The following is a 56,800-nucleotide window of genomic DNA, read 5'->3' as shown; positions in this document are numbered from 1 at the left end:
CCATGCCCGGCCTTCTCGTGGCGCAGGAGGCTGCCAACGCGGGCGGCAGCACGGTTCTGGAGACCATCACCATCGACAGCGGTGACAATGATCAGAAATCGATCGTCGCCACCCGCACGACGAGCGGCAGCAAGATGGCGACCGATATTCTCGACACACCTGCCTCTGTCTCTGTCATCACCGCCAAGGAAATGCAGCAGCGCGGCGTGCAGACGGTAGAAGAAGCACTGCAATACACCGCCGGCGTCACCACGGATTTTTACGGCTCCGACGACCGTTTCGACTATTTCAAGATTCGCGGTTTCGACGCTTACATGTACCGCGACGGCTTGACGCTCGGCCGCCCCTTCGGCGCGCTGCGCGAAGAAACCTATGCCTATGAGCGCGTCGAAGTGATAAAGGGCGGCAATTCTACCACCTTCGGCGTTTCGGACCCCGGCGGTTCGGTAAATTACGCCACGAAAGTGCCAAAACATGCGCGCTTCGGCGAAGCCTATGTGACCGGCGGTTCTTATGGCCGCGCCGAGACCGGCTTCGATTTCGGCGACAACATCACCGGGGACGACACTCTGTCCTATCGTCTGACCGGCAAGCTTCGCAACGCCGATGCGGAATATGACTATTCCCGCGACGACGAGAAATTCTTCATGGGCGGTCTTACCTGGCGTCCGACCGACGCCACCAGCCTGACTGTCGTTTACGACCACCTTAACAAGGATGGCGTTCCCGGTGGCGGCGGCCATCCCGTCGGCTCGCATTTCGACCGGAGCCGCTTCTTCGGAGAACCCGACTACAACTATCGCGGCACGAACCGCAACTCGCTGAGCGTGATGTTCGATCACGATTTTGGATCCGGCCTGACCCTGAGTTCCAACGCCCGCTACAGCAAGGCGAATACGGACTTCGGTTATGCCTATATATCGTCGACGCCGACCAACGGTTCGACCATCGCCAATCGTTCTTATTTCGGCAACGACACCGAGACCGAAAACTTCCTGATCGACACGCGCCTGCAATATGACACGCGGTTCGACAACGTCGAAAGCCGCAGCCTGGTCGGTGTTTTCTACAATGACTACACCTCCGGCAGCAAAAGCTACTTTGGCGCTGCACCGAGCATCAACTGGATGAACCCGATCTATACCGGCGCGCCCTCTTCCGTGCCGCTCTATGCGGACTCCCTGACGGACCAGAAGACAAGAGCGCTCTATCTGCAGCAGGACCTGACCTTCTTCGACAGGCTCACCATCAGCGCCGGCCTTAGAAACGACTGGATCGACACCGACCAGACAAACCGGCTGAACCGCACGACGGCGAGCGGCGACATCAGCGAACTCACGAAGCGCATTGGTGTGTCCTACAAGATAACCAACGAGATCGCGCCCTATATCAGCTATGCTGAATCGGTAGTGCCCGCGTCCGGTCTCACCGTCGAGCCGGAGCGCGGCGAACAGATCGAACTCGGCGTGAAGTACCGGCCGGACGCTTTCCCGGCTCTTTTCACTGCCTCGATCTACGATCTGAAAAAGAACAACATCACCGTCACAAGCCCGATCACCAGCCTGCCCACAACGATCGGCGAGGTGCGTGTGCGTGGTCTTGACCTCGAGGCCAAGGCTGAGGTCACAGACAGTCTCAGCCTGACGGCAGCCTATTCCTATCTCGATGCGGAAATCACCGAAAACGGCACTGGCGGCAATGTCGGCAACAGGCCGCAGTTTGTGCCCGAACATCAGGCCTCACTATGGGTCAACTATACGCTTGCGGGCAACGACCATTTCGGTGACATGACGTTCGGTCTCGGCGGCCGCTATACCGGCGCCTATTATTTCGACAACGCCGACAAGGTCGAAACCGGAAGCAGTGTGACCGTGGATGCGGCATTCAGCTACAAGATCCAGGAAACCGCCTCGCTGGATGTCAATGTCTCCAACCTTTTCAACGAAAAACACGTTTCTTATGGCGGGTTCGGAGCAGACTTCTACAATCCAGGCAGGGCGTTTTCGGTTACCCTGCGCAAGACATGGTGATGTAAGATATCCAAAATTTCAATATATTGTGGATATTTCCTGATGCACGATGTCATGCTCTGGCTTGCCCGAGATTCAAACAGGCGGTCGCCCACCACGTTCTACGCATCAGGACGCAAATCCCGCCTTTTCAAAGCAGCCTGTGCAGACGTCGCCAGGCAGCAGGCGTGTTACCCACGGACTGACGGAAAGCCTTGGTGAGATGAGCCTGATCGGAAAAACCGAGCTGGGCAGCAATATCGGCCACCGTCAGATCGCCTTCCAGCAGAAGTTTCTGTGCGGCATCGATACGCCGCTCAAGTTGCCATTGCAGAGGTGTTTTGCCGGTTGTCTGGCGAAACACCGTGGCGAACCAGCTTTCCGACAGCCCGACAATATCGGCCATCTCGGCGACCGTCATACGGTCATCACCGCGCTTTTCCACGCGGGCGAGTAACCGGTTCATCTGCGCCTGCGTCAACCTGCCATTGGCCTGCTCGGGCGTTGGTCCGGGAATATCCAGCAAGCCGGCAACAATACTGCCGACGAGGCTTTCGGCATAAAGCGGATGTTTCTGCGGCTCGGCCAGTTCATCCACCAGCAGGCCCGCCAGGGTTTCCACGCCGCCGATATCCTGTATCTCGACCGGACGGCGTAACGCGGTCATGGCCGCCGAACCGCCGACCGCCGGGGACAGGAAGCGGAGAAGCCGGTCCTTGTGGATATGCAGGTTGAGATGGGAAAAACGATGCGCGGCGTTGCTGCCCGTCCACATGGGCACGCCTGCCGGCACGTAAACCGCCCGCGTCATCGGCCGCGAATGCTGCGAAAGCTCGCCGTCGCGATTTGATATGCGGATCCGTGACGAGACGTCGTTGAAGAAAATCATGATGCGCGGATCGGCGGCGAGATAATACCCTTTCGCCCCCACTTGGCTCTCCGCCTCCCAGAAAGCGCTGACCAGCCCGTCGAACTGGCGCCACTTGACCGGCGCGGTGACGCTGATCCCTTCCGTGTACCAGGTCATGGAATGCCAGAAACCCAATGCAATTACCGTCCGGTTGTCGAGCCGAGGCCGAGGCGTGGAAACAAACGTGGCACAGGGCAGTCGTGGCGATCACCCTGCACGCCGCCATAACATGACTTATCTATTCATGTTAATAGCAAAGTTCATTATGAATAGAAACATTCTCCCCCCAAATGGCTGGAACCTCTGCCCGGGACGACCGTTGAATTCCTGACAGGAACCAAACGAGGGAGATTATTCATGGACCGCAACAAGGAACCCGGCGACTTCGCAGAGAAGAAGCGCGAGGAACAGGGCCGCGGCGTCATCGTCGCCGGACCGGATGCCCACGAGAATGAAAAGAGCGGCAGAACCCCGTCGCAGGGGGCGGAGAAATCATCCCCGGAGCGTCCGGTGCCGTCTTCCGACCGTCGGTGAGCCGCCGCCGCGTCCAGCACATTTGCGCAACGCGTGTGAGGGCGCCAAGCCGACCTACGAGAAGTCGAAGACAAAAGCGCCTCCCCGATCACTCAGGGAGGCGCTTCTTAGTGGCAAACAGGCTCGTTACAGAAGATCGAAACGGTCCGCGTTCATCACCTTCGTCCAGGCGGCGATGAAGTCGCGGACGAATTTTTCCCTGTTGTCGTCCTGTGCGTAGACTTCCGCATAGGCACGCAGGATCGAGTTCGAACCGATCACGAGATCGACACGAGTGGCGGAGTATCGTGCCACGCCAGTCCTGCGGTCACGAATCTCATAGAGATTGTTGCCGGTCGGGACCCAGGAATAGGCCATATCCGTCAGCGTCGTGAAGAAGTCGGTCGTCAGGGCGCCGGGCTTGTCAGTGAACACGCCATGTGCCGCACCGCCATAATTGGCGCCGATGACGCGCAGGCCGCCGATCAGCACTGTCAGTTCCGGCGCAGTCAGGCCGAGAAGCTGGGCGCGGTCCAGCAGCAGTTCTTCGGGGCTGACAACATAGTCCTTCTTGATCCAGTTGCGGAAACCATCCGCCAGCGGCTCTAGCGGAGCGAAGCTGTCAGCATCCGTCTGCTCGGCGGAAGCGTCGCCGCGGCCCGGTGCAAACGGCACGGCGATATCGAAGCCGGCCGCTTTCGCGGCCTGTTCCACGCCGTAATTGCCGGCCAGAACGATGACATCCGCGATGCTCGCACCGGTTTCACGGGCAATCGGCTCGAGAACCGAAAGCACATGGGAAAGACGGGCGGGCTCGTTGCCTTCCCAATCCTTCTGCGGGGCAAGACGGATACGTGCACCATTGGCGCCGCCGCGCTTGTCCGAACCGCGGAAGGTGCGGGCACTGTCCCAGGCGGTGGCAACCAGATCTGCGACCGGAAGACCCGAAGCGGCGATCTTGGCCTGTACGGCAGCCACATTGTAGCTCGTGGAGCCTTCAGGCACCGGGTCCTGCCAGATCAGGTCTTCTGCGGGAACGTCCGGTCCGAAATACCGGGATTTCGGCCCCATGTCACGGTGCGTCAGCTTGAACCAGGCGCGGGCGAAGGCTTCTGAGAAATGATCCTGATCATCCTTGAACTTCAGCGAAATCTCACGGTAGATCGGATCGACCTTCAGTGCCATGTCGGCATCGGTCATCATCGGGATGGTGCGGATCGAGGCATCCTCGACGTCAACAGGCTTGTCTTCTTCGGCAATGGTGATCGGCGCCCATTGCGATGCACCGGCGGGGCTGTGCGTCAACGTCCACTCATGCTTGAACAGCATGTCGAAGAAGCCATTGTCCCACTTGGTCGGATGGCTCGTCCACGCGCCTTCAATACCCGAGACGACCGTATCACGACCGATGCCGCGGCCCTTGGTGTTGATCCAGCCGAGGCCCTGATATTCCGGGCCTGCGGCTTCGGGATCAGGGCTGAGATTGGCCGCGCTGCCATTGCCGTGCGACTTGCCGATCGTGTGGCCGCCGGCGGTGAGCGCCACGGTTTCCTCGTCGTTCATGCCCATGCGCGCGAAGGTCTCGCGCATCTGCGCGGCCGTCGCCAGCGGATCGGACTTGCCGTTCACGCCTTCGGGATTGACGTATATGAGACCCATCTGCACGGCGGCAAGCGGGTTTTCCAGCGTTTCCGGCTTTGTCACGTCGCCGTAACGACCGTCGCTCGGCGCCAGCCATTCCTTTTCATCACCCCAATAGGTGTCCTTTTCCGGAGCCCATATGTCTTCACGGCCGAAGGCGAAGCCGAAGGTCTTCAGGCCTGCAACGTCGTAGGCAATGGTGCCGGCGAGCGCGATCAGGTCTGCCCAGGAAATCTTGTTGCCGTACTTCTTCTTGATTGGCCACAGCAGGCGGCGGCCCTTGTCGGTGTTGACGTTATCAGGCCAGGAATTCAGCGGCGCAAAACGCTGGTTGCCGGTGTTGGCGCCGCCGCGGCCGTCCGTTACGCGATAAGAGCCGGCGGCATGCCAGGTGACACGGGCCATCATACCCACATAGCTGCCCCAGTCAGCCGGCCACCAGTCCTGGCTGTCGGTCATCAGGGCCCGAAGATCGGCCTTGAGGGCCTCGACATCAAGCGTCTTCAGCGCTTCGCGATAGTTGAAGGAGGTGCCAAGCGGATTGGTCTTGGTGTCGTGCTGGTGAAGAATATCGAGGTTCAGCGCGTTCGGCCACCAGTCGGTCACCGATTTGCCGGAAGCCGTATTGCCTCCGTGCATGACGGGACATTTGCCAGCCGGTTTTGAAGTTGCGTCCATTTCGCCCTCCGATGGGTTTAGCAATTAAACAAAATAAGTTCGACACGGGCAGCGGTATGAATCAGCGTTCGCAAAGGGTTACTGCCAACCGCAGCGACACCGACGGCCTTTCACAGCTACAGCCTCTTTCTGTCATGATGATGAGTAGCAGGCGGGTTCCATAATTTCCAATTGTATATTCTAAAGGGTGCGATATGCTGAGCTTATGATTGCGCTCTCCATGAAACATCTCCGCTATTTTGACGCTCTGGCCAAGATCGGCCATTTCGGGCGTGCTGCCGAGGCCTGCGCCATTTCGCAGCCCGCCCTTTCGCTCCAGATCCGTGAACTGGAAGAACTGATCGGCGCACCGCTGGTCGAAAGAGGCAACCGGCAGATCAGGTTGACCGCTCTTGGCGAGGAGTTTGCCGACCGCACCCGCGCGATCCTTCAATCGGTCGATGAGCTGCAGGATCTGGCGCGGGCTCGGCACGGGCCGCTCAGCGGCCGCCTGCGCATTGGCGTCATTCCGACTGTTGCTCCCTATCTTCTGCCGCAGGTCATCAAGACGCTTACGAGACATTACCCCGGGCTGGAAGCACGTCCGCGAGAGGCGGTGACGCAAAAACTGATCGAGGACCTTCTGGAGGCCCGGCTGGACATGGCCATCGTCGCCCTCCCCGTCTCGGAACCGTCGCTGGAGGAAATCCCGCTGTTTTCCGAGGAATTCATCCTGGTGCGGCCGATGGAGGATGCGGGCATGCCGGTGCCGAGCGCCGACAAGCTGGGCGAAATGCGCCTGCTGCTTCTGGAGGAAGGCCACTGTTTCCGCAATCAGGCGCTATCCTTCTGCAGCACCACGAATGCGCCACCCCGCGTGCTGATGGAGGGGAGTTCACTATCCACGCTGGTGCAAATGGTCGGCGCCGGCATCGGCGTCACACTCATTCCACAAATGGCCGTCGACATGGAGACACGGCAGTCCACGGTCTCGGTCTTCCGTCTTGCGGAACCGCGACCGTCCCGCACCATCGGTATCGTGTGGCGGAAGAGTAACCCGCTTTCGGCGCAGTTCGCTCATATTTCGGAGATCGTCCGAGACTGTGGTCTTCAGAAGCTCGGCCTCACATCCTGATGGCTACGGTCTCAGGTCTTCATGCGCTTCGGCCTTGCGGGCCCTTCCGTTTGCCCTTTGGCTTGAAATCGACCAGCAGCGATTTCAGCTCGATATCCCTGACCCTTCTTGCGGCCTCGTCCGGGCGAACCCATTCCACCAGGCGCTCGCCACGCTCCTTGAATTTGGTTTCCGCGCCCGTTACTTCGATCTGAAACACGTCCACGACGCAGGGGACGACTTCGCCATTGTCGAGCATCTTGAGATAGGTATAGCGGCCGACCGCTTCCTTTCTGACCCGGCCACGGACACCGGCCTCCTCCCAAGCCTCAATTGCCGCGGCCTCATGGGGCTTCTTGCGCTTCATCGGCCAGCCGCGCGGAATGATCCAGCGACCGCTGGTGCGTGAGGTAACGAGCAGGATTTCGACATTGTCATCGCCCCCGCCATATCTAAAGCACAGCGCAGCATATTGCTGCCGGAAAGCGCCTGTGAAGAGCTTTTCCGGAACCGCAGCAAGCTGCTGAAGCAATGTCAGGGGGCGGGCCGGGCGGGATTTCCGGCTTTTTTTCGTCGATTTCATATCCGTTGATAGTGCTGATTTTCCGGGTTGCATCAATGCCCCGCGTGCATTTATGACAGTTTTATGACAATTACCCCCCACAACATTAAAAGCGCCACTGAGGGCCAATTCGCATGATGAGCTTTTTCCGCAAACTGATGCCGCGCGAGGATCGTTTCTTCGACCTGTTCAGCAAACATTCCGAAACCGTCATCAAAGCGGCCGAAGCCCTGGACAGCCTGTTGAGCGGCGTCGATGTCGAAAAGAACTGCGATCTCATCGTTGCCCTCGAACATCAGGCGGACGACATCACCCGCGACGTGTTGCTTGCGGTGCGACGCAGTTTCATTACGCCTTTCGACCGCGGCGATATCAAGGACCTGATCCAGTCCATGGATGACGCCATCGACATGATGCACAAAACGGTCAAAACCATCCGTCTCTTCGAGCAGAGCGAATTCGACCCGCTGATGAAGGAGATGGGCCATGAGATCGTGCGCGCGGCGAGCCTGATCGCAGAGGCCATTCCGCTTCTCGAAAAGGTCGGCACCAATGCCCAGCGCCTGTCATCGATCGCCGAAGAGATCACCCGCGTCGAGGGGCGCTCCGACGACCTGCACGACCAGGGACTGAAAGACCTGTTCCGCCGCCATGGCGCCGCCGGCAATGCCATGGCCTATATGATCGGCAGCGAGATCTACGGCGAACTCGAAAAGGTGGTTGACCGCTTCGAGGATGTGGCCAACGAGATCAGCGGCATCGTTATCGAGAACGTCTGATGGATGTCGCACTTGCACTGCCGCTTCTTGTCGGCCTCATCGCCATTGCGCTGTTCTTCGATTTTCTGAACGGTCTTCACGACGCCGCAAATTCCATTGCCACGATCGTTTCCACCCGGGTGCTGCGGCCGCAATATGCCGTTGCGTGGGCGGCCTTCTTCAATTTCATAGCCTTCCTCTTCTTCGGCCTGCATGTGGCGGAAACGCTCGGCACCGGCATCATCGATCCGGCCATCGTATCTCCGCAGGTGATTTTCGCGGCACTGATCGGCGCGATCGTCTGGAACATCGTCACCTGGATTTTCGGCATCCCCTCCAGTTCGTCGCACGCCTTGATCGGCGGCCTCGTTGGCGCAGGTCTGGCAAAGGTCGGCTTCAATTCCATCGTCTGGTCGGGGCTGCTGAAGACAGTCGGCGCAATCTTCATGTCACCGGCTATCGGCTTTTTCCTCGCGCTGCTTCTGGTGCTTGCGGTATCGTGGCTTTTCGTGCGGCAGACGCCCTTTGCAGTCGATCGCACCTTCCGCGTCATGCAGTTCATCTCCGCCTCGCTATATTCGCTGGGCCATGGCGGCAATGACGCGCAGAAGACCATGGGCATCATCGCCGTGCTGCTGTTCAGCCAGGGACATCTCGGGGAGAGTTTCTACGTGCCTTTCTGGGTGGTGATTTCCTGCCAGTCCGCCATGGCGCTCGGCACCTTGTTCGGCGGCTGGCGCATCGTGCATACGATGGGTTCAAAGATCACGCGGCTCAACCCAATGCAGGGTTTCTGCGCTGAAACCGGCGGCGCATTGACCCTGTTCGGCGCCACGTGGCTCGGCATCCCGGTCTCCACCACGCATACCATCACCGGTGCCATCGTCGGCGTCGGGGCCGCACGGCGCGTCTCCGCGGTGCGTTGGGGACTGGCCGGCAACATCGTCATCGCCTGGATCGTGACCATGCCGGCCGCGGCACTGATTTCCGCTTCCGTTTACTGGCTGACGTCGCTGTTCGGCTGACTCCCTGCCCCATCGGCCCCTCCCGGAACAAAAACCACACCGTGGCGGTTTGATCCGGGAGATCAACGGGCAAGCGGATCGCGGGAAATGGCACGTCAGGTTTTCTGGAAGGGTTATCTGAAGCTCTCGCTGGTGACGGCCTCCGTATCGCTGACACCTGCAACGACAGAAGGCAACAAATACCGCTTCCACGTTCTCAATCGCAAGACCGGCAATCGCGTCGAAAGCCGTTATGTCGACAGCGTCACCCATCGCCCCGTTGCGGCGAAAGACCAGGTGAAGGGTTTTCCCCGTGGCGAGGACGATTATGTGCTGCTTGAGGATGACGAGATCGATGCGGTGGCGCTCGAAAGTACCCGCACCATCGATATCAAGACCTTCGTGCCAAAAGGCTCCATAGACTGGATCTGGTACGACCGACCGCACTTTCTTCGCCCGGAAGACAAGATCGGCGCCGAAGCCTTCAGCGTCATTCGCGAGGCCATGACGGCAAACGGCGTTTTCGGCATTGCCCGGCTTGTGCTCTACCGGCGGGAACGGGCCGTGCTGCTGGAACCTTCCGGTAAGGGCATCATCCTGTGGACATTGCACTACGGCGAGGAGGTGCGCGAAAGCATCGACGCTCTCGACTCGAAGATGAAACTTGAAAAGCCGCTACTGCAGGCCATGGAAAAACGCATTTCCAGCCAGATGACGGAGTGGAAACCAACGTTGGTTCAGGACCCGATCCAGAAAAAGATCAAGTCGCTGCTCAAGAGCAAAGGCAATGAAGCGCCTGCCTCGAACAAGAAGGCCGGCACCAAGGCCCGAACCGGCGGCAACGTCATCAACATTATGGACGCTTTGAAGAAAAGCATCGCGGCCGAAAAGAAGCGCTGAGACGCGGTCTTAGCGCGCCCTTTTTCGGCAAAACTTCCGCGGCGGCAAAAAAGCCCTCCCAGGGATCATTCTTCCGTGCGGAAAGGCGTGCCCCGATGTTGTTGACCGTGAAGTGGGCAGGACCGATATCGGCCGTGAGTTCGGACCATTCGAGGAGGGCGGAGACCGGTGCACCCGGCCGCGCCCGGGTCGAATAAGGCGCCACCGCGGTATTGCCGCGACCGTTGCGCAGATAGTCGATGAAAATTCGGCCTTTGCGTTTTGCCTTGGTTGCGACCGAGAGATACCTGTCCGGCTCGGCCGTCGACATGTCTGCGGCCATGGCTTTGGCAAATGCCTTGACTACCGTCCAGCCCGCCTGCGGCTTCAGCGGGGCAACCACATGAAGCCCCTTGCCGCCTGATGTCTTGACGAAAGCTGCCAGACCCGCCGCTTCAAAACGCTGCTTCAGTTCGAACGCCGCCTCTATCACATCCTCCCACGAGACATCCTCGGCGGGATCTATATCCATGGTGATCATATCCGGCTTTTCCCAGCTCGCGGTGGTTGCTCCCCACGGGTGGATTTCAAGCGCCGCAGACTGCACGAGCGCCATTATGCCGTCAAGATCGGTGATGCGGATCAGGGGTTCACCGGCCTTGTCCTTTGGATCCCTGATCTGTTCTATGGCCTTGTTGATGCCGCGCCAGGCGTGTTTCTGGAAAAACCGCTGCCCTTCTATACCCTCCGGGCAGCGCAGCAGCGCCAGCGGCCTGTTGACCACGAAGGGCGCCATCTGCTTCCAGACCTGGGCATAATAATCGGCAAGACCTTCCTTCGTCACGCCGTCATCCGGCCAGTAAAGGCGGTCCGGGTGAGTGAACTGGATGGCAGACTGCGGCGGCCTGGTGTCGTTCACGGCCTTCTCCTCGCGTTCAATTTCTTGAGCAGGCTTATCCTTCGTCCTTTTGGGCTCAGGGTCTTATCGAAGCTGCCTTTGGCGTTATCGGTCTGCAATCCATGGATCAGCTCGCTTTCCGCGACGTCTTGCGGCCTGACGGCTTCGCTTTTTTTCCAGCGTCTTCCCTTGCGCTGCGACGAAGCGCCTCCTTGAGATCAATCACATTGTCATGTTTCTGCGGCGCCCGCTTGCGGATTTCCCGGCCTTCAATCTTGGCTTTCACCAACTCCGCAAGTGCATCGTTGTAACGGTCGCTATAATCGGAGGGATCGAAGGTGCCGGCCCGCGTTTCGATGATATGACCGGCAAGTTCCAGCATTTCGTCATCGAACTCGATGTCCGGGATGGATTTGAAGACGGTGTTCTCTGCCCGCACCTCGTAACCGAAGTTCAGCGTAGTTGCGACGAGCGCCCTGCCGCTCGGGCGGATGAGGACCACGCGGTTGCGACGGAACATCACGGCCTCTCCAAGAGCAGCAACATTTTCGTCTTCCATCGCTCTGGCAAGAAGCGTCAGCGCCTCCTCGCCACCTTCCTGTGTGGGCGCTAGATAATAGGATTTGTCGAAATAAAGCTTGTCTATGTCATCGCACTGGAGGAAGTGCCGGATACGGATAACCTTGTCATTTTCCGGCATCAGCTTTGAGATTTCGTCACCCTCGATGACGATGTAATCACCATTATCGCGTTCGTAGCCCTTGACCTGCTCGTCCCGGTCGACCGCCTCGCCGGTATCACTATCGACATATTGCCGCTCCACGCGGTGGCCCGTGTTGCGGTTGACGATGTTGAACGAAATTTTCTCCGACGAGGTCAGCGCGGAATAAAGACCGATTTCACAATTCAAATCGCCAAAGACTAGATGGCCTTTCCAGCTCGCCCTCCTGTTCATGATGCCCGCCCATGATTGTCGTTACGCGACGAGCGGCCCCCATTCCGGTCTGCGGCAAGAATGCGCTCGATGGCAGGAACGTCCGCTTCCGCAAGAACCGGGACAGGGTCGGAGGCCATGGCTTCCAGCACTTCAGGGGAAAGGCCGCCATTGCGAATGACCCATTCCATGGCCTCTCTCGTCTGCCTTTCCGCCTTCAGCTGCGCGTAAAGGGCCAATATCAGCCGGTCGCGTACATCGAAGGGTTTTGCGTCCGTTTGTGAACGTCGTTCGTGCCTTTTCATGTCTGCTCCTCGACCAGCCAGCTGGCGACAAAGTCATTGCCTCAGGCAATACCCTTGCCGCCGGTCACGCCGTAAACCTCGCCATTGATAAAACTGCCGTCCTGCGATGCGAGCAGGACATAGACCGGCGCAAGCTCCACCGGCTGGCCGGGGCGGCCAAAATCGCTATCCTTGCCAAAATTGCGCACCTTTTCGGTGGGCTGGCCGCCGCTCGGTTGCAGCGCCGTCCAGAACGGGCCCGGTGCGACAGCGTTGGCGCGCACACCCTTGTCTATCAGCTGCTTCGCGAGCGCTTTGGTGTAGGCAACGATGCCCGCTTTTGTGGTCGCATAATCCAAGAGGATTGCGGAAGGCTCGTAGGCCTGTATCGAGGCCGTGGTTATAACGGAAGCGCCTGGCTTGAGATGGGGAACGGCGGCCTGCGCAATCCAGTGAAGAGCATAGAGATTGGTCTTCATCGTGCGGTCGAAATCTTCGGTCGACAGCTCCTCGATATTCTCGCGATATTGCTGTCTTGCGGCATTGATTACCAGAATATCCAGGCCGTTCAGATCGCCAGCCGCTTTTTCGACCAGTTCGCGACACCACCCTTCATCGGTAATGTCGCCGGGTAACGCCACCGCCAGACGGCCCTCTGCCTCGATGAGCGCGACCACCTCCTCTGCGTCGGATTCCTCTTCAGGAAGGTAGGAGATCGCGACATCCGCTCCTTCTCGTGCGAAAGCTATTGCCACCGCACGGCCGATGCCGGAATCGCCGCCCGTTATCAGCGCCTTGCGACCGGCAAGTTTTCCCGAGCCCCTGTAGCTCTTCTCCCCATGATCCGGCAGGGGCGTCAAGTTGGTCACGAGACCCGGCATCTCCTGCTCCGGCGTGGAAAAAGGCGGGCGCGGATACTGGCTGCGCGGATCCTGGGGCTCGAGGCGGTCTGTCATTGCGGGCTCTCCCAATAAAAGGTGTCCATTCGTCGCGCGCGGCCCGGGAAAAGCTGATCCGACAGCTTTGTCCGAGCGGTTGTCCGGCGCCGGAAGTGGCAGCGACAACACGGCGCGCCACACGCAACCCTAACGATCTGCGCAGGCTCTCGTTCCATGAAATCAGGCTGGGAGGATGAATGGCCGAGCGTGGAGGCCGACATGGAGATGGCCGGCAGCGCGCCCCACGCGCTGCCGCGCCTTCCTCAAACAGTATATTTCTTCCGCGTGGTTGTACCCGCGGCCTGTGCCGGCGCCACATCCGGCTTGCCAAAGAGATAGCCCTGAGCCTGCGCGCATCCTTCATCGACGACCATGCGATATTGCGCATCGGTTTCGATTCCTTCCGCCGTTACCGGCAGATCGAGGCTGCGGCCAAGGCCGATAACCGCGCGCACGATGGCACGGGCATTGTTGTCATCGCTCATGGCGGCAATGAAGCTGCGATCGATCTTGATCTTGTCGAAAGGGAAGCTCTGCAGGTTGCTGAGCGAAGAATAACCCGTACCGAAATCATCCATGACAATGGCAACGCCAAGCGCTTTGAGCTGGGTCAGAATTGTCAGCGTCGCCTTTCGGTCTTTCAGCAGGGCAGCTTCGGTGATCTCCAGTTCCAGCCGGTTGGGCGAAAGGCCGGTCTGCATCAGGATGGTGCAGACGACATGGCCCAGATTGGCCAGGGAAAATTGCAGCGGCGACACATTGACCGCGATTTTCAGATGCGGCGCCCAGGTGTTCGCCTGACGGCAGGCCTCGCGCAGCACCCATTCGCCGAGCGAGATGATGATACCACTTTCCTCGGCGATCGGGATGAACACGTCCGGAGGCACCACGCCTCTTGTGGGATGCTGCCAGCGCACCAGCGCCTCATAACCGACGACCTCACCGCATTCGACGGAAAGGACCGGCTGGTAATTCAGCACGAGCTCATCACGATTGATTGCCAGCCTCAGATCCGTCTCGAGCTGGCGACGCTCGCGCGCCTCCTGATCCATCAGTGGGTCATAAAAGGCCAATATGCCACGGCCGCCCATCTTGGCCCGATAAAGCGCGAGATCGGCGGCATGCAGGATGCTTTCGTCGTCTTTTCCGTCGCGTGGAAAGACGGCAATACCGATGCTGACACCGACGGCGGTCGGATCATTGGCGGCATTCATTTTCAGGGCGAACATGGCGAGGATCGTCTCGGCAAGCAGGCGCGCTTCTTCCGCCTTGGTATGCCGCGCGGTCAGAATGACGAATTCATCACCACCGAGCCGGGCGACCACATCGCCAGATCTCGCGCATTCATCGAGAATCGCCGCGACTTTCTTGAGAACCCTGTCGCCTTCGGCGTGGCCGAATATATCGTTGACCGCCTTGAAGCGGTCGAGATCGAGCGCGAGCAGCGCAAATTCGTCGCCCTCGCCGCAATGTTCGATCTGCTGGCGCAGCCGCGTCTGGAACATGGTGCGATTGGAAAGGCCGGTCAGCACATCGTGGCGGGCAAGATATTCGATCTCCCGCTGCGCCTCACGCTTCTCCGTCAGGTCGCGGATTGCCATGACCTCGCAGGGACGACCTCGGTATTCGATGGTGCGCACGGCGAGTTCGAACACCTGCGCGCGGTCGGCGCGCTCACGTATGGCCTCTACGGGCGCATTACGGGGTACATAGACGGGTTGCCCATCCGTGGCTCGGAAAAGTTCATCAGGATTCTTTCCAACCAGCGACGTTTCATCGCGCCCCAGCAGGCCTGCGAAACGCGTATTCAGCTCGACGATGCGGCCATCGCGCACGACCGCAAGGCCGTCCAGTGTCGCGTCGACGAGACCCTTGAGGTCGACGAGATACCGGTCCACGAGCGCCGCAGTCGCCGTTGCGGAAAGGATCAGGAATGTCACGCCGGAAACCGCGCCGATCATGATCAGCCGGCCGAGATTGTCGGGGTCTGGTCCGGAAATGGACGGGTCGGGCGAAAGAACGGTGGCCGACACCGCAGTGAAATGCAGCGCGCAGATTGCAAGGATCGACGCTGCGGCGGGAAAAACGATGCGCTTCCAGGAGCCGAGGCGGTGAAACAGCCAGGAGGACAGAAGAAAAGACGCCCAGGCGACGGCAAAACCGCCAAGAACAGCCCCCCATTCGTAGCTGACCGTGGCGGCGACATCGATTCCCGCCATTCCGACGAAATGCATGACGGCAACGGACAGCGTCAGCAGGGTGGCAGAAATCACCGGGCCGTAGATTGCCTGCGTGCGGGCATTGAGCGCCAGCCAGAAGCCGAGTACGGCAAGAACGGCCGAGAGAGCGGTGAAGGAAAAATCGAAACCGATGGGAACAGTGCCCTTATAGGCGAGCATGGCCACGAAATGAGTGGCCCAGACGCTGAGCCCCGCCGCAAAGGCGGCAACCAGGACCCAATAGGGCTTTCGGCCGGAAGGACTTTCCTCAGCGCGCAACAAGAGGTGAAAAAAGGCGAGCATTCCCAGCAGACAGATCAATGCCGCAAGAAGCACGATCTCCCGATCGTGTTGGACGGCAACGCATTCCAGCACCGTGAACATGATGCACTCTCCCAGCCTCTGAAGAACCGCTCACGATGGCACTATGAAAGTGGTTTATTTATAAATCTCTAATGCAACTATTGATATCTGCCTCTTCTCAACAAGAATCCTGAGTAGAGTCCGGGCCGGTGTGCCAGGCTGTAACGCTTTTGGCAAACCGACCCGACGGCAAAAAGGAAAACCCTTTATTTCCAGCTTTGATAATCCGCGGCGGCGCAGCCAAACGGAGCCCGGCCGTCAGAGAAGCGTTCTTGCAGGCGGGCGCAGCCCCACTCGTTGAGTGCCGCCGGCAGCATGTTGTTGATGTCCATGCCGGGGGAATTGAATTGCGACGGAGCGCTTGTGACATACCACAGCCAGTAGCCCATCACCGCCACGATGATGACGGCGAGGATGGCGACGAAAGTCCCGAGCCGGCGCAGGAGACCGGGCCCCTTGTTCATCGACGCGGCCTGGGCGGCGGCAGCCTCCTGTGTCTCGTGCGCGACCATCGGGGCGAGCGATGCGAGAGCTTCCGCCCGCTCCTGTTCCGTCAGGTCGATCCGCTCCAGCTGATCGTCAAGCAGGACAGGCAAGGCGCCGTTACCATGCAGGACTGCAAGTGCCACATCCTGTTTGCCGGTATTGCCGATGACAACGGGAATGCGACCCCGTTCCAGATGCGTGAAGGATTGCCGCTTGGTTTTATCGTCTCTGACCGTATCGGCATAGGTCACGAAAAGACGGCTGCGTTTTTCTGCAACGGCCGTCAGCGCCACCGGAATAACGGTCAAGGGCGCCGGGTTGCGTAGCTGCAGGCGGACCCGCAGCATACGGACAAGTGTGAACAGCATGGCGAGACTGCCGAAACCAAGCAGAAAGACGAACACGCCGAGTGTGATGATGCGGTTCCAGAGCATGTCCAGACCCAGCGAAATCGTTGCGAGTTCCGGGTTCTTCGCGGAGATGACCAGCCCGGTTTCGTAATCGCCGGAATGGAGATCGACGAACATGACCTCGACATCCTTCTTGTAGCTCACGCCCGCATGGTCGTAGGAAAGATTGGCCTTGCAGGTCGTGAAGATCGCCTTGCGTGTCTTGCAGCTGCCGCTGATATCGCCGTTTTCAATCTCCAGCGGATCCTGGCTGATCTTGTAGTCACGCACGACACCCGGGCCTTCGGCTACCAGCATGACAATCGTGATTACGAGAAGCACGGGAACGGAGAAATAATAGGCTGCCGGCACCGAAATGACGCCACGTTTGAGGCTGAGTGGCCGAGACGGAAGTTTTATCTGTGCAAGGTTCATAGTCGTCAACGCATTCTTCGGGAGGTAGGTGAGCGGAGTTCGCGACTCTCGCCCGACGGAAGGAAAAGTTGCCGCACGGTCTAAACCGATGAAGTCCTTGAGAAAACCCCCTGAAATTACGGGATGGCGCACGACTATCTCCCGTACCGGCGCTGTATGCCTGGTCAATGTGCGGGAGAAGACTCTGGCGCATTGGCCCAGTCACGCATAAAAACGGGCGGTAAAACCGCCCGTCACCTGTTTCGCAAACTATGCTTTGCCGTCAGTCCTTCGTGACCTTTTCAAGCCGGGTCGTCTGGCTGGGGTGGCCCACATAATCCTTGACGCGTGCATTCAGCACGATCGGCTCGAATCTCTCGAACATCGGCAGCACCGCCGGCTTCTGCGCGACGAACATTTCCTGCATCTGGGTGTAGATTTCCCCGCGCTTCTTGGCATCAGGCTCGAGTGACGCCTTTGCCGTGAGCGCGGTCAGTTCCGGAATATCCCAGGCCGAGCGCCAGACGAAATTGCCGGCATTGTTGGCGGCAAGCGAGTTGTCCGGGTTGCTGGAGAACTGTTCCATCGAGCCCAGAACATTCGGCATGTAGGCTCCGGTCTGCGGAATGAGCAGATCAAAATCCCGCGCGCGGTGCGCGGCAATCACGTCCGAGCCGTTACCCTGCTGGATATCGACCTTGATACCGATCTGGCTGAGCGTGGCCTGGATCGCGGTGGCGAGGTCGATGCGCGGCGTCTGCGCGATCGTCTTCAGATTAAGCGTGAAACCGTTCTCGTAGCCGGCCTCCTTGAGGAGCGCTTTTCCCTTCTCCACGTCGAGCTTCCAATCCGGGCTCGGAATGGCATATTCGAAATTCTCTGGTACCGGCACCGTGCGCGCCCGGCCGTAGGGACCCATGATGGTTTTTTCCATGCCCTTGTAGTCGATGCCGTAGGCGATCGCTTCGCGGACCTTGGGGTTGGACAGGGGCTCCTTGCCGGCATTCATGGACAGGACGTAAAAACCGCCCGTCGGCACACGCTGGATCTGGAAACCGTCCTTGTTGTTGAAGGTCGCAAGATCCGCAGCCGTCAGCGCGCTGGCGATGTCGATATCGCCGCGCTCCAGCATCAGGCGTTCAACCTGGCTTTCCGGCACATGCCGCACGATGACGCGGCGCATTTTGGGGCTGCCGGCCACATAGTCCTTATTCGCCTCCAGAATGATGATCTCATTCGGCGACCAGCGGTTGAGCGTGAACGGGCCGGAGCCGGCCGAATTCGTTCTCAGCCATGCATTCCCCCAGTCATCATTGACCTCGTGGGACTTCAGTTCCTTGCTGTCGACCACGCTGGCAATGACCATGGCGAGGCGATAGAGCAGCAATTCCGAAGTCGTTTCACCCGAAAGATCGACGCGAACCGTTTTTTCATCCGGAGCACTTACCAGCTTGTCGATGTTGTCGGCATTGTAGCCCACGCGCTTGAGGTTCGCTGCGGCCGCCTGGTTCATCTTCAGAAGGCGGCTGAGCGAATAAACCACATCGGCCGAGGTCACCGGGTTACCGGAGGCGAAATTCGCCTCGCGAAGATGAAAGGTGATGCCTTTCTCATCCGTTTCCCAGCGCTCGGCGAGCTGCGGCGAAACCTTGCCGGAACCGTCCACCGAGATCAGGCGATCATAAAGATTGGCCATGATTTCATTGGCTTTTGCCTCGGTGGCCTGATGGGGGTCGAGTGACAGCACCTGGGCCAGCGACGTGCCGATAACCAGCTGGTCGTTGGGGGTTTTGGCCGCGACGGGCGATCCCTGCACGAGCATAGCGCCAAGAACGGTGGTGAATGCGAGACGGATCAATGTTTTTTTCATACCTGCTCCTCCTACAGATCGGTAATTGATGTTCGGGAAAAGCCGCGACGCAGCGGGGCGTCGCGCGCCAAAACGGTCAAAGATGTTTGTTATCAAGTGCTTCGATCAAGGCTGCGATGTAGCCGTAGCAGAAGGCGAAAGCGACGCCGACGGGATCGCGTCCGGCAATCGTCGGCACATGGTCCGGCATGATCATGTAGCGATAACCGAGTTCGTGATAGAGTTTCAGCGAGCGCACCATGTCCATGTCCCCCTCATCGGGGAAAGTCTCCATGAAGGACAATTTCCCGCCGCTGATGTTGCGGAAGTGGACGTTGAAAATCTTGTCGCGGCTGCCGAACCAGCGGATGATGTCGTCGATCTCCTCGCGCGGATCATCAAGCATCTCGCCGATTGACCCCTGGCAGAAATTCAGGCCGTGATAGGGGCTCTCGCGCATCTGCACGAACTTCTTCAGCCCATCGACCGTTCCGAGCACACGGGTTACGCCCCTGTAGCCTGGCGGTGTATAGGGATCATGGGGGTGGCAGGCGAGACGCACCCTGTTGCTTTCGGCAACCGGCACGACCCGTTCAAGGAAGTAGTCGATGCGTTCCCAGTTCTCGTCTTCGGACAGGACGCCGGCGAGGCCCGGTGCGGCATCATGGTCCGCCTTGTCCCAGCGCCATGCCTCGTTGAGCGAACCGCCACGGCCGCGCTCCATCTCCGTGCGCGGAATACCAATGAGGTTGAGATTGTATTTCGCGGCAGGAATTCCGGCCCTCGCGATATTTTCGATCATCGCGCAGACGGCATCGATCTGCCGGTCGCGATCCGGGCCGGCAAGCAGGATATCGGGATATGACGCCTGCTCGATGGGCCGGGACGGCAACGGCAGTTGCACCATATCGAGGACAAGGCCAAAGCTTTCGACCTTGTCACGGTGGCGCTCGAAATCCTCGAAAGTCCAGCTCGCGGGTGCTCCGGGCGGATCCGCGCTGATGTTTTTGACGCCGAGCTGCGCCCAGACCTTGTAATCCTCGTCATCGCGCGCAGCAACCTGGGTGCCGACATACATCGATTCTCTCCTCTCTCCATGCAAGTCATCATATGACATCGCATGAAATAAGATGAGTGTCGAGATGCTATTGCGCCTCCGAGAGCAGCCTGTATCGCCGCTGGCTTGCCAGCATGTGTTCACGCATGGCTTTTCGGGCCGCATCGGGATCCTGCTCGACGATGGCGCGCAGGATTGCCTCGTGCTCGGCCTGGACTTTGCGAAGATAATTCGCGTCGCCGGTTTCAGGCAGCGTTGGGAACTGCCCACGCGGTATCGAGCGTGAACCGAACTGGCGCAATGCCTCCAGATAGAAGCGGTTATTGGTTGCGGTCGCGATGGCCGAATGGAATTCGTAATCCGCATCGACGGTCGATTCGCCAGCGTCGATGGCACGGGCCATTTTCCGGTGCGCCGCCGAGATTGCCGCTTCCTGCTGGGCCGTCCGGCGATAGGCTGCGATCGCCGCCGCCTCCCCTTCCGTTGCCAGGCGGAACTCCAGCATTTCCAGCGTCTCGGCAATGGTGCCAACTTCAGACTGCGTCAGTTTCACGCCGGCCCATTCACTGTCGCTACTGACAAAAACCCCCTTGCCCTGGATAGGGACGACGTAACCGGCAGAACGCAAATCGGCAATCGCTTCGCGGACCACCGTCCGGCTCACGCCATAAGCGCGTTCCAATTGCGGCTCCGTGGGAAGCTGGTCGCCATTTTTCAGTTTTCCACTGCGAATTTCTGCGCTGAGATTATCGATGATCTGTTGCGCCCGCCTCTCCCGCGGCCTCGCTTTGTCGCCAATCATGCCAGTCTTCCCTCTTGCAGAATATGAATCCCTTCGTTACTCATATGATGACGTGGCGGCACGTCATATGTTTTCATGTTAACTCAGGGAGGGGTTGGGATGAAGTACCATCAAGAGTTTTTACAAAAGAGAATTGCGCGTCTGCGGCGAGCAGCGGGCAGAGGGCCGGCCGCTGACGGATTTCTCTCAAGGAAGTGCGGCCAGCAATGACGGAGATTTCACTGCGCGGGCTTGGGCATCGTTTTCTGCAACTGATCGTCAGCCTCTTCATCCTGCTCTGCATCACCTTTATCATAGGCCGTGTGATGCCGACCGATCCGGTCGGAGCAATCGTCGGCGAGCTTGCCGATCCAAAGGCCTATGAGGCCATGAGGGCGCGGCTTGGCCTTGATCTGCCACTTTATCAGCAGTTCTTCATTTATTTGCGTGGCCTGCTGCATGGGGATTTCGGTATCGCGATCCTGACGGGCAATCCCGTGACGCGGGATCTGGCGCAGGCCTTCCCCGCAACCTTCGAACTCGCGACCCTGGCGATCATCATCTCGACAATCATCGGCGTTCCCCTCGGCCTTGCCGCAGCCCTGTTTCGCGATACGTTCATCGACAAGTTCGCGCGTGTCTTTGCGCTGGTTGGACATTCGATACCTGTTTTCTGGTTCGGCATTGTCGGGCTCGTCATTTTTTATGCCAGTCTCAATCTGGTCGGAGGGCCCGGCCGGGTGGACGTGTTCTACGAGGGTCTGGTGGAACCCAGAACCGGCCTGATGCTGGTCGACAGCCTGCTTGCGGGCGAGACGGAAATCTTCTGGAACGCGCTCGGGCATATCATCCTGCCGGCCGTAATCCTTGCCTATATGGCCATGGCCTATATCACCCGCATGACGAGGGCCTTCACCCTCGAACAGCTGAGCCAGGACTACGTCATCGCGGCGCGGGCCAAAGGTGTCAGCCCCGCACGCACCATAACCCGCCATGTACTGCCCAATATCGCCGTGCAGCTCATCACCGTTCTGGCAATTTCCTACGGCAATCTGCTGGAAGGCGCCGTGGTGACCGAGATCGTCTTTTCCTGGCCGGGCATCGGCCAATATATGACCAATGCGCTGCTCATCGGCGACATGAATGCAATCCTCGCCGCCACGATCGTCATCGGCTTCATATTCATGTTGCTCAACTTCCTCGCCGATCTGGCCTACACCACGCTTGATCCCCGCACACGGGAGGCCGCACGATGACCGATATCGCGCAAAACAATACCGTTGATCGCCCCGGCGCCCTGTCGCGCCTGTCGACAACAACTGTGCGGACACTTAGGAAGCTCGCAGACGAGCCACTTGGGATGTTCGGCTTCGCCATTCTGGCGGTTCTGGTACTGGTCGCCATTTTCGCTCCGCTCATTGCGCCTTACGATCCTGCCCGCCAGGCGCTCGAAAACGCGCTCCAGCCTCCCAGCTGGGCGCATCTGGCCGGAACCGACGAATTCGGCCGCGACATTTTCAGCCGGCTCGTCTACGGCACCCGCATCACCATCCAGACGGTCCTGTCGGTCTCGGTCATCGTCGGTCCGATCGGCCTTGCGATTGGCGGCATGGCCGGTTTCTTCGGCGGGCGCACCGATGCCATCTTAATGCGCGCGACCGATATCGTCCTCTCCTTCCCCTCGCTCGTGCTCGCACTTGCCTTTGCGGCAGCGATGGGAGCCGGTCTCGGAACAGCGATCATCGCGATCTCGCTGACGGCGTGGCCACCGATTGCGCGTCTCGCCCGCGCGGAAGCACTGGTGGTGCGAAACACCGATTATGTGGCCGCCGCCCGCCTCTACGGTGCCTCGCCGCTGCGCATCCTGTTTCTCTATATCGCGCCGATGTGCATCCCTTCGGTCATCGTTCGCCTCACGCTGAACATGGCGGGCATCATCCTGACGGCTGCTTCGCTCGGTTTTCTCGGCCTCGGGGCGCAACCGCCGTTGCCTGAATGGGGTGCGATGATCTCCAGCGGCCGCAAATTCATGCTCGATTACTGGTGGGTCGCCGTCATGCCCGGCATCGCCATCCTGCTGACGAGCCTTGCCTTCAACATCGCCGGCGATACGCTGCGCGACCTTCTGGATCCGCGTCATGCCCGTTCCTGACAGCACTCCCATACTCTCGGTACGCGACCTCAATGTCCGTTTTGGGCGCAATGCCATTTCCGCCGTTTCCAACGTCAATTTCGACGTCGGCCGCGAAAGGGTCGGTATCGTCGGTGAATCCGGTTCCGGCAAATCCACCACCGGCCGGGCCGCCATGCGCCTTTTGCCGAAGAGCGCGACCGTGACGGCGGAGAAAATGGATTTTCTCGGCGAACCGCTGCTCACAAAAACCGAACGGCAGATGGGCGCGATCCGCGGCAGCGAGATGGCGCTGATCATGCAGGACCCGCGTTATTCGCTGAACCCGGTACTGCCCATCGGCAAACAGGTGGCGGAAGCCGCCGAACTGCATCTGGCGCTTACCGGCCAGGCGGCAAGGGCTGCTGCGCGCGACATGCTGCTGCGCGTACGTATCAACGATCCCGACCGCGTGATGGCGCTTTATCCGCACCAGATATCGGGCGGCATGGGCCAGCGGGTGATGATCGCCATGATGCTGCTCGCCAAGCCGAAGCTTGTCATCGCCGACGAACCGACCTCGGCCCTCGATGTCAGCGTGCGCAAGGATGTACTTCTGCTTCTGGACGAGATGGTGCGCGAGAACAATTCCGGCCTGATCCTCATCAGCCACGACATCCGCATGGTGGCGACCTTCTGCGAACGCGTGCTGGTCATGTATGGCGGGCGCGTGGTGGAAACGCTGACGAAGCTTGAAGATGCGCAGCATCCCTATACGCGCGGCCTGATCGCGGCCATGCCCGATCCCCGCAATCCGGTCAGGCGTCTCAAGGTGTTGGATCGTCAGGCAATCGATGCGGAGGTGATGCGATGATCACGGTAGACAAGCTCGACGTCGTCTACGGCGCCAAGGAAAAACGTAACCACGTCGTACGCGGCGTCAGCCTTACGGTCAACAAAGGCGAAACCCTCGGAATCGTCGGCGAAAGCGGCTGCGGCAAATCGACCTTGCTGCGCTCGCTGGCAGGTCTGGAGGGTGGCTGGACCGGCTCGATAAGCTTTAATGGAAAACCGGTCGGCAAGACCCGCAGCCGCGACGAACTGAAACTGGCCCAGATGGTGTTTCAGGATCCATACGGTTCGCTGCATCCTCGCCACCGCATCGGTCGGGCTCTGGCCGAGCCCATCCGCGCCATGGGGCTTGGCGACGGCTGGTCGAAGGTTCCCGCCGCCCTGCAACAGGTTGGCCTGCCCGCGCATTTTGCCGAGCGGTTCCCGCATGAACTTTCCGGCGGTCAGCGCCAGCGCGTGGCAATCGCCCGCGCGCTGATCCTCGAACCACCTATCCTGCTGCTCGACGAACCGACATCCGCGCTCGACGTTTCCATCCAGGCCGAAATCCTCAACCTTCTTGCCGACCAGCGCGAAGAACGCGATCTGACCTTTGTTCTCGTCAGCCATGATCTGGCTGTCATCGCCCATATGTGCGACCGCGTGCTGGTGATGCAGAACGGCGTTTTTGTGGATGAGCTGACCAAGGCCGACCTTGAAGCAGGCGTTACCCATGCCGCCTATTCAGGCGAGCTGTTCGAAAGTAGCTTTCTTTGAGATAATCGGTCGCGGAGATGGCTGAAGCGCGGCCGGACCTTTCTGGACGCGCGCCGGGGCTCAGTTCAGCCGATTGCCGTTCTCGTCCGAAAACAGATGAATGCCGTCCAAAGACGGGGATATCCTTATCTCCTCGCCGACCGCCTGGACTATGCGTTCGCGAAAAACGCCGAGCACCCGCGAACCACCCAGTGTCATGGTGACCTGCGTTTCCGATCCCAGCGGTTCGACGAGCAGGATCTCGGCCGGTACGCCCGCGGGATCAAGGGCGAAATGCTCGGGCCGGATGCCATAAGTCGCCCCCTTTCCCGCAAGAGCGGCGGCAGCGGCCGGCAATGGCAGGACCACACCGCCGGTTTCAAAACCGGCTTGCGATATCACGCCGGGCAGAAAATTCATGGAAGGTGAGCCTATGAAGCCGGCAACGAACTGGTTTGCCGGACGGTCGTAAAGTTCGAGCGGCGTCCCGACCTGTTCGACACGGCCGCCGTTCAGCACGACGACCCTGTCAGCCATCGTCATCGCCTCCACCTGGTCATGCGTCACATAAATCGTGGTGGTCCTGAGTTTCTGGTGCAAGGCCTTGATCTCGCCACGCATCACCACGCGCAGTTTGGCATCAAGGTTTGAGAGGGGTTCGTCGAACAGGAACACCTGCGGATTGCGAACGATTGCGCGGCCCATTGCAACGCGCTGGCGCTGACCGCCGGAGAGCTGGCGAGGATAACGGTCGAGCAATGCGGTGAGGCCGAGGATCTCCGCCGCCCAGTTCACCTTCTCGGCGATTTCCTGTTTGCTTGAGCCGCGATGCTCCAGCGAAAAGCCCATATTCGTTGCGACCGTCATATGCGGATAAAGAGCGTATGACTGGAACACCATGGCGATGTCGCGGTCCTTGGGATCGAGATCGTTGACGATCCGCTCGCCGATCTTGAGTTCACCACCCGTGATCGTTTCGAGACCGGCGACCATCCGCAGCAGGGTCGACTTGCCGCAGCCGGAGGGTCCGACGAGGACGACAAATTCGCCATCTCTGATATCGAGATCGACGCCGTGAATGGTTTTTACCGCGCCATAGCTTTTGCGGATGTCGGACAGGGTTACGTTAGCCATCGATTAAATCCGGTTCTTCAGCCCTTGAGGCCGGTATGGGCGAGGCCTTCGACGAACTGCTTCTGGGCAATCACGAAGACGATGAGCACGGGCAGCGCCGTCAGCGTCGCTGCGGCAAGCTGGATATTCCACATCGGTCCGCCATAGGCGTCGGTATATTGGGTCAGCGCCTGCGGCAGCGTGAACATCTCTGCGCTGGAGAGAAAGACGATGGGCTCAAGGAACAGGTTCCAGGAGTGCAGGAAGGTGAAGATCGCGACCGAGGCCAGCGCCGGTTTTGCCAGCGGCAGCGCGATCCTGCGGAATATCTTGAAGCGCCCGAGACCATCGACGCGCGCCGCCTCTTCAAGCTCGGCGGGCAGCGTCACGAAGAACTGCCGCATGACGAAAGTGGCAAAAACACTGGGCGCACCGAAGATCGGCACAAGAATGAGTGGCCAGTGTGTGTTGACCATGCCCGCCTTCAGAAACATCTGAAACAGCGGCACGATCGTGACTTCCGACGGAATGAGCAGGCCAAGCAGCACGACCATGAAAATGAGATTTGCGCCCGGAAACCGGATCCGCGCAAAAGCATAGCCTGCCATGGACGATATGATCATCGTTCCTGCCGTCACGACAGCTGCGATATAGGCGGAATTCCAGTATTGCCGCACGAAAGGCTGCAACTCGAAGACCTTGGAATAGCTCGTCCAGTCCTGGTTTTGCGGGAAGAATTGCGGCGGGAAGGCGAAGATATCACTGATCGGCTTGATCGATGACGTCACCATCCACCATGTCGGAAAGACAAACGGGATCAGGAGCACGCACAACAACCCGTAAAGAGCGACCTGCATGCGTGGGGAAAGGTCAGCTTTCATAAAAGACGATCCTCTTGCGCATCTGCCACTGGGCGAAAGTCAGCACGGCGACGATCACAAACAGCAGGATGGACAGCGTCGAGCCGTAGCCGAAGAAATGAAACTGGAAGGCCTGCTGATAGAGGTAATAGACCAGCACCGTGGTCGAGAGACCTGGCCCCCCCTGGGTCAGAACTGCGATCTGCGCAAAAACCTGCAGCGAGCCAACAATCGTAATGATCGAGGTTAACAGGATCGTCGGACTGATCAGCGGCAGGGTAATGCGACGAAACTGCTTGAAGGCGGGCGCGCCGTCAATGCGGGCCGCCTCGTAGAGTTCTTTCGGCACACCCTGAAGTGCTGCCAGAAACAGGATCATGTTAAGCCCGACATTCTTGAAGACCTGGACGACGATGACTGAAATCATCGCGGTCGTTTCCTCGCGCAGCCAGTTGGGGCCTTCGATGCCGGCCATCAGCAACATGCCGTTGATGCCGCCATTTTTCTGCAACAGGAACCCCCAGACGATCGTCCAGGCAACCAGCGAGACGACGACCGGCGAGAAGAACAGCGTCCTGAATATCGCGATGCCAGCCAGTTTCTGGTTCAGCAATACGGCCAGAAGCAACGCCAGTGACAGGTTGAACACGACGAGCCCGGCCGAAAAAATCGCCGTCGCGCCAAGGACGTCGCGAAGATTGCTGTCCTCGACCAACATCCGGTAGTTCTGCGCACCCGTATAGGTGAAGGTGTTGGCGAGCACATTCCATTCATGCAGCGAATACCAGAACACCAGCCCGAGCGGGATCAGAACGAAGATGACGATGCCGATCAGCTGCGGGGCGATGAACAGGAATCCCGCAAGGCTGTCGCGCCGCGCGATGGTCCAGAACGCCGGGGCCGGACGATCCTGAGTACGGGCAATATCCTGCGCGACAGCCATGGTTTTCTCCTCAGCGCTTCAAGAGCGGCCCGATCTGGCCGCAGATTTTTTGAAGCGCGCCGGCCACATCGGCCTGCGGCCGCCAGACGGCGTCGAGGTTCGAACGCACGATCTGCTGGATCTGGGCAAAACCGGTATGGCCGGGCATGACCTTGCCGGTCGAGATGCCGGAGATGACAACCTTTTCGATCTGCTCCTCGCTGAGCAGCGGGTTCGTCTTTTTCAGCACCTGCGCATTCAGCAAAGACTTGCGCGCTGAAGGGAAGAACTGGCTGAGTTTGGCGGAATTTTCCGGATTGGTCATGTAAGCCACGAATTGCGCCGCGGTCTCGGCATTCTTGCCTGATTGCATGACGCCGATACCAGCCTGGCCGATCAGCGCATAATCGCCCGCAGGGCCCTTCGGAAGAGGCACTAGGTCCCAGCCAAATGGCTTGTCCTTCGGCAGAAGCGAGGCACGGCTGATCTGAGTAATCGTCATCGCCGCATTGCCAGCAAAGAAATCGACCGTCTCGCCGGGGCCCGGAATGGCCTTCTTGTCGAAGATGGCGTCGTGGATGAACGAAATGGCGTCCGCCATCGGCTTTTCCGCCATGGTGCAGGTGGCGCCGTCAGCGCTCCAGGGTGAAGCCCCCCAGCCATTCCAGACGGAAGTGAGATATTGCCAGCTCTGGTAATTGAAATCGCGGACGACAAGCCCGCCCTTTCCGGTCTTGGCGACAGCCGACGCCGTGGCGATGGCGTTGTCCCACGTCCATTCGCCGGCAGCGATCATGCCGGCAGGGGTTTTGGCACCGGCAGCCTTGATAAGATCGTTATTGACGAAGACGGCGAAGGGCGAGGTCGAAAACGGATAGGCGTAAAGCGTACCGTCCTGGGACCAGCGTTCCGTGGCGCCGGCACCCACCTCCTCAAGATTATATCCCGGCGCAGCCTTCAGTGTGTCCGTCAGCGGGTAGAGCGCCCCGGACTTGACGAAATCATAAGCCGACGTCTCGAAAATCCAGGCCATGTCAGGTGCGTTGCCGCCCGCGATCTGTGTGGTGAGTGCAGTCGTGTAGGTATCGAAAGGCAGGGACTCATAAGTCACGCTGACATTTGGATGATCCTTGTTGAAACCGGCTGCGATCTCGTTGAAGAGCTTGAGATGCGCCTCGTTGGCGCTCCAGATCGTCATGCGCAGATTAACCGCATCCTGCGCAACCGCTCCGCCCGCAAACGCAAACGAGCCAATCAGGGCAAGCGCACAGGCCGTGGATTTCAGTTTAAAATGATTGTTCATTCCCGGTCCTCCTCCAAAGATGGGTTCGATGAGACGGCAAACCGCCGTCCTAATAGGCCGCGATATCAGGCCAGCGTATTTCGATGCCCTCACGGGTCAGCTGCGTCTGGAAGGCTTCCAGGCGGTCATCGTCTTCCTGCACCTGATGCGGCGTGACGCCATTTTCCAGGCAGTGCGCCGCAAGCATCCCGGCCACTTCGCCGATGTTCCATTCGACCGGATGCAGGCGGTAGCAACCATTGGTAATATGCGTCGTGCCGATGTTCTTGCCGGCCGGGATGAGATTTTTCACCCGCTGCGGGATCAGCGCACCGAGCGGAATTTCAAACGGACAGGATGGCACGTCGATGTAGTTGTCGCCGCCGGTGGATGGATGCAGGTCGATGCGGTACATACCGATACCGATGCTGTCGCGATAGCGGACCGCGCCCCTTTCACCGCGAACCGTGTAGGAAAGATCCTGCTCAACGATGCGCGTCACCGGCTTGATACGGCGGCTCTCGCGAATGTAGGGCGCCATGGCGAGCCCATGGTCGGTACCGGTGATATCTCCACGCAGCCGAAGCCCGCGGAACCCCTGCCCGCCATCAAGACGCGGCGCTTCCGTCTGCAGCCAGTAGAAGACCGAATAAGAAAGATCTGCCGCCGCCTTCAGGTGGCGCGCCTTTTCTCCCTCGGTCACATCGATGATCGTGCCATCCATGTAATCGATCATCGGCCAATTCACGAGGCAGATATCCGACTGATAGAAGCCGGGCGCAAAGTTTTTCCGCGCCGCGATGCGCCGAAAGATCCAAAGATTCTCATCACCGCCGCCCTTGCGCTGGTCGGCATCGACCAGCAGCGGGTTATCATCGGGATTTGGCGTGAAGGAGCGGGTGGTATGCTCCAGCGTGCGCGGATGCGGCGCGGTGAAGCCGAGGAGCGGACCACCCCAGAAATGCGGCTGATAAGAGCGCCAATAGTCGTAGTTCTCAGGCTTGTCGATCGTCTGGTCGCCATCGACGTGGTCAATGGCAAAGCAGATTGAGACAGCCTGCACATTGTCCGGTTGAGCGTGCTCTGGCGCGCTCGGTTCTTCCGTGTCCGACTGCGCCTCAAAACCCTTGGCATATTCCGTGCCGGTCATCGGCAGCAGATCGCCAAGTTCGGTGGCGTCGAGTACGTAATCGGCGGATATGACGATTTCAGCGCCGCCGTCGCGATGGCGGAGGGTCACGGAGCGAACCAAGTCCCCGTCCACATCGGCCCCGACGGGACGCCAGGGCTTGAGTATCGTCAGGCGACCTGCGCCAATATATGGCATCAGCATGCTTTCCATGACCGCGAGGCTGACACGCGGCTCGGCGCAGATGCGGCTCACCCATCCGCCGCCCGGATTAAGGTCGCCCCACGCGCGCGCGCCTTCCGTCAGCGGATAATGGTCTCGATAATATTGCCGCACACCGTTGCGCAGCGCCCGGTAGGACCGGGTGATGCCGAACTGTTCAACCCATGTATGCTCGTCCGAGGGAACGGCCTGACTGGTCAATTGGCCGCCGATCCAGTCGTATTCTTCGGTCATGATCACGCGTTTGCCCGCTCGTGCGGCAGCCAGTGCCGCCGCTACGCCGCCAAGGCCGCCACCGACCACGAGAATATCTGCTTTCATGTCTTTCACGACGTCACATCCGTTTTGTTCACTGAGGACTTGTTTGCCGAGCCGGTCGGGGCCCGCCCCAACGTCTCTCCCTTGACGGGTTCACATTTGAGAAGGATCTGCCCACCGGCGCTGCCGGTCTCGATGCGGTTGACCAGCATGGCGGTTGCCTGCCGCCCCATCTCCTCGCGCGGAATTTCATAGGAGGTGAAGCGCACGGGGCTGCGAGCGGCCCTGATATGACTGCCAAGCACGATCATCGAAAAGGCGTCCGGCACGACAAGCCCCCTCGCCCGCGCCAGCGCCTCCACGCGCACGGCATCGGCCAATTCTATGAAGAAGGCGACTGTGGCCCCGCTCTCAATGATGGCATCGAGTATTTTCTCGGCCGGGCGGTTGACCGCCTTGATATGCAGGGCAATCGTGGCCGCATCTGCGAGCGCCGCGCTGAAACCTTGCCAGCGATCGGCAATCGATTCTGCCGGACCATGAGGGCCGATATAGGCAAGCCTGGTGTGTCCGAGCGCGATGGCGTCTTCGACAAGCTGACGCGTGCCCGCGGCGTAGTCACCGCCGACATAGGGAACCGGCCCACCCGCATCTTCACGCCGGCCGATCGCGACGAAGGGATAGTCTTCCGAAACCAGCCTGGCGAGTTCCTTGCGATCAAACTCGCGGCCGAGAACAAGACAGCCGTCCGCAATCCGAAGCCTGTTGCCTTCCGAGAAAATCTTGCGGTTATCGCCGACACCGGCGCTCGTCAGCAGCAGAAGATCATAAGCCTGCTGCTGTGCCTCTTCTTCGATACCCAGCAGGAAGGGCGTGAAGAAGTCAGCCTGGGCGCTCGGGAATGCTGGCTCATAGGTGAAAACGCCGAGGATCCGGTTCAGCCCCTTGGCCATGCGCCGCGCAATCGGATCGGCAACATAACCGGTCTGGCGAATGACGGCCTGCACCCTTTCCCGGGTTTCGTCCGGGATGCGCGCGACCGCAGCCGGCGCGCCGTTCAGAACAAGCGACACCGTTGCCTGGCTGACACCGGCAAGCTTGGCGATATCGTTCTGCGTGAGACGTCTGTGACTGGACACGCCATGCCCTCCTCCGGCATCCGTTCCCTGCTAATACGTATTAGCAGCTAATGCGTATTAGCACCATCTCCGCGTAGGGAGTCAAGCGATAAAGTGCATTCGCTGAAAGGGTCGCACATTATCGCAAGCCCGCGCTGCAATGGCAAAACGCGGCAGAAACGGCAATGTCAGCTGTAAAAAACAGCGGTTGGCCCGGATTTTATGGTTCCGAGGATGCTTTTTCGCCCGCAAGCTTCTGCTCAAGCAACCAAGTCCACATCGCCTCGTCGTTCAGCACCTTTCCCTCGACCGCCTGATGGTCCGTGTCCTCAAACACGGTAAGCCGGACATTGCGTTTCAGCTCCTTCAGACGTTGCACGAGCACCACCGTATCGGATAACGGGATAACCTCGTCATTTGCACCATGAAAGGCCCAGAAAGCCGCCTTCTCGTTCGTTCGATTGAGGTAGTGCCGAATGCCGCCGCCGGCAATCGGAACCACCGCGGCGAAAGTTTGAGGAAACTGCTCTGCCATGGACCATGCGCCGAACCCGCCCCGGCTATAGCCGATCAGATAGATGCGTTCCCGATCCACCCGGTGGTTGGCCACCACCGCTTCAAGAACGCTTGCGACACGCTCGATCGGATAAAGTAGTTCCTCGCTCGGATTTTGGGGTGAAAACACCAGGAAGGAAAACTCACGTCCGTCCTCTATCATTTTCGGCAAGCCGCTCGACCGTAACTTTTCGACGTCGCTGCCGCCCTGATCGCCGCCATGCAGCCAGACGACAAGAGGATAGGTCTTGTTCGAGCCGACGTAATCCTTGGGCGTATAAAGCAGGTAGTTGAGGTCAGAAGCGATGGTGACATCGGATTTCATCGCTTTCTGTTCGGCCTGTGCAAATGTCGAGGCAGTGATTGCAGCCAGAGCGATCAGGCAGAATTTAAGTCGTCTCATGATTTTTTCCTCCCAGTGAATAAGGCTCTTCCGTGGTAATGACCGTTAAACCCGATCGGGTTCAACGCTCCCGGAAAAAGCAGAAAAAGCGCCTCGGAACACATGAAATATCTCATCATTTCAAACCAATGAGACAACTGCCTCATCCGATTTCCGGCGAATGCGACGACAGCATATCCGCTTCCGCTGCTGAGGCAACATTCGCAGAAGAGACTTCGGAAGCCGACTGTCAGGTAATGGCGCCAACCGGACCTGTGCACCAAGGCCTTTACGTTCAGCATTTGTTCTGGCTTGCTGTTTGAGTCTTTGCTAATCATTGCGGCACGAAGGCGAAATGGCCGCGCGGGCTCAGTCGCCCGCCGTTTTCGGGCAGGCAACTTCGCCTGGGGCAAATATTGAGGATTAGTGCAGGATGGCGGTTGCCTATCTGGAAAAACTGAACGAGCAGCAACGCAAGGCCGTGGAGCATGGTGTTGGACTGGTGGATGGACATGTCGCCGGTCCGCTTCTGATCATCGCCGGCGCCGGTTCGGGAAAGACCAATACGCTGGCTCACCGTGTTGCGCATCTGATCGTGAATGGCGCCGATCCCCGCCGCATCCTGCTGATGACGTTCTCAAGGCGCGCAGCCTCCGAAATGGCGCGCCGTGTCGAACGGATATGCAAGCAGGTCCTCGGGGCAAACTCAGCAATCATGACAGATGCATTGGCGTGGTCCGGCACGTTTCACGGCATTGGTGCACGGCTGTTGCGCATCTATGCCGAGCAGATCGGCCTCAACATCGATTTTACCATCCACGACCGCGAAGACAGCGCCGACCTGATGAATCTTGCCCGGCACGAGCTGGGTTTCTCCAAAACCGAAAGCCGCTTTCCGACAAAGGGCACCTGTCTTGCGATCTATTCGCGCGTCGTGAATTCCCAGACACCACTCAAGGACATCGTGCGCCAGCATTATCCATGGGTTGCCAACTGGGAAAGCGAACTCAGGGAATTGTTTGCGGCCTATGTTGAGGCGAAGCAGGTCCAGAACGTGCTCGATTACGACGATCTTCTGCTCTACTGGGCCCAGATGGTCAGCGACCCCGTTCTGGCTGACGATATAGGCAACCGCTTCGACCATGTGATGGTCGATGAATATCAGGATACCAACCGGTTGCAGGCATCGGTGCTGATGGCGCTGAAGCCCGGTGGCCGCGGGTTGACCGTGGTGGGTGACGATGCGCAGTCGATTTATTCTTTCCGTGCGGCGACGGTGCGAAACATCCTCGATTTTCCGGCTTCCTTCAGCCCGGCGGCCGATATCATCACGCTGGATCGCAACTATCGCTCGACGCAGCCGATCCTTGCGGCTGCCAACGGCGTCATTGATCTCGCGCGAGAGCGGTTCACCAAGAATCTCTGGACCGAGCGGCAGTCGCTGGAGCGCCCGAAACTCGTGACGGTGAAGGATGAAACCGAGCAGGCGAACTTCATCATCGACCAGATCCTCGCCAATCGCGAGAGCGGCATGACACTGAAACAGCAGGCCGTGCTGTTCCGCACCTCCAGCCATAGCGGCCCGCTCGAGGTGGAACTGACCCGCCGCAACATCCCCTTCGTCAAATTCGGCGGCCTGAAATTCCTGGACAGCGCCCATGTGAAGGACATGCTGGCCGTGCTGCGTTTCGCACAGAACCCGCGCGACCGCGTCGCCGGTTTCCGGCTGCTGCAGATGCTGCCAGGCATCGGACCGAAGAAGGCTGGCAATATTCTCGATGCGATTGCGACAGACCCAGAGCCGCTGCTTGCCCTCGCCGAAATTCCGTCGCCGCCGAAGACCGGCGATGACTGGGCAGCCTTTACACAAATGCTTGTGGGCGTGCGGCAGGCGCCGAATGACTGGCCGGGCCAGATCGGGCAGGCTCGGCTGTGGTACGAGCCGCATCTCGAACGCCTGCATGAGGATGCGGACACCCGCAAGGCTGATCTGCTGCAGCTCGAGCAGATCGCCGGCGGCTACCCATCACGTGAACGCTTCCTGACCGAACTGACGCTCGATCCGCCCGATGCCACCAGCGATCAGGCCGGCGTCCCGCTGCTCGACGAGGATTATCTGAGCCTCTCGACCATCCATTCCGCCAAAGGCCAGGAGTGGCGCGCCGTCTTCATCCTCAATGTGGTCGACGGCTGCATCCCCTCCGACCTCGGTGTCGGTACCACCCAGGAACTGGAGGAGGAACGCCGGCTGCTCTATGTCGCCATGACTCGCGCCAAGGACAGCCTTTCGCTGATCACGCCCCAACGCTTCTTCACAGGCGGGCAGAGTCAGCAGGGCGACCGGTATGTTTACGCCGCCAGAACCCGCTTCATCCCGGCGACGCTGTTGCAATTTTTCGAAACGATGAGCTGGCCACTGGTATCGGCTGCCGCTTCCGAACGCAGCGCGCAGCAGATCCGCATCGATGTGGGTGCGCGAATGCGGGCGATGTGGAAGTAAAAGCGGTTTTTCCGGCAATATCCACCTCAGCGCAGCGCCGATCGACGGGACGGCTATTAAACAAAGATCCGTTTCCTCTCGGCCGTCCACCTTGATAGTACTCTTGGGGCGCTGAAATAGCTGACGAAGCCGAGGAGCGATCAGGCCGCGCCGCGGATCTGGATTCAGCGAACTTCTTGTGACAGCAGATCACTCGCTATACGTGAAAAACACGCCACGACCCAACAGACTGTCTTCGTGTTGTTCGTCGGCCCTCTGCTCAAGAACGACAAGGGCGAGCCAATTCAGCCGGGCGATCCACTTCTTGATGGCGCATTTAGGCAGGCTCACGAGCGGCGCCGAGCGCCCTCACCCACTAATTTGTCGACGCTCATAACGCTATATCGCGGCTCTTCAGATTTCCGCCACACCAAGGCTGTCACCCGTCAAGAATACGATCGATACCTTGACAAGATCCGGATGGAGTTCGGCCGCCTTTCCCTTGATGAACTCCAAAAACCTGCGACGCGCGGCAAGTTTAAGGAGTGGCGTGACGGCATGGCCGACAAGCCTCGCAGCGCAGACTTCGCATGGATGGTCTTGGTTCGTGTCCTGTCGTTTGCGAAAGACCGGGGAATAATTTCGGTCAACATCGCCGAGAGAGGCGGACGACTGTACCGATCGAAGAGACGCGATCGGACGTGGAGTGACACCGACGTGGCCGCGTTTGAGGCCGTTGCGCCTCCACACATGCGTTTAGCCATTCAGTTGGCCCTGTGGACCGGCCAGCGCAAAGGAGACCTTCTGCGGCTCTCCTGGAACAATTTTGACGGTTCCAATTTGCGGTTCTCTCAGTCCAAAACGAAGGCGCGCGTCTTGGTGCCTATGGGATCACTGGCTAGCGTCCTAAGCACTCAGATAGGCAATGGCACCATCCTTAAAAACAGCCGCGGCGGGGCCTGGACAAGCGATGGCTTCAACACCTCGTGGAGGAAATGTTGTGCGAAGGCTGGCGTCGTTGACCTCACGTTCCATGACCTTCGTGGAACGGCGATCACAAGGATGGCGTTGGCTGGCTGCACCGTGCCAGAGATCGCTGCAGTTAAGTGGCGAAAAAATCTAAATGTGATCGGGTACTTCGAAAAGTACTCCGCCACATACCTTCAACCTTGCATCGTGCTACGAAAGCCTCGCTAGGAACATTAAGCTCAGCAAATTTCAGCATGGAGATTTGCTGGCCTAACCTGCTTCGCGAGATGAGACATGAGGCCAGCTCCGACGGATTTCTTTTCGCCTATAATATGCGCCAGCGATCGGTGCAAATCGCCCACATTGGATAGGCTGAAATAGCCCCGATGGAGAATATGGCGAGCGCAACAGAGGAGAATATTGCGGAGGCCGGCAGGCTGCCGCTGTACAGTGCCATGATAAGGATCGGGCAGACCCCACCAACGGCGGCATACGTCAGATAGCTTTTTGTTCTCAGCGCCATCAAGAGAACCACGCTCGGTACCGCTACGGGCAGTGCAAAGAAAAGAATCGCAGCTGCAGTCATCAACGTCACGTACACGAGCTCTCCAAAGCTCGCTCTGGCCTGATTAGAGAAAAAGCCCAGGCCAACGACGCTCAAGACACCCGCTACTACCGCTGACAATGTGTAGCCTAGATAGATCTTGGCTATCGCCTTTAGTACACCCATCCGCTCGCCCCCCCTATTGTTTGCACGAGACTGGCATACTCGGCGTGTAAAGCAACGAAAAAATCTCGCTCCGATTGAGTTGCGGTAGGCTCCGAGTTAGGCAATGTATGTCACATTCTACGTCACAAAAAAATCACGGCTTCAGCGACATCTCATACGCAAAAGGAAATCTAAAGTGGCATTAATCGCCAGATGGATCCGGAATATCGTTGTGGGCTTCGCCATTTATGTGGCCGCCGTGGTGTCGACCGGGGCAGTAATGGCCTATGGCTGCATAAGCCGGATCGATGAGACGCAGGTTTTTGATGCAGCAAAGCGCGCGTATCTGAATAGACTGATTACAACCAAGAAATTAACGGACGACGATTTGCGATACGTTAAATGCGGGCCGCCTCAAACCGTTACCGATTACTTCTACGGTATCCCTATGGGTTCGGAATGGAGTGCATTCTGCGCGTACTTAAAAGACGATGTCGTTAACGCATCCGAAGCGTTTCATATCAACGAATGCCAGCGAACTCGCCTTTGGGAACAGGTCGATGAGGGGTTCCCAAAACCAGTGCGGGGAATAGGTTATGATCGACTTCTATAGCGGAGGCGCCCTTGGCTCAGCGAGCGGCAGCCATAGATGATGACCTTGGCACGTTTCATCTGCGGACTTTTTGCGGTTGTGGCCATCGTTATTTTCATTGGCCTGCTGACGGTAGATCAGTGGTTTACCATCGGGGAACGAGCGCAAGGTGATCACCCGACACGGACGCAGGCAGAACAAGCCGAGGCTGAAGCTAGGGTGAGCGCAGCGGCCGCGGAAGCCAGCAAGGCCGCCGATGAGACATTGAGGATCATAAATGGCAGCGATGCCGAGATGAAACGGGACCAGACCACGAAGCGTTGAGTGAGCACTAACCGATACTCAACTTTTAGGAGAGATACTCGAATCGCTATCAAGTTTTCAACTATGAAACATGATGGAATTTCGGGAATTGACCAGTAGCCGATTGAGCGGCTGTCTGAGAGGGTAGAGGGTAAAGCAAATGTCGGTACGTTGGCTTGGGGTCACGGTCTCTGGAGATAAAGCAGTCTTGGTTGACGCAACGGTACCCGTTGGCGCTGGGGAGATAGTCATCAACGCCGACTTCAATGTCAAACTTCAAAAGGGGCAGAGAGCGGAGGCCTATGCAGTCTTCTCCCAAGAAATCTATGACTACGCGAAAGAGAATGGGATCGAACGAGCCGCCGTCAAGGGAAGCGCTGTCAGTCAGCAAGGCAGACCCACGTTGGCTCATTTTGAGGCCGCCGAACTAAGGGGCGTTGCGATTGGTGCCCTGGCCTCAGTTTGTCCTACGGAGACCATTACAAAGGCTACAATTTCCCGAAACTATGGGGACCGTAAAGCAGACGAATACATAGGTGACGATACGTTCTGGCAAGAAAAATTCACCGGGTCTGCATTGCGTGCTGGTAGCCGCGAAGCCGCGTTCTGCATCTTGGCAAAGTGCGAAAAATGAACGACCTCAGATCAACCCTCATTGTTGGCGAAGAGATTGCACACGGGCATTTCGGGCGCGTACACATAGGCCGAGACGGCATACGTGATAAGCTGGCCGTCAAAGCCCTGTTCGCTATGGCGGGAGAACCCCCAGAGCAATGGGTGGGCAGAAAAAAAGGCCTATTGGCGGAGGGTGCAAACCTCGAAAAGGCGCGCCACCGTAACATCGTCGCTGTCCACTATCTTTGCGCATCATCTGCTGACGACGCCGTGTTGTTAGTGATGGAATTCTGTGAAGGCGGCTCACTGGAGCGCTCTTACAGAGCCAACCCCTTGCACCCTGATATAGTGCTCAAAATCGCGCGTGACGTATGCCACGGACTATCCGCACTTCACCAACGGGGAATGCTCCATCGAGACATTAAACCTGGGAATATTCTGTTAGATGAAAAAGGTGTCGCGAAAATTGGCGACTTCGGATTTGTGACTGATGAGATAGTAGAAGGATACGCTGCTGGTGGAGGCTATCGTGACCATCTAGCTCCTGAATTCTACGAAGCGAGAGTGTCTAGCATCCGAACGGATCTGTGGGCGTTGGGCGTGACGTTGTACCGGCTCCTGCACGGTCATTCTTGGTACGAATCTAGCCCTGCACCGCGTGCAGTTGTCCCTGACGGCGGGTACGCGGATAGGCTTGAATGGTTACCTCATATCGGTAAAAAATGGCGCCGGATAATACGCTCGCTTCTATCTGACGACCCTGCTTCTCGGCCCGAACACGCAAGAGCGCTAAATCGGATGCTTGCCGAGGTCGACCCATCCGGATGGGGATGCAACATCGAAGAAGACGAAATAACCTGGAAAAAGTCCAAGGGGAAGAGACTCTTAGTCGCCAAGTTAACGAAGCATAATCAGCGTTCTTACTCTTGGGAAGTCAAATCTTTTCCTACGGGAAAAGGCGTGGCAAGGACCATTCGCGCAAATTCTAATATCGGCTACCGTAAGGCTGAAAGAGAGTTGAAAGCTTATTTCCAAGAAGAAGCAGAAAAGTAGCCTTCTGGCAGGACGTACCTTTCATCTAATGAAAGGCGAATTCCGTCTGAGATGTTGAGCGAGCGCCTAGCGTTCGCTCGACGTTCTGACGAGCATTCAGCGCAGTATTTGGGGGGATCAAAATCCTTTTCGGCCCCACAAGGGTGCGCTAGCCCGCATTTGACGCAAGATATACGCACCAGTTGTCTTAACACCATCTCTTTAGCCCCCGCACTAAATGGGAACGTACAATGAACATTTAAACAGTCAATTAAGATTTTCTTATGACTCTGAACGCACAAATTGTCCCGGCACCGCGGCTTCGTTTTGCTAAGCATTCTATTTTTCGCCTTGGGGGATGATCAGCCAGAACAGCTGCACCAGGTCATCCCACAGACGGCCCAGATCGTCGATCATGGCGGTGATTTCCAGATAGGCATATACACCGGCAACGATGATAAGAACCAGTATGCAGACTAGCAGCCATGGCCACATTCTGCGTTTTCGCTTAAATCCAGCGGGTTCTTTCGTCAACTGAACATCATTTCTCACCAATCTCGCGCTTCGTCGTCGGGACTGACCGACAGACCGGCCCTATAAGGAGCTTCAACAAAAGCGAGGCGCGCATCTTCAGGCCTGTCGTCCAAGCCATTCTCCAGAACAGCAGAGCAGACCATGAGAGCGGTAACGTACGCCTGCGCCTCTGTGCTTCCGGGCCATCTGTGAAGGAGAACCCGCGCGAGGTCGGTGACGGTTTCAAGGGTTTCAAAATTACCCCAATTGATCGTGATCGGCTCTATTCTGAATTCGCTCATGGGGCGCAATAACACCGAAGCGTCAAACTTACAGATAAAATTGATACACAGCCGCGTGAATTCGACACCCTTGAGCAGCAACATCCCGCCCCGGATACGCTTGGGTTGCGGGTGTTGCCCATGTGCTACAGCATTTTTCGGAGAATTGTTATTTAGTTGATACTCAAATTTAGGAGTTCAGACCATGAAAAAGACATTCGCGACCCTGGCTTTTGTTTTGGCAGCGTCCACCGCTATGGCTGCTGACGCGGTCTCTGAAGTACCCGCAGCGCCTGTTGCTGATGTGGCACCAGCATTCAGCTGGACTGGCTTCACCATCGGTGTTCAGGGTGGCTACAACTGGAACAACCAGGACATCGAAATCAGCGGCACCGCAGGTAGCTTCTCGGAGGATTTTGACGGCGGTATCCTCGGCGGCTTCGTTGGTTACAACTACGATTTCGGCAACAGCTGGGTGGTCGGTCTCGAGGCTGATTTCGACAAGAGCTGGGCAGACAACACGGCGTTCGACGGCGCACTGACCTACGGTTTCGACTGGCAGGGTTCGGTTCGCGGCCGCGTTGGCTACGCCTTTGACCGTGCCCTCGTATACGGTACTGCCGGCTGGGCTTATGCTCGCGGCTATGCGGACGTAGCAGGCTTCGGTGAAGAGAAAGAAACGTTCAATGGCTACACCCTCGGTGTTGGCCTTGATTATGCCTTCACGGACAACGTATTCGCCCGTCTGGAATATCGCTACACCGACTTCGGCGACAAGACGTTCGATTTCGGCGGCACAGGTGGCGGCACCATCACCTCTGATATCGATCAGCACGCGATCCGCGTCGGCCTCGGCGTAAAGTTCTGATAGCTATTCGCTATAAGCATGAAAAGCCCGGCCTTAGTGTCGGGCTTTTTGTTTTTACCCCGACCTCGTCCTCCTTGGCTTCGACTGATTTTCAACGATGCGATCGACACGCAAAGTCATTTTGTCGACCGCATCCTTCACGGCGCCAATAGCGCCCATGATCTGCTCCGTCTGCTCGCGAAGGCCGGATTTGGAGACATAGGTTTCGGCCACATGGAGGCGGTGAGCCGCGAGCTCCTCCCGAGCTAGCGACACCATCGCTGAGGCCACCGACGCCGCTGCAGACGCCTCCGTCTTTGCCGCGCTGATCTTCGCGTCAACGTATTTCCACAGACCGAAGATAAAGCCGAAAACCAGCACGAAGAAACCGACGGCGCCCATGATCTCGGCGCCAGTCATTGCGAACCTCCTTGCATTGTGATGCAATTAGAGAATCTAATCCGGTGAAATGAATGTTCGAAACGCAACAAGTCGGGCTGCCGTGCCCCAAATGCGCCCATAGGGCTGAGAAAACGATAGCCTGGATAAAGGCTAACGATGATTTTCTTTGCGAGGCGTGCGGCACGCATGTCTCGATGAAGAGCGAGCAACTCTTGGCTGGGATAAAAAAAGCTGAGAAGGGTATCGAGAAGCTCAGAAAGTCTCTCTGCCGCGCGTGAACGCCACGATGCAGGTTTAAGGCACCGTCTCACGGTCCGGGCTTTCACAACGGTCATGGCTTTACCCCGCACAGCTTCTGCAGCTTCTCATTCTCAGTAAGGATTTGCCGCTTCGTTTGCGGCGTCATCTGGTCATCGACAGAAGGACGCACCGGGCGCGCGATGTCGCAGTAGTTACCGCTTGTCGCGCATCCACTTGCTAAGAGCGTCATCAACGCCAGCGTCATCCAAATTCCTGATTTCATTTTCGACATCCTCGGCCTTCTTGATGGCCTTGGCATTTGCTGCGACCTGTTCGTCTTTTGCCGCGGAGCGCCCTGCCCTCTGGCCATACAAAAAGACGCCCGCGAGGATCGCGAGCGCCGTACCGATTGCGGCTAGGTAGCCTTTGAGTTTTGCCCACAAGAGGATCAAACCACCACCTCCTTGCCGCGCCAGCTATTCCATCTGCGAGCGACGACATCGCGATGCGGTAAGCGACATAGGCAACAGCAACCACAGCGACGCCAGCGACGATCCACCCCCAAGGGAGGCCAGCCACGAAAGCAAGCAAGCCTGAGCTTGCGGCTGAGCCTACACCCTTCGTAACGGCTTCCCTTGCAGCTGAGGCATCGCGTCGAAGCTGTGCGAGCGTGGCGGGACCGATGATGCCATCGGCGATCAGGTGTGGGTGGGCCTTCTGGTATGCAATCACCGCTGCCTTTGTCTTCTCGCCCATCCAGCCGTCGATGGCGCCGGGATTGAGACCAGCCGCAGTCAGCAGCTCCTGCGCTTCCTTCACAACCGGATCAGGCTGGGCTAACGGCTCGGCCGTCGCCTCCTACGTCGCGCTCGCTACGCCGGTGTAGATGCCCTTCTCAAATAGCAGGGCCTCCTCCTTGCGTCGGCGCACGAGGCCCGGCAGCTTCTTGCCTTTCGCGGTGTTGTAGTTGGCGGCAAGATGAGCGGCGGCCTTCTTGATCTGGCCTCTCCGCCAGTAGTCGGCCCACGTCCAGTTCATGGCGCCGACGCCGAGATTGAAAGTGACAGAAACGGCGGCATCGAGCTCGTGCTGCCTGCGGTCGATGGGAGAACCGGCAACGACAGCGGGCACGTATTCGGCGGCAAGCACAGCATCGAGGATGGCATCGCTTTGCGCAGCGGTGATCTTAGTCTTGCCTGGCACGAGCTTCGTGATGCCAATCTTGGCCAGCTCGCGCCGCACGGAATCGCTGCGCATCGTGAAACCGGTCCCGATAGTCGGCACACCGACAGGATCGAGATAGGCGGTGAGAGGATTGCCCTCATGCAGGCGCACGAAAGCCCTCCCCTGTGTGGAGATTTTGGTGATTGGCATTGATTTTCCTTTTTAAGGGAGCGCTGGGAACATTAAGGCGGCCTTGGCGTTAAATCCGTCGCCATGTCCCCAACTCCATGGCCTAAAGACCCGCGCACACATCCCCCCCGCTGCGCGGGTCTTTTGCTGCTATTGATACAGCCGATACTTGCAGATATGGGAGAAGTGCCACGCTCATAACAGGCCGAGGCACGGAGGCCTGGCACTTACGAGGAGCGACGGGCCTCTTTTGTTTAGTGGGTTGTGCGGAGCCGCTAGACCACTGATGTTGCTAGGCGCCCGCGTTAACGTTCAACTTGACCGCGAAGACAGGGGATGTAGTGTCGCCCCATTATCGAGGGGGGAGATGCATGCATTCGCTTGATCGTGGAATCGCTGGTTTGGTGCTTCTCGCGACCGCCGGATGCGCTGGGACGAACTATGCCACAAACGATTTCAACGGTATCGAACCTGTCATGTGGCAGAGTGCCACAAGTGGGTCAACGTTTCGCATAGTCGATAAGCCCCAAGAACGCCGCCTACTGATTGCCAGAGAGCCGGGAATGAACCTGCAAGACGGCACCGGGAGCCCTGCGCTGCTGGCCACAGATACATCCCCCGCATCGTACGAGAGTGCGACGATCGAGTGGCTCAAGACGACCGGACGTACGTGCACAACAAAATCAAACTTCTCGATCGCCGAGTCCCAGCATGAGGTTCGATACTCATGCGAAGGTCCCTTCCCGGCGGCACCAGCAAAACCAGCGCCTTGGTAGCGCACCAAGATGGGTGGCTTTACTTCTCTCATTAGATCTATCTAAAACCGGTGCAGCATAGAAACGGGGGTAACGATGCAACCCAGCCATCTTGTATTATTGTTTTCACTCGCAGTTCCCGGCGCGGCCGGTGCGGAATCCATTCGCGAGATGTTGGAGAATGATCGCAACGCCGGTCTCGTTAAATTGAGGATTGCGTCGCTCGCTGATGGGATTGGATGGGCGAACAGTTATTTCGCCGTGAAACACAACCAGCGAATTTACTGCCCACCCGGCAAGTTGGCGATAACATCGGATCAGCACCTTAGCATACTACGTCGCTTCGTAGTTGATCATCCAGCAGATGGCGATAGACCGGCGGGCGAAGCGGGACATATAGTCATCAAGGCATTGATGGACGCCTTCCCCTGCGACTAAACCGGCGGCCAAGCGATGGGCGCGATTTCCGTAAGGAACTGATCGACGGTCGGCTGCTGGCGCTGACCTGCATCTGATTTCCGGCTGTCATGGATTACCTCTTGAATGCTTGAGCAACGATTGTGGAATTGACAGGGGTCGCTCCCTGCGGCGTTGCGGTCAGCCTGAACGTGGTTTGAGTGCGCCCGCTTGGCGGGTTGAACAGATACGTGGTTGCGCCAAGGAGGCGCGCAGCACCGGCGGCCGGTGTCGTTTTCGAGAACACCAGGAAGGTTTCGATGTCGACGTTGTCTGTGACGTTTCGCAGAGTGAAGCTCACGTACTGCTGATCGGTCGACGTTCCAGAAAACACCTTGCCGACCACATCCACCTGCACACGCGGAGAGCCAAGGCCGTGGGTAAGGGTGATGTCAACAGACCCGTTTCCTGGAAGAACATCAGACGCAGCCGCGGTGATTGCTCCGGGATCGATATTCGAGGTGCCGACAGTCAGTGTGCCGATGTAGGCGCTCGAAATGTCGACGTTGCCCAGAACGGCAGAGAACGCGGAAAGACTGTTAGCCCTGATGTCCTTGGCATAGAGGATGCCATCCTGAACAACGAACGGCTGCTTGATTACAGACATGTCTCCGCTGGCGATGACAAACTGGTCAGCAAAGCCAACTAGCCGGGTTGGGCTGGACGGATTAGACGGAACATCCAATAGCAATGACGCCGAACGATATTGACCGTCATTGACAGCCGCCGTCACGCCGTACCGCGCGGCGTACTCTGCCGGCGTTGCAAGGGCTGCCCATGCGATATTTACAGAAGAGCTATTCCCGCCCAACGCCGCCGTCAGTGTTTCGACCTTGCCTGCAACGGCCATGGTCTCGTTTACGGCAAGCTGGATATCCTCGCGATATTCAGCACGAGCCGCGCCCAACTCGACAGACAGATCTCTGGCAAGCTTCCGCGTGTCTTTGTACGCGACCGTTGCCAGTTCCATCTGGGCGGCGATGAGGCCGTCGATGGCATCCTGTGCTGTTCGGGTGCTGTTGCGCAGCCAGCCGAGCGCTTCCTCAACACCGCTCAGATCGATGTCGACAAACACATCCTTGTCAGAAAGCAGGATGTTCGGCGTGATGACGGGAATGAACCCGGTCCATAATACCGGCCTGTCGCCGCCAGGAATGTATCGCCCACGGACAACATAACTTTCAGCCGGAAGGAGGCTTTGCGAGATGAGCATCGAGCCAACCTGCGGCTGGTCTGTGCGGCCTTCGGAGACCTTCTCCAGCGTAGCCTGTAGCCTCACCTCGTATTCGATGCCGATAACGTCATCGAGGCGCCCATCGCTGTTGTCCCACGTCAACCGGATAGCCGGTCGCCGATCTTCACCGAAGCTATCTTTGACCGTGGCCGGTTCCGCGAACCAATCCACAATAGGCTGTGGCGTCGGACGAATGACGCCAATCTGGCCGTCGACAGGTGGCTTGAACTCAGTATCGCTGCTCCAATCGTAGTCCGACGGGTCCACTTCGGTGATGTCGATCATTACGTCGAGGTTAGCGCGGTCGGCAACACCATCGATCCGCACTAGCTTGGCGATGTAGCCGTTGCGCTCTGACGTCCACGAGAACACCGTTCCCGGCGTGGCGTAGGCCCAGAACTTTGGCGGCAGGACAATCGTATGCCTGCGGAAGCGTCGAGCCTCCTCCAGCGCCGACTTCATCAGGCGCTGGACCTGTTCCGGATAGGGAACGAAATTCAGGTCGACATCGGCCATCAGACGGCGGTTGCCGTCGATCACCTCAAGGTCCGTCCGATAGATCGGCGGTGCGGTCTTGGCGACCCATCCATCTGCCGGCGAAGGATGATTTGCCGAAACACCGTTGATCGTATCAGCCAGCCCGAGGAACGGCGTGAACTCCTGCTCTTCCGTCGACAGGATATCGTCGTCGGTGAACCCGGCGGCTTCATGGCTCTCACGCAGGAGCGCCACAACTCGGTCGCGATCCTCGGCGGTGGCGAAGCGGACGTCCATCAGAAGATTCCTAAAAACTTTTTCTTATTCGGTTGCGTGGCGACCTTGCCCTTTTCAGAACCCCAGAAGAACTCCCACTCGGACGAGGTGTCAGCGTCGGTGTAGAAAGCATCGCCGGCCTGTCGCAGCACCTGCGTCGCGTGACTGCGCGTCGACGGGTTGGAACGCGTCATCTCTTGAGTGTGGCTGGCGCAAACCATCGTCACGCTGCCTTCCTCATTCTCAGAAGGCGTGTTGATCGTGATGGTGTCCACGAACCCAACAAAACGGCATTCCGCCGGCGCCACCATCTGGCGGCTATCCGGATCGAACAAACCTCGGTAGATCTCGACGCGGGCCTGACGGCAATCATACTGCCGCACCAGCGTCTGCACGTGCTCACTGACCTGAGACAGGCGGATATTGACGTTCTGGACCGAGAGGTTAGCGACGAGCGGAATGTCATCGATCTGCACCAGCGTTCCCGAACCGTACCAGTCACGCGTGACCGGCAAACCTGTGTCAGGATGCACGATGGCCGCAGACACGTTTCCGACGTCAGACCACATGCCATCGGTGACCGGCGCACCAGTCGCTCGATCGCGCGCAACAAACCAGAGGAAGTCGCGCGCCACCAGCTGCCGCGCCTCAAGCGCAGCAAGGTTTTCTGCTAAGATGTTTCTCATTGATTTACCGTGGAGATCTGGCGCCAAAAAGCCACCTCAGGTGGCCTAGACACAGACTTAGAGTTGAGCATAATCCCGCGACTGCTGGGGGATTTCATTTCGCAAATAGCGCCCGAGCATTCATACGCGCCATGAATTCAAACAACTGCGATGGGGGTCGCGTAGGGGTGATTGAAAAGTCTGTCTTGGAGTTTGAGAAAAGGTTTATGGCGGTGTCGCTCACCACGTTCGCTGCGGCATATTTCGGGGCATGGGTTGTTCCGCTTTTTCTCGCGAAGAAGGTGGTCGATTTCACTGCTGCCGACTATTGGCCGATTTGGCCAGTTAATTTGTACTACATTAGCCAGATCGAGGCCCATTTTAGGGGTCTCAACGGATGGAATACCTTTTTACTGTCCAACTACATCGCAAGTTCCCTGATGATTTGCAGATTTGTCGCCTTGCTTGTATTGGAATTGAACAGGCCCAAACACACGTTCAACTGGGGAATTTCCTTCGTTCACGCAATGATTGTTCCAGTGGTTCTTATTGGCTTACTTCTTCCATTCGGCGATGGACCCAGCAGGCGCGGCCTCACGTTTTATGACAGTCCGTTTGGCAACTCGTTGACGTCTACCCTTCTCGTCGCGTTCTTCTATTTCGGCGTCACCGATCCGCTCGTGAAGTTTATAAGCTGGATCAAATTCATTGTATTCAGCAGGCGAGAGTCGGAGATTTCATGAAGTACTTACTTATCACACTATCGGCCGCATGCCTGACTGCCTGCCAACAAGGACCGATCGTGAAGTCAGAACCATTTGACTGGAAAAAAGCAGTCAACAGAAACGCCGAACGCTCTTGCCGTGACAAGAAGGGCACCGAGCAGTACGCGAAGTGCTTTGATCGTGAAGTTGCGAAGGGCACGCGTGAATCGAAGATGATGGCCGCACATTTCGGCGTAAAGCTTCAATGACTACCGGAGATTCCGTCGCTCTTGTGTGGGCGATTAATAAAGCGTTATTGACTGTCCCTGCCGATAAAGCCATATCACCTTGAGAGGCAGAGCAGACAGGATCCGCATAGTGCGACTAGAAGCATTAACGATACCAGGCTTGAAAAAGATAACTCCGGCTCGTTTCGGCGATAGCAGGGGTTACTTCAGCGAAGTTTTCAAGAGGGAATGGTTTCGCGAAAATATAGCGGATGTGGAATTCGTGCAGGATAATGAATCCCTGTCCGCACAGGCCGGGACCGTACGCGGACTTCATTTTCAGACAGCGCCTTTTGCGCAGGGCAAGCTCGTTCGCTGCATTCGTGGCCGGCTACTGGATGTTGCGGTGGATATCAGAATGGGATCGCCTACCTTCGGGCAATGGGCGGCTGTCGAGCTCTCACCAGAAAATGGCGAACAGCTATGGGTTCCAGCGGGATTTGCCCACGGTTTCATGACGCTCGTTGACGACACGGTCATCTCATACAAAGTGACGGCGCCCTATAGTGCCGCCAATGACCGCGGCGTTAAATGGGATGATCCGGCCATCGGTATCAATTGGCCGAAGCTTGAGGGCTACGTCCTCTCCGAGAAGGACGGCAAGCAACCGCTTCTGTCGGAATTGCCTGAATATTTTACTTACCAAAACACTGGAAACTGATGATGCGCGTTCTAGTTACCGGCGGCGCCGGATTTATCGGCTCGGCCCTCGTACGTTATCTCGTGAGCGAGATCGGCGCGGATGTTCTCACCGTCGACAAACTGACATATGCAGGAAATCTGGCGTCCCTCAAGCCAATCGAAAATGCACCCAATCACCGCTTCCTTCAGGCCGACATATGTGACCGGGTTGCGATGAATGACGCATTCACGACATTCCAGCCGGATTACGTGATGCATCTGGCCGCCGAAAGCCATGTCGACCGTTCCATCACCGGCGCAGCTGATTTCATCCAGACCAACATCAACGGCACTTTCACGATGCTGGAGGCGGCGCGGCAATATTGGAGTGGCCTTGAGGGCGAGGCCAAGGTGAATTTCCGCATGCTTCATGTATCAACCGATGAGGTTTATGGCTCGCTCGGGGATCAGGGCCTTTTCGAAGAAACAACCCCTTACGATCCTTCATCGCCATACTCCGCCTCGAAAGCCGCAAGCGATCATCTCGCCACAGCCTGGCAGCGCACCTATGGCCTTCCGGTTGTCATTTCCAACTGCTCCAACAATTATGGACCATTCCATTTCCCGGAAAAGCTCATTCCACTGATCATTCTCAACGCGTTGGATGGCAAACCGCTACCAGTCTATGGAAACGGCGCGAACATCCGAGACTGGCTTTATGTGGAAGACCATGCCCGCGCCCTGTGGCTCATCGTTCAAAAGGGTCTTGTCGGCGAGAAGTACAATGTGGGCGGCAGAAACGAGCAGAAGAATATCGATGTGGTGAACTGCATCTGCTCCATTCTCGACGAACTGCGCCCTCAATCCAAACCCTATGCCGACCTCATCAAATACGTCACCGATCGTCCTGGTCACGATGCGCGCTACGCCATTGATGCAACGAAACTGGAAACCGAGCTCGGCTGGAAAGCACAGGAAAACTTTGCAACTGGCATCCGCAAGACCGTGCAATGGTACCTCGACAATGAATGGTGGTGGCAGCCGCTTCGCGAGGGTGTTTATGCCGGAGAGCGCCTTGGCGTTCTGACCAAGGGCTGAACGAATGCGGCTGGCAGTTACGGGCAAAAATGGTCAGGTCGTCAGCGCCCTTCAGGCACTGGCGAGCGCCGAACTGGAGATCGTGGCTCTCGGTCGGCCGGAACTCGACCTTGCGCAGCCTCAAACTGTTTTGAAGGCCCTGCGAGAGATAAAGCCCGATGCTGTGGTATCGGCTGCTGCCTACACCGCTGTCGACAAGGCAGAAAGCGAACCGGACGTCGCTTTTGCCGTTAATCGGGACGGAGCTAGGGCCGTCGCGCAGGCGGCAAGTGAACTTGGTATTCCCGTCATTCATCTTTCTACGGATTATGTTTTCGATGGCACCAAGGCAACGCCCTATGTCGAAAGCGATCCGACAGGCCCCACTTCCATCTACGGCCGCTCGAAGTTCGAAGGCGAACAGGCCGTTTCGGAGGCTACTGGCAATTACGCCATTCTGAGAACCGCATGGGTCTATTCGGAGTACGGCAACAACTTTGTAAAAACCATGCTCCGGCTGAGCGAGAGCCGCGAGGAGATCAATGTGGTCGCGGACCAGTTCGGATGCCCAACCTCGGCCAACGATATCGCCACCGCTATCGTAGCAATCGCAAGGAAACTCTTGGACGATTCCTCGATCCGTCTCCGTGGAGTTTTTCATCTTTCCGGGACCGGGGAAACGAACTGGGCGAATTTCGCGAAACAGATATTCGCATTTTCTGAAGAAAACGGCGGAAAGTCGATGATCGTCAACGACATCACGACTGGACAGTATCCTACACCAGCTCGGCGTCCGGCAAACTCGCGGCTTGATTGCAGCAAGCTGGAAGCGGTTTACGGCATAAGGCTGCCGAACTGGCAAACATCAACGCGCGCGGTCGTTACCGCTCTTGCGCAGAGCAAAAAGGAAACGCCATGAAAGGCATTATTCTGGCCGGAGGCAGCGGTACGCGCTTGCATCCCATGACATTGGCGGTCTCTAAGCAGATCTTGCCGGTCTACGACAAGCCGATGATCTATTATCCACTGACCACGCTGATGCTGGCCGGCATCCGCGAAATCCTGATCATCTCGACGCCCCATGACATGCCGCTTTTCCAGTCTCTCCTGGGTGATGGCTCGAAATGGGGTCTTTCCATTGAATATGCGGTTCAACCCAGCCCTGATGGGTTGGCGCAGGCCTATATGATCGGCGCTGACTTCGTCGCGGGCTCCCCATCCTGCCTTATCCTTGGCGACAACATTTATTACGGCCACGGATTACCGGAGCTTCTGCAGGCCGGCACGGGCATAAACGACGGTGCTACGGTCTTCGCCTATCATGTGAACGATCCCGAACGTTATGGCGTGGTCGATTTCGATAGCGAAATGCGCGCGCTCTCTATCGAGGAAAAACCGGCAAAGCCCAAATCCAACTGGGCGGTCACGGGTCTTTATTTTTACGATGCCGATGTCGTCGACATCGCCGCCAATCTCAAACCATCCGCGCGCGGCGAATACGAGATTACGGATGTCAATCGGACCTATCTCGAGCGCGGCAAGTTGAAAGTATCCATCATGGGACGCGGTTACGCCTGGCTTGATACCGGGACACCGGACAGTCTTCTCGAGGCGGGCGAGTTTGTGCGGACGCTGGAGAAGCGACAGGGCTTCAAGATTGCATGTCCGGAAGAGATTGCTCTGAGCAAGGGCTTTATCACGAGATCCGAATTCTCAGCACTCGCAGAAAATGCCGGCAAAGGTGATTATGGCGTATATCTAAGGAGACTCGCCTCCGCGTAAGTGCGCTGGAATATGCCTCCGCTTCGAGTTGAACAAAACCGCATTAATACCTTCCGCTACAGCAACTCATCAAAGGTTGCCAAGTTGAGGAGGGATCGTGCGCCTAGTCTCTGGAGTCAAAATGTCTAGTTTGTCACTCTCGGACGTAACGGTGGTCTCTGTTTGCTACAAGAGTGATGCGCTCATAGCGGACATGATCGCGACGGTGCCTGAGGAAACGCCTATAATTCTCGTCGACAACGGGAAAACGAATAGTTTTGCGAACCTCCCTGCCGGAAGAAATATCAGGATTGTTCAGTTGGAGAAAAATCAGGGCTTCGGCCGCGGCTGCAATGCGGGCGCGGCGGTGGCGCAGACACCTTGGATCCTGTTTTTAAACCCTGACGCCCGATTGACCGCAGGCGCAATTGAAGCCTTGCTGGAGGCCATTGATCGTCATCCGTCGGGCGTCGCATTTAATCCACGAATTTCCAACTCGGACGGAAGTGAATATTTCAAGCGGCGGTCCTGGTTATTGCCACGCCGCCGCTACATGAAAAAGGGCTGGCCCGCGGTCGATACTGTCGTTCCCGTTTTGAGCGGGGCCGCTTTTCTTGTTTCAAAGCAAAAATTCGACGCGGTTGATGGCTTTGACCCAGCTATCTTTCTTTATCACGAAGATGATGACCTATCGTTGCGCCTTGCAAAATCAGGGCAACTCGTATTTGTACACGATGCCCTTGTTTTCCATGCGGCGGGACAGTCGTCGGGCCGATCTCCAGAAATCGCTCGGTTAAAGGCGTTTCATATGGCGCAATCGAGAATCTATACCGGCAGCAAGCACCAGCGGCCGCTTCCAAGACTTTCGACTTTCGTTCAAGCCCTCGCGCTGATCATGTCGCCCAGCGCTCTATTCTCAGCGCGCCGGCGGGCCAAGGCTGCCGGCTTTCTCAAGGGCGCAGTCGAAGCTATCAAACGTCAACCATGAAGCGAACGACTGCGTGATAGCAATCGCTATTCGTGTTCCTTCAGCCATGACCAGACGCCGGCGATCCCCTCTCTCAAACCAATCTTTGGCTCCCAGTCGAAATCCATCTTTGCCCGCTCTATGTCGAGAACGGATACCGGAACGTCGAGGCTTCGATGAGGCTTATAGACTATTGGAATGGGATTACCCGTTATCTCTTGTACGATTTCCGCGATGTGGAGGACGGAAGTCCCAGTTCCGCTACCCCCGTTGTAGACGCCGACCCTGTCACTGAGCAGCGCAGTGACGCACAGGCTGCTAAGATCTTTGACGTGAATATAGTCCCGAATTGCGGAGCCATCGCCCCATATTTCGATTGGCTGGTGCTTCAGGGCAAGGTTGAGATACGTGCCTATTATCCCTTGGACGCCCAGGTTGCCCTGATAGAGACCGTAAGGATTGGAGGCTCGGATCACAACCGGCCGTATACCGGCCTTGCTCTCATAGAGTTTAAGATAGGACTCTATCGCAACCTTCACCACGCCATACGAACATATCGGGTCGAGTATATGTCCCTCGGGAATTGGGACCTCCTGCGGCTTGCCGTAGACAGTTCCACCCGAAGATAAATAGAGAATGCGGGTTACATTGCATGCTGCCATATCCTCGAGGAGGCTCAGGGTTCCGAGAAGATTAAGTTCAACATCCTTGCCGGGGTCCTTATCGCCCGTGGACGGCACCGTCCCGCTGATGAGATGCGCGACCGCGTCTACATCCACCAGAAGCTCGCGCATCAGCTGGCTATCAGCCAACTCTCCCGAAACATACTGTACACCTGCCGGTAGCGGACGTCCAGGAAGACGGCTTCTTCCCAGCACCTTCACCTCGTGTCCCGCGACCACCAAATCTTCGACAAGATGGTAGCCGATGAACCCACCGCCGCCGAGAACTAATATCTTCATAAAACGCCTATCACCTTAATGCCGCCAACGTCACTTCCTTGCGAGCACAGAACGATAATGATCGAGATACTCACCAGCGAGCACATCGATATCATATGTCGCTCCAAGGAGTTGCGCTTTTTCGCTAAAGCCGTCACGGACATCTTTCTCCAAGATTTTTTCCATGGCATCGCTCAATTCATTCACAAATCGGTCGTTGTCGCTGTTATTGGCGATGATAATTCCAGCTTGTTGACCATCGATCTGCGACATTGCCTTGATCTCACCTACATCCGTAGACACGCAAGGGACCCCAACTTGAAGCGCCTGTATCAAGCACAGGGGATAAGATTCACCTGGAAAGCGTGTCGGTATCAGAGCTACGTCGCTAATACGGTAGAGACCATAGATCTCCTTAACAAAACCAAGGAAGTGAATACTCCCTTCCGTCGAAGCCAAGAGCTTGGCCTCGTCCGTGGCTGGCCCTTCGCCCACCATAAGCATCGCCATCGGGACATCCGGTCGCCGCTCTCGCAATAAGCGATATGCCCTGACGGCCTCCACCCAGCCTTTGCCTTCAGCCCCTCGTGCAACAAGCGAAAATACGACAGCATCCTCCGCCACACCCAGCTGAGCACGTGTTTTGGGAAACGCTACTTCATCAACAGGCATCGCATTTTTTACTTTTACGAATTTTTCTTTACTAATCTGAAGATTACCGAACGGCCTCAGGTTTCGATCGGCAGTATAGGCGAATTTATCAATCTTCTTGCTCCAGCGGTCGATCCTGCTCGTCGAAACATCCATGGCCTCGTAGGATCCATGCAGTGTCGAAATAAAGGGCGCTGAGATGCCTTGTCCGTCGAGCAAGAACCCCTCGACATTGGCAACATGCGAATGGACCACCGAGATCCCTGCATTCGCAATGAAACTATCTATCCCCATATCGCGAACCGCATTGGCGGTGTAGACGGGAATACCAGGGTCGAGCATACGCCGCACGTCTGGGTGATCCTCCACGTCGTGCATCTGAAGAATGGAAACCATTATCCCCTTGCGCCGAAGTGCATTCGCGAGGTGAATCGGGAATATTTCTCCACCGCCGAACGAAAAGCCCAAAATGCCGACCAGAACATGAATATGTTCACGCGGGACCGCACTAAGGCTTTGGTAATTCACCAGTTTTTGAAATTCTTCAGCCGGAACTCCAGCGCTTTTCGACACGCTGCGACAGACCTCGATAAAGCGTTCGAGGGTGCCATCTGGAATATCCCATCGCTTCTTCAACGATGTCATCAGTCGCGCGTATTCTTTATAATATTCTGGCTTCGACTGAGCGCTGCTACCGGATGTATTGCTATCGTGAATACGGAAATAGCTTACGGAACTGGGCTCGTATGCGATCTGTCCACCGCCTGCGATAGCCGAATAGAGGTACCAATCACCCATGATTTTATAACTTCTGGCCTCTTCCCAGACCTGATCGGAAATCTCAAAACGCCGCCAGAGGCTTCCTCCGACGTTGGCAATCACATTTTTGACGCCAAAGCCGCCGCGAAACCACTCGGCGGCCGGACGGGTCATGCGCGCTTCCCAGATACCTGGCTCACCATCGTCACGATAATGATCCAGCCCAGCGAAATACTCTCCCAGACTATTCGCAAATTGGATTCGTCCGAACGCCATCATCACGCTTGGGTCACGGAATGCATTGATCATTCTTTCAACGAAAGTCGGCTCGCAAAAATCATCACTTTCGCAAATCCAGACCAAATCACCTTTTGCCAGTGAGTGACCCTTCTGCCATTGACGGAACACATTTCCCGAATTCTCAGTATTATAAACAGCTCTGATACGCTCAGGGAAACGCTTGACATATGCGTCAATTACCGAGCGACTGTCGTCACTGGAGCAATCATCAAGAACCAGAATATCGATAAGCGGATAAGTCTGCGCCAGGATGCTATCCAGACGCTGAGGAAGAAACCGCGCGTGATTGAAGTTTGGCACGATCGCAGTCACCCTCACGCCGGTCTGCGCGCTGATACTGGAGCGGCTCCCGGCGATAATCTTATTTGAAGTTATCCTCTGGTAATAGTCGAGACAGAACTGATCGACCTTCCGCGACAATAACATTGGGTCGCGCTTCTCTGCAGACTTCAAAAACCTCTTGCGTCTGCGGCTGCTGAAGACACTGACTTTTGACAAAGCGTACAAGAACCGGGCGTATATCAGACGCTTCAAAAGCTTAGAGAGTGACGCATTGCTCATCCAGTTGTTGCGCTGAAGCGCATCAACTTTACCAGAAACATGATCAACATCCTTCATCAGGATCTCGGCCCATTGAGCCTGTTCAAATTCCACGCGCTTGAGGACTGGTTCAGAGCCCTGAATGTCCTGGGAGAAAACGCCGCTCATATTCGCATTGTCGACCGGTCGATCCGATGCGACGCCGATCATATACATTGGTTTCGCAATTCCGGGGGTGGTCACCCCACTTCCAGCGTCGGCCTCGAAAAAACGCGCAGCCTGATTTTCCGACGCGATGATCGAGCCAAAACCAATCTTCTGCCCGTGCATCGATACATGTGAAAAATACCGACCCAAAAGGTCGTTGAATTCACTCTTGAATAGTTCCTTCACATGAAACGGATTGGCCAACCCGGTCGCGACGGTATAGGCGTATTTCTCTGGTGTCGAAATGATCAGCATCCCATCATCGCGCAGAACACGCTTGATCTCCTGCATAAATCGATCGTGGGCCTCGATGTGTTCAAGCGTTTCGAACGATATCACGACATCCACTGAGCCCGATGATAGAGGAATGTCCTCACAAGACCCGACCCTGAACGAAATGTTTTCGGCCTTGTACTTCGACTGCGCGTGACGTACTGCTTCATCCGAAATATCGACACCGATCACGGATCGAGCAGTTTCCGCAAGAAGCGCCGTACCGAAACCCTCTCCACCGGCGATATCAAGAACATCTTTGCCTTTGACGAAATTCTTCGCCAGATGATACCGATGCATGTGCTCGAGGTAGATATTCCCACCAATTGTGGGTAGATAGCGTTCGCCGGTGAACTCGAGATCGTCGGCCATATTTTTCCTCGGCAAAATGCGTAGCTGATTATGTTTTGAGGCGGATACCCTATTCTCAGGCTCAAGTCGAGACAATGATCCAGCCACTAAAAACCGATGGCTTTATATGAGGTGATAACGCGCACTGTCCGACGACGCGCTTACGTTCCGATGCATACACCAACTGCAAGATACCTCAAGAAATCAATGCCCCTCCCCTATGACCGATATCTAAAAAAATCTTATGACTTTTTTCCTCGTGAAAGGAGTTTTTCCAACCAAAAATTGCCGGATGACTGATCGCTTGGTCGTGATGCGCTAATTGCTATCCCGCAGGGTAATCGAAAGTGCTAAAACAGACTTCATCAATCCAAGCTCGATGACATGTTTCCACGCATCAGCTCCGTAATCTGTTAAGACGAGAAAGTCGGATGCATTGGAGCTTGGGGCAGCGTGGTATCTCTTGGGCAGTCCCGTATCGCGGGTCAACCGGCCTACAATTATGGGAACAGTGTAAGCTAAAAGACCGCCCGGTTTCAGAACCCGTCTGCACTCTGATAGCGCTATTACAGGGTTGCCGACGTGCTCGAGAGTGTCTGAATGAACAACTAAATCGAAGGTTTGATCGGCGCACGTGAGCGAATGCATATCGACCTCTTGATATTCCGCCAGGACGACCAGGCAACCTCTTCAAGTACCTAGACAGCTGTGCGCATTCATTGAGCTCGAGAACATTCTCATCTTCACTTGCAACAATAAAGTCTGCGAACTTTCTACTCCTAGACCAATGACGCATAATAGAGTGTAAGCGTCCGGTTCGACGGATGTCGTCACTTCAACTCGATGAGTCCCGCCTCTGTCGGCCGGAATCCGCAGCTCCGGTAGAATGAAGTCAGATGCGTTTCGAAGTCGACATGCAACCACTTCGCTCCGCGCTCTCGGGCCACATTTGTGGCCTCAACGACC

54 protein-coding genes and 3 pseudogenes (1 of these 57 cut by a window edge) are annotated in these 56,800 nt (G+C 57.4%); 25 read left to right on the top strand and 32 right to left on the bottom strand.

Going from position 1 to position 56,800, the window contains the following annotated elements:
* Positions 1–2,030, top strand: partial view of a TonB-dependent siderophore receptor gene (locus tag K7A42_RS07020; RefSeq protein WP_174150459.1) — the 3' portion only. The gene continues 91 nt to the left of window position 1, outside the view; only the last 2,030 of its 2,121 coding nucleotides appear in the window; its start codon lies off the left edge, out of view; the stop codon is at positions 2,028–2,030.
* Between the two features lie 130 nt (positions 2,031–2,160).
* On the opposite strand, the gene K7A42_RS07015 is transcribed toward K7A42_RS07020, so the two are convergent.
* Positions 2,161–3,054 carry a helix-turn-helix domain-containing protein gene (locus tag K7A42_RS07015; protein ID WP_202048944.1) on the bottom strand — a complete coding sequence of 298 codons (894 nt, stop codon included), beginning with the start codon at positions 3,052–3,054 and terminating at the stop codon, positions 2,161–2,163.
* 222 nt (positions 3,055–3,276) lie between these two features.
* On the opposite strand from K7A42_RS07015, the gene K7A42_RS07010 reads away from it, so the two are divergent.
* A complete protein-coding gene (locus K7A42_RS07010; RefSeq protein WP_004444725.1) occupies positions 3,277–3,453 on the top strand; it encodes a hypothetical protein in 177 nt (58 codons plus the stop codon).
* 126 nt (positions 3,454–3,579) lie between these two features.
* Here the strand turns inward: K7A42_RS07010 and katG are convergent, their stop codons facing one another.
* The gene (gene katG, locus K7A42_RS07005) at positions 3,580–5,751 is read right to left on the bottom strand and encodes a catalase/peroxidase HPI (protein ID WP_112552761.1); all 2,172 of its coding nucleotides are present in this window, start codon (positions 5,749–5,751) and stop codon (positions 3,580–3,582) included.
* Positions 5,752–5,956: 205 nt separating this feature from the next.
* On the opposite strand from katG, the gene K7A42_RS07000 reads away from it, so the two are divergent.
* On the top strand, positions 5,957–6,865 hold the full coding sequence (locus K7A42_RS07000) for a hydrogen peroxide-inducible genes activator (protein WP_037092575.1): 909 nt from the start codon (positions 5,957–5,959) through the stop codon (positions 6,863–6,865).
* A gap of 19 nt (positions 6,866–6,884) precedes the next feature.
* Here K7A42_RS07000 and K7A42_RS06995 read toward each other — a convergent pair whose 3' ends face one another.
* The gene (locus K7A42_RS06995; protein WP_064264130.1) at positions 6,885–7,427 is read right to left on the bottom strand and encodes an NUDIX hydrolase; all 543 of its coding nucleotides are present in this window, start codon (positions 7,425–7,427) and stop codon (positions 6,885–6,887) included.
* A 113-nt stretch (positions 7,428–7,540) separates the two neighbouring features.
* Between K7A42_RS06995 and K7A42_RS06990 the strand changes: the two genes are divergently transcribed.
* The 3 genes from K7A42_RS06990 to K7A42_RS06980 all read left to right on the top strand — a co-directional run bounded on the left by K7A42_RS06990 (position 7,541) and on the right by K7A42_RS06980 (position 10,068).
* Positions 7,541–8,185: a DUF47 domain-containing protein gene (locus K7A42_RS06990; RefSeq protein WP_022563805.1), complete on the top strand. Its 645-nt coding sequence runs from the start codon at positions 7,541–7,543 to the stop codon at positions 8,183–8,185.
* Positions 8,185–9,189, top strand: a complete 1,005-nt coding sequence (locus tag K7A42_RS06985; RefSeq protein ID WP_004444749.1) for an inorganic phosphate transporter — start codon at positions 8,185–8,187, stop codon at positions 9,187–9,189. The genes K7A42_RS06990 and K7A42_RS06985 overlap by 1 nt, the downstream gene beginning before the upstream one ends.
* A gap of 87 nt (positions 9,190–9,276) precedes the next feature.
* On the top strand, positions 9,277–10,068 hold the full coding sequence (locus K7A42_RS06980) for a Ku protein (RefSeq protein ID WP_142187598.1): 792 nt from the start codon (positions 9,277–9,279) through the stop codon (positions 10,066–10,068).
* Here K7A42_RS06980 and ligD read toward each other — a convergent pair.
* From ligD to K7A42_RS06935, 9 genes and pseudogenes are all read right to left on the bottom strand, one after another.
* Positions 10,022–11,008 (bottom strand): annotated as a pseudogene (ligD, locus tag K7A42_RS06975) (non-homologous end-joining DNA ligase); the annotation flags it as partial. The gene K7A42_RS06980 and the pseudogene ligD sit on opposite strands and share 47 nt — an antisense overlap.
* Before the next feature lie 64 nt (positions 11,009–11,072).
* A complete protein-coding gene (locus tag K7A42_RS06970) occupies positions 11,073–11,900 on the bottom strand; it encodes a Ku protein (RefSeq protein WP_174150475.1) in 828 nt (275 codons plus the stop codon).
* Entirely contained in the window at positions 11,897–12,184 is a 288-nt protein-coding gene (locus K7A42_RS06965) for a hypothetical protein (protein WP_004444758.1), read from the bottom strand. Before K7A42_RS06965 ends, K7A42_RS06970 begins: the two co-directional genes overlap by 4 nt.
* 41 nt (positions 12,185–12,225) lie before the next feature.
* Positions 12,226–13,119 (bottom strand): SDR family oxidoreductase, encoded by an 894-nt coding sequence (locus K7A42_RS06960; protein WP_174150474.1) that lies wholly within the window; start codon positions 13,117–13,119, stop codon positions 12,226–12,228.
* A gap of 245 nt (positions 13,120–13,364) precedes the next feature.
* Positions 13,365–15,704, bottom strand: coding sequence for an EAL domain-containing protein (locus K7A42_RS06955; RefSeq protein ID WP_174150473.1), 2,340 nt, complete (start codon positions 15,702–15,704; stop codon positions 13,365–13,367).
* Positions 15,705–15,889: 185 nt separating this feature from the next.
* Positions 15,890–16,993, bottom strand: a complete 1,104-nt coding sequence (locus K7A42_RS06950; RefSeq protein WP_174150479.1) for a hypothetical protein — start codon at positions 16,991–16,993, stop codon at positions 15,890–15,892.
* Between the two features lie 262 nt (positions 16,994–17,255).
* Positions 17,256–18,794: an ABC transporter substrate-binding protein gene (locus K7A42_RS06945; protein ID WP_234899139.1), complete on the bottom strand. Its 1,539-nt coding sequence runs from the start codon at positions 18,792–18,794 to the stop codon at positions 17,256–17,258.
* Between the two features lie 124 nt (positions 18,795–18,918).
* Complete coding sequence (locus K7A42_RS06940) at positions 18,919–19,899, bottom strand: mannonate dehydratase (RefSeq protein ID WP_004444768.1); 981 nt, start codon at positions 19,897–19,899, stop codon at positions 18,919–18,921.
* Between the two features lie 67 nt (positions 19,900–19,966).
* Positions 19,967–20,680 carry a FadR/GntR family transcriptional regulator gene (locus K7A42_RS06935; RefSeq protein WP_004444769.1) on the bottom strand — a complete coding sequence of 238 codons (714 nt, stop codon included), beginning with the start codon at positions 20,678–20,680 and terminating at the stop codon, positions 19,967–19,969.
* A gap of 206 nt (positions 20,681–20,886) precedes the next feature.
* Here K7A42_RS06935 and K7A42_RS06930 point away from each other — a divergent pair, with 206 nt between their 5' ends.
* The 4 genes from K7A42_RS06930 to K7A42_RS06915 are packed head-to-tail and all read left to right on the top strand — an operon-like array spanning position 20,887 to position 24,377.
* Positions 20,887–21,915, top strand: coding sequence for an ABC transporter permease (locus K7A42_RS06930; RefSeq protein WP_022563795.1), 1,029 nt, complete (start codon positions 20,887–20,889; stop codon positions 21,913–21,915).
* Positions 21,912–22,811, top strand: a complete 900-nt coding sequence (locus K7A42_RS06925) for an ABC transporter permease (protein ID WP_174150471.1) — start codon at positions 21,912–21,914, stop codon at positions 22,809–22,811. The genes K7A42_RS06930 and K7A42_RS06925 overlap by 4 nt, the downstream gene beginning before the upstream one ends.
* Complete coding sequence (locus K7A42_RS06920; protein WP_174150470.1) at positions 22,798–23,643, top strand: ABC transporter ATP-binding protein; 846 nt, start codon at positions 22,798–22,800, stop codon at positions 23,641–23,643. Before K7A42_RS06925 ends, K7A42_RS06920 begins: the two co-directional genes overlap by 14 nt.
* Complete coding sequence (locus K7A42_RS06915; RefSeq protein WP_034498002.1) at positions 23,640–24,377, top strand: ABC transporter ATP-binding protein; 738 nt, start codon at positions 23,640–23,642, stop codon at positions 24,375–24,377. The genes K7A42_RS06920 and K7A42_RS06915 overlap by 4 nt, the downstream gene beginning before the upstream one ends.
* 60 nt (positions 24,378–24,437) lie before the next feature.
* On the opposite strand, the gene K7A42_RS06910 is transcribed toward K7A42_RS06915, so the two are convergent.
* The 7 genes from K7A42_RS06910 to K7A42_RS06880 form a co-directional block, all read right to left on the bottom strand.
* Complete coding sequence (locus K7A42_RS06910) at positions 24,438–25,490, bottom strand: ABC transporter ATP-binding protein (RefSeq protein ID WP_108081281.1); 1,053 nt, start codon at positions 25,488–25,490, stop codon at positions 24,438–24,440.
* Between the two features lie 17 nt (positions 25,491–25,507).
* Complete coding sequence (locus K7A42_RS06905) at positions 25,508–26,350, bottom strand: carbohydrate ABC transporter permease (RefSeq protein WP_111814127.1); 843 nt, start codon at positions 26,348–26,350, stop codon at positions 25,508–25,510.
* On the bottom strand, positions 26,340–27,272 hold the full coding sequence (locus K7A42_RS06900; RefSeq protein WP_022563789.1) for a carbohydrate ABC transporter permease: 933 nt from the start codon (positions 27,270–27,272) through the stop codon (positions 26,340–26,342). Before K7A42_RS06900 ends, K7A42_RS06905 begins: the two co-directional genes overlap by 11 nt.
* A gap of 10 nt (positions 27,273–27,282) precedes the next feature.
* On the bottom strand, positions 27,283–28,554 hold the full coding sequence (locus K7A42_RS06895) for an ABC transporter substrate-binding protein (RefSeq protein WP_174150469.1): 1,272 nt from the start codon (positions 28,552–28,554) through the stop codon (positions 27,283–27,285).
* A gap of 49 nt (positions 28,555–28,603) precedes the next feature.
* On the bottom strand, positions 28,604–30,205 hold the full coding sequence (locus K7A42_RS06890) for an FAD-dependent oxidoreductase (RefSeq protein ID WP_174150478.1): 1,602 nt from the start codon (positions 30,203–30,205) through the stop codon (positions 28,604–28,606).
* A 5-nt stretch (positions 30,206–30,210) separates the two neighbouring features.
* Positions 30,211–31,281 (bottom strand): LacI family DNA-binding transcriptional regulator, encoded by a 1,071-nt coding sequence (locus tag K7A42_RS06885; RefSeq protein ID WP_135856277.1) that lies wholly within the window; start codon positions 31,279–31,281, stop codon positions 30,211–30,213.
* A gap of 199 nt (positions 31,282–31,480) precedes the next feature.
* A complete protein-coding gene (locus K7A42_RS06880; protein ID WP_174150468.1) occupies positions 31,481–32,218 on the bottom strand; it encodes a prolyl oligopeptidase family serine peptidase in 738 nt (245 codons plus the stop codon).
* Between the two features lie 412 nt (positions 32,219–32,630).
* Here K7A42_RS06880 and K7A42_RS06875 point away from each other — a divergent pair, with 412 nt between their 5' ends.
* Both K7A42_RS06875 and K7A42_RS06870 read left to right on the top strand, forming a co-directional pair.
* Positions 32,631–34,697, top strand: a complete 2,067-nt coding sequence (locus K7A42_RS06875; protein WP_174150467.1) for an ATP-dependent helicase — start codon at positions 32,631–32,633, stop codon at positions 34,695–34,697.
* Between the two features lie 237 nt (positions 34,698–34,934).
* Positions 34,935–35,873, top strand: a complete 939-nt coding sequence (locus tag K7A42_RS06870) for a tyrosine-type recombinase/integrase (protein ID WP_282455029.1) — start codon at positions 34,935–34,937, stop codon at positions 35,871–35,873.
* Positions 35,874–35,970: 97 nt separating this feature from the next.
* On the opposite strand, the gene K7A42_RS06865 is transcribed toward K7A42_RS06870, so the two are convergent.
* Positions 35,971–36,375 (bottom strand): hypothetical protein, encoded by a 405-nt coding sequence (locus K7A42_RS06865; protein ID WP_174150466.1) that lies wholly within the window; start codon positions 36,373–36,375, stop codon positions 35,971–35,973.
* A 175-nt stretch (positions 36,376–36,550) separates the two neighbouring features.
* On the opposite strand from K7A42_RS06865, the gene K7A42_RS06860 reads away from it, so the two are divergent.
* From K7A42_RS06860 to K7A42_RS06845, 4 genes are all read left to right on the top strand, one after another.
* Positions 36,551–36,967 carry a hypothetical protein gene (locus K7A42_RS06860; protein ID WP_174150465.1) on the top strand — a complete coding sequence of 139 codons (417 nt, stop codon included), beginning with the start codon at positions 36,551–36,553 and terminating at the stop codon, positions 36,965–36,967.
* Positions 36,968–37,003: 36 nt separating this feature from the next.
* Positions 37,004–37,270: a hypothetical protein gene (locus K7A42_RS06855; protein ID WP_174150464.1), complete on the top strand. Its 267-nt coding sequence runs from the start codon at positions 37,004–37,006 to the stop codon at positions 37,268–37,270.
* 139 nt (positions 37,271–37,409) lie between these two features.
* The gene (locus K7A42_RS06850; RefSeq protein ID WP_129567414.1) at positions 37,410–37,883 is read left to right on the top strand and encodes a hypothetical protein; all 474 of its coding nucleotides are present in this window, start codon (positions 37,410–37,412) and stop codon (positions 37,881–37,883) included.
* Positions 37,880–38,917, top strand: coding sequence for a serine/threonine-protein kinase (locus K7A42_RS06845; RefSeq protein ID WP_174150463.1), 1,038 nt, complete (start codon positions 37,880–37,882; stop codon positions 38,915–38,917). Before K7A42_RS06850 ends, K7A42_RS06845 begins: the two co-directional genes overlap by 4 nt.
* Positions 38,918–39,235: 318 nt before the next feature.
* Here the strand turns inward: K7A42_RS06845 and K7A42_RS06840 are convergent, their stop codons facing one another.
* Together K7A42_RS06840 and K7A42_RS06835 are read right to left on the bottom strand one after the other, a co-directional pair.
* Complete coding sequence (locus tag K7A42_RS06840) at positions 39,236–39,391, bottom strand: hypothetical protein (protein ID WP_174150462.1); 156 nt, start codon at positions 39,389–39,391, stop codon at positions 39,236–39,238.
* A 53-nt stretch (positions 39,392–39,444) separates the two neighbouring features.
* Complete coding sequence (locus tag K7A42_RS06835; RefSeq protein WP_234899137.1) at positions 39,445–39,795, bottom strand: DUF982 domain-containing protein; 351 nt, start codon at positions 39,793–39,795, stop codon at positions 39,445–39,447.
* Positions 39,796–39,895: 100 nt separating this feature from the next.
* Between K7A42_RS06835 and K7A42_RS06830 the strand changes: the two genes are divergently transcribed.
* Complete coding sequence (locus tag K7A42_RS06830; RefSeq protein WP_282455028.1) at positions 39,896–40,558, top strand: outer membrane protein; 663 nt, start codon at positions 39,896–39,898, stop codon at positions 40,556–40,558.
* 54 nt (positions 40,559–40,612) lie between these two features.
* Here the strand turns inward: K7A42_RS06830 and K7A42_RS06825 are convergent, their stop codons facing one another.
* The 4 genes and pseudogenes from K7A42_RS06825 to K7A42_RS06810 form a co-directional block, all read right to left on the bottom strand.
* Entirely contained in the window at positions 40,613–40,957 is a 345-nt protein-coding gene (locus K7A42_RS06825; protein WP_174151530.1) for a hypothetical protein, read from the bottom strand.
* Between the two features lie 434 nt (positions 40,958–41,391).
* Complete coding sequence (locus tag K7A42_RS06820; protein ID WP_174151531.1) at positions 41,392–41,631, bottom strand: hypothetical protein; 240 nt, start codon at positions 41,629–41,631, stop codon at positions 41,392–41,394.
* Between the two features lie 265 nt (positions 41,632–41,896).
* Positions 41,897–41,998: pseudogene (locus K7A42_RS06815) on the bottom strand (peptidoglycan-binding domain-containing protein); the annotation flags it as partial.
* Positions 41,999–42,037: 39 nt separating this feature from the next.
* Positions 42,038–42,553 carry a lysozyme gene (locus tag K7A42_RS06810; RefSeq protein WP_234899237.1) on the bottom strand — a complete coding sequence of 172 codons (516 nt, stop codon included), beginning with the start codon at positions 42,551–42,553 and terminating at the stop codon, positions 42,038–42,040.
* Positions 42,554–43,383: 830 nt separating this feature from the next.
* Here K7A42_RS06810 and K7A42_RS06805 point away from each other — a divergent pair.
* Positions 43,384–43,725 carry a hypothetical protein gene (locus K7A42_RS06805; protein WP_174151532.1) on the top strand — a complete coding sequence of 114 codons (342 nt, stop codon included), beginning with the start codon at positions 43,384–43,386 and terminating at the stop codon, positions 43,723–43,725.
* A gap of 94 nt (positions 43,726–43,819) precedes the next feature.
* Here K7A42_RS06805 and K7A42_RS06800 read toward each other — a convergent pair whose 3' ends face one another.
* Both K7A42_RS06800 and K7A42_RS06795 read right to left on the bottom strand, forming a co-directional pair.
* A complete protein-coding gene (locus tag K7A42_RS06800) occupies positions 43,820–45,751 on the bottom strand; it encodes a phage tail protein (protein WP_282455027.1) in 1,932 nt (643 codons plus the stop codon).
* Entirely contained in the window at positions 45,751–46,416 is a 666-nt protein-coding gene (locus K7A42_RS06795) for a hypothetical protein (protein ID WP_174151410.1), read from the bottom strand. The genes K7A42_RS06800 and K7A42_RS06795 overlap by 1 nt, the downstream gene beginning before the upstream one ends.
* Before the next feature lie 206 nt (positions 46,417–46,622).
* Between K7A42_RS06795 and K7A42_RS06790 the strand changes: the two genes are divergently transcribed.
* The 7 genes from K7A42_RS06790 (at position 46,623) to K7A42_RS06760 (ending at position 51,833) form a co-directional block, all read left to right on the top strand.
* Positions 46,623–47,138 carry a hypothetical protein gene (locus K7A42_RS06790; RefSeq protein ID WP_234899221.1) on the top strand — a complete coding sequence of 172 codons (516 nt, stop codon included), beginning with the start codon at positions 46,623–46,625 and terminating at the stop codon, positions 47,136–47,138.
* Positions 47,135–47,368 (top strand): hypothetical protein, encoded by a 234-nt coding sequence (locus K7A42_RS06785; RefSeq protein ID WP_174151412.1) that lies wholly within the window; start codon positions 47,135–47,137, stop codon positions 47,366–47,368. The genes K7A42_RS06790 and K7A42_RS06785 overlap by 4 nt, the downstream gene beginning before the upstream one ends.
* A gap of 109 nt (positions 47,369–47,477) precedes the next feature.
* On the top strand, positions 47,478–48,047 hold the full coding sequence (gene rfbC, locus K7A42_RS06780) for a dTDP-4-dehydrorhamnose 3,5-epimerase (RefSeq protein WP_174151413.1): 570 nt from the start codon (positions 47,478–47,480) through the stop codon (positions 48,045–48,047).
* 2 nt (positions 48,048–48,049) lie between these two features.
* Positions 48,050–49,105 carry a dTDP-glucose 4,6-dehydratase gene (gene rfbB, locus K7A42_RS06775; RefSeq protein ID WP_174151414.1) on the top strand — a complete coding sequence of 352 codons (1,056 nt, stop codon included), beginning with the start codon at positions 48,050–48,052 and terminating at the stop codon, positions 49,103–49,105.
* Between the two features lie 4 nt (positions 49,106–49,109).
* Positions 49,110–50,003: a dTDP-4-dehydrorhamnose reductase gene (gene rfbD, locus K7A42_RS06770; RefSeq protein ID WP_174151415.1), complete on the top strand. Its 894-nt coding sequence runs from the start codon at positions 49,110–49,112 to the stop codon at positions 50,001–50,003.
* A complete protein-coding gene (gene rfbA, locus K7A42_RS06765) occupies positions 50,000–50,866 on the top strand; it encodes a glucose-1-phosphate thymidylyltransferase RfbA (protein WP_174151416.1) in 867 nt (288 codons plus the stop codon). The genes rfbD and rfbA overlap by 4 nt, the downstream gene beginning before the upstream one ends.
* A 121-nt stretch (positions 50,867–50,987) precedes the next feature.
* Positions 50,988–51,833, top strand: coding sequence for a glycosyltransferase family 2 protein (locus K7A42_RS06760; protein WP_174151417.1), 846 nt, complete (start codon positions 50,988–50,990; stop codon positions 51,831–51,833).
* A gap of 26 nt (positions 51,834–51,859) precedes the next feature.
* Here K7A42_RS06760 and K7A42_RS06755 read toward each other — a convergent pair whose 3' ends face one another.
* The 4 genes and pseudogenes from K7A42_RS06755 to K7A42_RS06745 all read right to left on the bottom strand — a co-directional run.
* Positions 51,860–52,774 (bottom strand): NAD-dependent epimerase/dehydratase family protein, encoded by a 915-nt coding sequence (locus tag K7A42_RS06755; RefSeq protein ID WP_174151418.1) that lies wholly within the window; start codon positions 52,772–52,774, stop codon positions 51,860–51,862.
* 30 nt (positions 52,775–52,804) lie between these two features.
* Positions 52,805–55,855, bottom strand: a complete 3,051-nt coding sequence (locus K7A42_RS06750; RefSeq protein WP_174151419.1) for a glycosyltransferase — start codon at positions 55,853–55,855, stop codon at positions 52,805–52,807.
* A gap of 297 nt (positions 55,856–56,152) precedes the next feature.
* Positions 56,153–56,482, bottom strand: a complete 330-nt coding sequence (locus tag K7A42_RS26095; protein ID WP_174151420.1) for a methyltransferase domain-containing protein — start codon at positions 56,480–56,482, stop codon at positions 56,153–56,155.
* Between the two features lie 182 nt (positions 56,483–56,664).
* Positions 56,665–56,800 (bottom strand): annotated as a pseudogene (locus K7A42_RS06745) (GNAT family N-acetyltransferase); the annotation flags it as partial.

Origin of the sequence: Agrobacterium sp. InxBP2 (genome assembly GCF_026191755.1) — a bacterium.
GTDB lineage: Bacteria > Pseudomonadota > Alphaproteobacteria > Rhizobiales > Rhizobiaceae > Agrobacterium > Agrobacterium pusense.
The sequence above is the reverse complement of the archived record's forward strand: the minus strand, read 5'-3'. Positions and strand labels throughout refer to the sequence as shown.

Bases quoted from the DNA above. Each gene is read 5' to 3' on its own strand.
- K7A42_RS06835 (WP_234899137.1), bottom strand. From the start codon at position 39,795: ATGTTGCTGCTCAAGGGTGTCGAATTCACGCGGCTGTGTATCAATTTT.
- K7A42_RS06795 (WP_174151410.1), bottom strand. From the start codon at position 46,416: ATGAGAAACATCTTAGCAGAAAACCTTGCTGCGCTTGAGGCGCGGCAG.
- K7A42_RS06840 (WP_174150462.1), bottom strand. From the start codon at position 39,391: ATGTGGCCATGGCTGCTAGTCTGCATACTGGTTCTTATCATCGTTGCC.
- K7A42_RS06940 (WP_004444768.1), bottom strand. From the start codon at position 19,899: ATGTATGTCGGCACCCAGGTTGCTGCGCGCGATGACGAGGATTACAAG.
- K7A42_RS06850 (WP_129567414.1), top strand. From the start codon at position 37,410: ATGTCGGTACGTTGGCTTGGGGTCACGGTCTCTGGAGATAAAGCAGTC.
- K7A42_RS06805 (WP_174151532.1), top strand. From the start codon at position 43,384: ATGCAACCCAGCCATCTTGTATTATTGTTTTCACTCGCAGTTCCCGGC.
- K7A42_RS06825 (WP_174151530.1), bottom strand. From the start codon at position 40,957: ATGACTGGCGCCGAGATCATGGGCGCCGTCGGTTTCTTCGTGCTGGTT.
- K7A42_RS07000 (WP_037092575.1), top strand. From the start codon at position 5,957: ATGATTGCGCTCTCCATGAAACATCTCCGCTATTTTGACGCTCTGGCC.
- K7A42_RS06790 (WP_234899221.1), top strand. From the start codon at position 46,623: ATGGCGGTGTCGCTCACCACGTTCGCTGCGGCATATTTCGGGGCATGG.
- K7A42_RS06830 (WP_282455028.1), top strand. From the start codon at position 39,896: ATGAAAAAGACATTCGCGACCCTGGCTTTTGTTTTGGCAGCGTCCACC.
- K7A42_RS06845 (WP_174150463.1), top strand. From the start codon at position 37,880: ATGAACGACCTCAGATCAACCCTCATTGTTGGCGAAGAGATTGCACAC.
- K7A42_RS06785 (WP_174151412.1), top strand. From the start codon at position 47,135: ATGAAGTACTTACTTATCACACTATCGGCCGCATGCCTGACTGCCTGC.
- K7A42_RS06855 (WP_174150464.1), top strand. From the start codon at position 37,004: ATGATGACCTTGGCACGTTTCATCTGCGGACTTTTTGCGGTTGTGGCC.
- K7A42_RS07010 (WP_004444725.1), top strand. From the start codon at position 3,277: ATGGACCGCAACAAGGAACCCGGCGACTTCGCAGAGAAGAAGCGCGAG.
- K7A42_RS26095 (WP_174151420.1), bottom strand. From the start codon at position 56,482: ATGCATTCGCTCACGTGCGCCGATCAAACCTTCGATTTAGTTGTTCAT.
- K7A42_RS06925 (WP_174150471.1), top strand. From the start codon at position 21,912: ATGACCGATATCGCGCAAAACAATACCGTTGATCGCCCCGGCGCCCTG.
- K7A42_RS06800 (WP_282455027.1), bottom strand. From the start codon at position 45,751: ATGGACGTCCGCTTCGCCACCGCCGAGGATCGCGACCGAGTTGTGGCG.
- K7A42_RS06750 (WP_174151419.1), bottom strand. From the start codon at position 55,855: ATGGCCGACGATCTCGAGTTCACCGGCGAACGCTATCTACCCACAATT.
- K7A42_RS06950 (WP_174150479.1), bottom strand. From the start codon at position 16,993: ATGAACCTTGCACAGATAAAACTTCCGTCTCGGCCACTCAGCCTCAAA.
- K7A42_RS06955 (WP_174150473.1), bottom strand. From the start codon at position 15,704: ATGTTCACGGTGCTGGAATGCGTTGCCGTCCAACACGATCGGGAGATC.
- K7A42_RS06970 (WP_174150475.1), bottom strand. From the start codon at position 11,900: ATGAACAGGAGGGCGAGCTGGAAAGGCCATCTAGTCTTTGGCGATTTG.
- K7A42_RS06990 (WP_022563805.1), top strand. From the start codon at position 7,541: ATGATGAGCTTTTTCCGCAAACTGATGCCGCGCGAGGATCGTTTCTTC.
- K7A42_RS06985 (WP_004444749.1), top strand. From the start codon at position 8,185: ATGGATGTCGCACTTGCACTGCCGCTTCTTGTCGGCCTCATCGCCATT.
- K7A42_RS06930 (WP_022563795.1), top strand. From the start codon at position 20,887: ATGACGGAGATTTCACTGCGCGGGCTTGGGCATCGTTTTCTGCAACTG.
- K7A42_RS06910 (WP_108081281.1), bottom strand. From the start codon at position 25,490: ATGGCTAACGTAACCCTGTCCGACATCCGCAAAAGCTATGGCGCGGTA.
- K7A42_RS06965 (WP_004444758.1), bottom strand. From the start codon at position 12,184: ATGAAAAGGCACGAACGACGTTCACAAACGGACGCAAAACCCTTCGAT.
- rfbB (WP_174151414.1), top strand. From the start codon at position 48,050: ATGCGCGTTCTAGTTACCGGCGGCGCCGGATTTATCGGCTCGGCCCTC.
- K7A42_RS06900 (WP_022563789.1), bottom strand. From the start codon at position 27,272: ATGGCTGTCGCGCAGGATATTGCCCGTACTCAGGATCGTCCGGCCCCG.
- K7A42_RS06905 (WP_111814127.1), bottom strand. From the start codon at position 26,350: ATGAAAGCTGACCTTTCCCCACGCATGCAGGTCGCTCTTTACGGGTTG.
- rfbD (WP_174151415.1), top strand. From the start codon at position 49,110: ATGCGGCTGGCAGTTACGGGCAAAAATGGTCAGGTCGTCAGCGCCCTT.
- katG (WP_112552761.1), bottom strand. From the start codon at position 5,751: ATGGACGCAACTTCAAAACCGGCTGGCAAATGTCCCGTCATGCACGGA.
- K7A42_RS06935 (WP_004444769.1), bottom strand. From the start codon at position 20,680: ATGATTGGCGACAAAGCGAGGCCGCGGGAGAGGCGGGCGCAACAGATC.
- K7A42_RS06875 (WP_174150467.1), top strand. From the start codon at position 32,631: ATGGCGGTTGCCTATCTGGAAAAACTGAACGAGCAGCAACGCAAGGCC.
- K7A42_RS06960 (WP_174150474.1), bottom strand. From the start codon at position 13,119: ATGACAGACCGCCTCGAGCCCCAGGATCCGCGCAGCCAGTATCCGCGC.
- K7A42_RS06880 (WP_174150468.1), bottom strand. From the start codon at position 32,218: ATGAGACGACTTAAATTCTGCCTGATCGCTCTGGCTGCAATCACTGCC.
- K7A42_RS06865 (WP_174150466.1), bottom strand. From the start codon at position 36,375: ATGGGTGTACTAAAGGCGATAGCCAAGATCTATCTAGGCTACACATTG.
- K7A42_RS06945 (WP_234899139.1), bottom strand. From the start codon at position 18,794: ATGCTCGTGCAGGGATCGCCCGTCGCGGCCAAAACCCCCAACGACCAG.
- K7A42_RS06755 (WP_174151418.1), bottom strand. From the start codon at position 52,774: ATGAAGATATTAGTTCTCGGCGGCGGTGGGTTCATCGGCTACCATCTT.
- K7A42_RS06895 (WP_174150469.1), bottom strand. From the start codon at position 28,554: ATGAACAATCATTTTAAACTGAAATCCACGGCCTGTGCGCTTGCCCTG.
- K7A42_RS06890 (WP_174150478.1), bottom strand. From the start codon at position 30,205: ATGAAAGCAGATATTCTCGTGGTCGGTGGCGGCCTTGGCGGCGTAGCG.
- K7A42_RS06810 (WP_234899237.1), bottom strand. From the start codon at position 42,553: ATGCCAATCACCAAAATCTCCACACAGGGGAGGGCTTTCGTGCGCCTG.
- K7A42_RS06920 (WP_174150470.1), top strand. From the start codon at position 22,798: ATGCCCGTTCCTGACAGCACTCCCATACTCTCGGTACGCGACCTCAAT.
- K7A42_RS06980 (WP_142187598.1), top strand. From the start codon at position 9,277: ATGGCACGTCAGGTTTTCTGGAAGGGTTATCTGAAGCTCTCGCTGGTG.
- rfbA (WP_174151416.1), top strand. From the start codon at position 50,000: ATGAAAGGCATTATTCTGGCCGGAGGCAGCGGTACGCGCTTGCATCCC.
- K7A42_RS06915 (WP_034498002.1), top strand. From the start codon at position 23,640: ATGATCACGGTAGACAAGCTCGACGTCGTCTACGGCGCCAAGGAAAAA.
- K7A42_RS06995 (WP_064264130.1), bottom strand. From the start codon at position 7,427: ATGAAATCGACGAAAAAAAGCCGGAAATCCCGCCCGGCCCGCCCCCTG.
- K7A42_RS06760 (WP_174151417.1), top strand. From the start codon at position 50,988: ATGTCTAGTTTGTCACTCTCGGACGTAACGGTGGTCTCTGTTTGCTAC.